This is a genomic window from Azospirillum sp. TSO35-2 (assembly GCF_003116095.1).
GTDB lineage: Bacteria > Pseudomonadota > Alphaproteobacteria > Azospirillales > Azospirillaceae > Azospirillum.
Genome location: NZ_LGRA01000021.1, coordinates 2,704,025 through 2,760,687 on the forward strand (window position 1 = coordinate 2,704,025; position 56,663 = coordinate 2,760,687).

49 protein-coding genes and 1 other RNA gene (1 of these 50 cut by a window edge) are annotated in these 56,663 nt (G+C 70.5%); 14 read left to right on the top strand and 36 right to left on the bottom strand.

What is annotated here, in order from left to right:
* From TSO352_RS28240 to TSO352_RS28270, 7 genes are all read left to right on the top strand, one after another.
* On the top strand, window positions 1-331 hold a 331-nt coding region (locus TSO352_RS28240), incomplete at its 5' end, for a SpoIIE family protein phosphatase (protein ID WP_146210817.1).
* 216 nt (window positions 332-547) lie between these two features.
* Window positions 548-886, top strand: a complete 339-nt coding sequence (locus TSO352_RS28245; RefSeq protein WP_109110376.1) for an STAS domain-containing protein — start codon at window positions 548-550, stop codon at window positions 884-886.
* 79 nt (window positions 887-965) lie between these two features.
* Complete coding sequence (locus TSO352_RS28250; protein WP_109110377.1) at window positions 966-1,364, top strand: response regulator; 399 nt, start codon at window positions 966-968, stop codon at window positions 1,362-1,364.
* 254 nt (window positions 1,365-1,618) lie between these two features.
* Entirely contained in the window at window positions 1,619-3,142 is a 1,524-nt protein-coding gene (locus TSO352_RS34325; RefSeq protein WP_109110378.1) for a BON domain-containing protein, read from the top strand.
* Window positions 3,143-3,346: 204 nt separating this feature from the next.
* Window positions 3,347-3,952 (top strand): TetR/AcrR family transcriptional regulator, encoded by a 606-nt coding sequence (locus tag TSO352_RS28260; protein WP_109110379.1) that lies wholly within the window; start codon window positions 3,347-3,349, stop codon window positions 3,950-3,952.
* A 53-nt stretch (window positions 3,953-4,005) separates the two neighbouring features.
* A complete protein-coding gene (locus TSO352_RS28265; protein WP_109110380.1) occupies window positions 4,006-5,277 on the top strand; it encodes an efflux RND transporter periplasmic adaptor subunit in 1,272 nt (423 codons plus the stop codon).
* Window positions 5,274-8,393 carry an efflux RND transporter permease subunit gene (locus tag TSO352_RS28270; RefSeq protein ID WP_109110381.1) on the top strand — a complete coding sequence of 1,040 codons (3,120 nt, stop codon included), beginning with the start codon at window positions 5,274-5,276 and terminating at the stop codon, window positions 8,391-8,393. Before TSO352_RS28265 ends, TSO352_RS28270 begins: the two co-directional genes overlap by 4 nt.
* A 242-nt stretch (window positions 8,394-8,635) precedes the next feature.
* Here TSO352_RS28270 and TSO352_RS28275 read toward each other — a convergent pair whose 3' ends face one another.
* From TSO352_RS28275 to TSO352_RS28295, 5 genes are all read right to left on the bottom strand, one after another.
* Window positions 8,636-10,000, bottom strand: a complete 1,365-nt coding sequence (locus TSO352_RS28275) for a heme biosynthesis HemY N-terminal domain-containing protein (RefSeq protein ID WP_109110382.1) — start codon at window positions 9,998-10,000, stop codon at window positions 8,636-8,638.
* A complete protein-coding gene (locus tag TSO352_RS28280) occupies window positions 9,997-11,766 on the bottom strand; it encodes a mitofilin family membrane protein (protein ID WP_109110383.1) in 1,770 nt (589 codons plus the stop codon). The genes TSO352_RS28275 and TSO352_RS28280 overlap by 4 nt, the downstream gene beginning before the upstream one ends.
* An 81-nt stretch (window positions 11,767-11,847) precedes the next feature.
* Window positions 11,848-12,606, bottom strand: a complete 759-nt coding sequence (locus TSO352_RS28285; RefSeq protein WP_109110384.1) for a uroporphyrinogen-III synthase — start codon at window positions 12,604-12,606, stop codon at window positions 11,848-11,850.
* Window positions 12,607-12,629: 23 nt separating this feature from the next.
* On the bottom strand, window positions 12,630-13,568 hold the full coding sequence (gene hemC, locus TSO352_RS28290; protein WP_109110385.1) for a hydroxymethylbilane synthase: 939 nt from the start codon (window positions 13,566-13,568) through the stop codon (window positions 12,630-12,632).
* Window positions 13,569-13,640: 72 nt separating this feature from the next.
* On the bottom strand, window positions 13,641-14,534 hold the full coding sequence (locus tag TSO352_RS28295) for a class I SAM-dependent methyltransferase (protein WP_109110386.1): 894 nt from the start codon (window positions 14,532-14,534) through the stop codon (window positions 13,641-13,643).
* 45 nt (window positions 14,535-14,579) lie between these two features.
* Between TSO352_RS28295 and tsaD the strand changes: the two genes are divergently transcribed.
* Window positions 14,580-15,653, top strand: a complete 1,074-nt coding sequence (tsaD, locus tag TSO352_RS28300; protein WP_109110387.1) for a tRNA (adenosine(37)-N6)-threonylcarbamoyltransferase complex transferase subunit TsaD — start codon at window positions 14,580-14,582, stop codon at window positions 15,651-15,653.
* A 185-nt stretch (window positions 15,654-15,838) separates the two neighbouring features.
* Window positions 15,839-16,855 (top strand): NAD(P)H-dependent glycerol-3-phosphate dehydrogenase, encoded by a 1,017-nt coding sequence (locus tag TSO352_RS28305; RefSeq protein WP_199231779.1) that lies wholly within the window; start codon window positions 15,839-15,841, stop codon window positions 16,853-16,855.
* On the opposite strand, the gene TSO352_RS28310 is transcribed toward TSO352_RS28305, so the two are convergent.
* The 7 genes from TSO352_RS28310 to TSO352_RS28340 all read right to left on the bottom strand — a co-directional run bounded on the left by TSO352_RS28310 (window position 16,852) and on the right by TSO352_RS28340 (window position 25,186).
* The gene (locus TSO352_RS28310) at window positions 16,852-17,697 is read right to left on the bottom strand and encodes a LytTR family DNA-binding domain-containing protein (protein WP_247872479.1); all 846 of its coding nucleotides are present in this window, start codon (window positions 17,695-17,697) and stop codon (window positions 16,852-16,854) included. The genes TSO352_RS28305 and TSO352_RS28310 overlap by 4 nt on opposite strands.
* Before the next feature lie 72 nt (window positions 17,698-17,769).
* A complete protein-coding gene (locus TSO352_RS28315) occupies window positions 17,770-18,486 on the bottom strand; it encodes a YafY family protein (protein ID WP_109110390.1) in 717 nt (238 codons plus the stop codon).
* Between the two features lie 39 nt (window positions 18,487-18,525).
* The gene (locus TSO352_RS28320; protein WP_109110391.1) at window positions 18,526-18,927 is read right to left on the bottom strand and encodes a VOC family protein; all 402 of its coding nucleotides are present in this window, start codon (window positions 18,925-18,927) and stop codon (window positions 18,526-18,528) included.
* A gap of 111 nt (window positions 18,928-19,038) precedes the next feature.
* Window positions 19,039-22,221, bottom strand: coding sequence for an error-prone DNA polymerase (locus TSO352_RS28325; RefSeq protein ID WP_109110392.1), 3,183 nt, complete (start codon window positions 22,219-22,221; stop codon window positions 19,039-19,041).
* A gap of 108 nt (window positions 22,222-22,329) precedes the next feature.
* Window positions 22,330-22,851 (bottom strand): hypothetical protein, encoded by a 522-nt coding sequence (locus TSO352_RS28330; protein ID WP_109110393.1) that lies wholly within the window; start codon window positions 22,849-22,851, stop codon window positions 22,330-22,332.
* A gap of 15 nt (window positions 22,852-22,866) precedes the next feature.
* Window positions 22,867-23,457: a hypothetical protein gene (locus tag TSO352_RS28335; protein WP_109110394.1), complete on the bottom strand. Its 591-nt coding sequence runs from the start codon at window positions 23,455-23,457 to the stop codon at window positions 22,867-22,869.
* Window positions 23,458-23,611: 154 nt separating this feature from the next.
* Window positions 23,612-25,186, bottom strand: a complete 1,575-nt coding sequence (locus tag TSO352_RS28340; protein WP_109110395.1) for a diguanylate cyclase — start codon at window positions 25,184-25,186, stop codon at window positions 23,612-23,614.
* Window positions 25,187-25,503: 317 nt separating this feature from the next.
* Between TSO352_RS28340 and TSO352_RS28345 the strand changes: the two genes are divergently transcribed.
* The gene (locus tag TSO352_RS28345) at window positions 25,504-27,396 is read left to right on the top strand and encodes a potassium transporter Kup (protein WP_109110396.1); all 1,893 of its coding nucleotides are present in this window, start codon (window positions 25,504-25,506) and stop codon (window positions 27,394-27,396) included.
* Window positions 27,397-27,520: 124 nt separating this feature from the next.
* Here TSO352_RS28345 and TSO352_RS28350 read toward each other — a convergent pair whose 3' ends face one another.
* The 6 genes from TSO352_RS28350 to TSO352_RS28375 all read right to left on the bottom strand — a co-directional run bounded on the left by TSO352_RS28350 (window position 27,521) and on the right by TSO352_RS28375 (window position 32,782).
* On the bottom strand, window positions 27,521-27,775 hold the full coding sequence (locus tag TSO352_RS28350; RefSeq protein WP_109110397.1) for a hypothetical protein: 255 nt from the start codon (window positions 27,773-27,775) through the stop codon (window positions 27,521-27,523).
* Between the two features lie 61 nt (window positions 27,776-27,836).
* Window positions 27,837-28,433: a hypothetical protein gene (locus tag TSO352_RS28355; protein WP_109110398.1), complete on the bottom strand. Its 597-nt coding sequence runs from the start codon at window positions 28,431-28,433 to the stop codon at window positions 27,837-27,839.
* A gap of 109 nt (window positions 28,434-28,542) precedes the next feature.
* A complete protein-coding gene (locus TSO352_RS28360; RefSeq protein ID WP_109110399.1) occupies window positions 28,543-29,484 on the bottom strand; it encodes an Hsp33 family molecular chaperone HslO in 942 nt (313 codons plus the stop codon).
* Window positions 29,485-29,746: 262 nt separating this feature from the next.
* Window positions 29,747-30,685, bottom strand: a complete 939-nt coding sequence (argF, locus tag TSO352_RS28365; RefSeq protein ID WP_247872480.1) for an ornithine carbamoyltransferase — start codon at window positions 30,683-30,685, stop codon at window positions 29,747-29,749.
* Complete coding sequence (locus TSO352_RS28370; protein ID WP_247872481.1) at window positions 30,682-31,854, bottom strand: aspartate aminotransferase family protein; 1,173 nt, start codon at window positions 31,852-31,854, stop codon at window positions 30,682-30,684. The genes argF and TSO352_RS28370 overlap by 4 nt, the downstream gene beginning before the upstream one ends.
* A 124-nt stretch (window positions 31,855-31,978) precedes the next feature.
* On the bottom strand, window positions 31,979-32,782 hold the full coding sequence (locus TSO352_RS28375; protein ID WP_109110401.1) for an ABC transporter permease: 804 nt from the start codon (window positions 32,780-32,782) through the stop codon (window positions 31,979-31,981).
* Between the two features lie 135 nt (window positions 32,783-32,917).
* Between TSO352_RS28375 and TSO352_RS28380 the strand changes: the two genes are divergently transcribed.
* Window positions 32,918-33,511, top strand: a complete 594-nt coding sequence (locus tag TSO352_RS28380; protein WP_109110402.1) for a RecX family transcriptional regulator — start codon at window positions 32,918-32,920, stop codon at window positions 33,509-33,511.
* Between the two features lie 199 nt (window positions 33,512-33,710).
* Here the strand turns inward: TSO352_RS28380 and rpmB are convergent, their stop codons facing one another.
* The 10 genes from rpmB to hisN all read right to left on the bottom strand — a co-directional run bounded on the left by rpmB (window position 33,711) and on the right by hisN (window position 45,553).
* Complete coding sequence (gene rpmB, locus TSO352_RS28385; RefSeq protein WP_109110403.1) at window positions 33,711-34,010, bottom strand: 50S ribosomal protein L28; 300 nt, start codon at window positions 34,008-34,010, stop codon at window positions 33,711-33,713.
* Window positions 34,011-34,217: 207 nt separating this feature from the next.
* Window positions 34,218-34,976, bottom strand: coding sequence for a phasin family protein (locus tag TSO352_RS28390; RefSeq protein WP_109110404.1), 759 nt, complete (start codon window positions 34,974-34,976; stop codon window positions 34,218-34,220).
* A gap of 218 nt (window positions 34,977-35,194) precedes the next feature.
* Window positions 35,195-36,205, bottom strand: a complete 1,011-nt coding sequence (gene meaB / locus TSO352_RS28395; RefSeq protein WP_109110405.1) for a methylmalonyl Co-A mutase-associated GTPase MeaB — start codon at window positions 36,203-36,205, stop codon at window positions 35,195-35,197.
* Between the two features lie 97 nt (window positions 36,206-36,302).
* Complete coding sequence (locus TSO352_RS28400) at window positions 36,303-37,943, bottom strand: ABC transporter ATP-binding protein (protein WP_109110406.1); 1,641 nt, start codon at window positions 37,941-37,943, stop codon at window positions 36,303-36,305.
* 22 nt (window positions 37,944-37,965) lie between these two features.
* On the bottom strand, window positions 37,966-39,048 hold the full coding sequence (locus TSO352_RS28405) for an ABC transporter permease (RefSeq protein ID WP_109110407.1): 1,083 nt from the start codon (window positions 39,046-39,048) through the stop codon (window positions 37,966-37,968).
* Window positions 39,048-40,157, bottom strand: a complete 1,110-nt coding sequence (locus TSO352_RS28410) for a microcin C ABC transporter permease YejB (RefSeq protein ID WP_109110408.1) — start codon at window positions 40,155-40,157, stop codon at window positions 39,048-39,050. The genes TSO352_RS28405 and TSO352_RS28410 overlap by 1 nt, the downstream gene beginning before the upstream one ends.
* A gap of 75 nt (window positions 40,158-40,232) precedes the next feature.
* Entirely contained in the window at window positions 40,233-42,095 is a 1,863-nt protein-coding gene (locus TSO352_RS28415) for an extracellular solute-binding protein (protein ID WP_109110409.1), read from the bottom strand.
* Window positions 42,096-42,171: 76 nt separating this feature from the next.
* Window positions 42,172-44,016, bottom strand: a complete 1,845-nt coding sequence (locus TSO352_RS28420; RefSeq protein ID WP_109110410.1) for an extracellular solute-binding protein — start codon at window positions 44,014-44,016, stop codon at window positions 42,172-42,174.
* An 81-nt stretch (window positions 44,017-44,097) separates the two neighbouring features.
* Complete coding sequence (locus TSO352_RS28425) at window positions 44,098-44,622, bottom strand: hypothetical protein (RefSeq protein WP_109110411.1); 525 nt, start codon at window positions 44,620-44,622, stop codon at window positions 44,098-44,100.
* A 148-nt stretch (window positions 44,623-44,770) separates the two neighbouring features.
* Window positions 44,771-45,553 (bottom strand): histidinol-phosphatase, encoded by a 783-nt coding sequence (gene hisN / locus TSO352_RS28430; protein WP_109110412.1) that lies wholly within the window; start codon window positions 45,551-45,553, stop codon window positions 44,771-44,773.
* A gap of 173 nt (window positions 45,554-45,726) precedes the next feature.
* Here hisN and nudC point away from each other — a divergent pair, with 173 nt between their 5' ends.
* Window positions 45,727-46,647: an NAD(+) diphosphatase gene (gene nudC / locus TSO352_RS28435; protein ID WP_109110413.1), complete on the top strand. Its 921-nt coding sequence runs from the start codon at window positions 45,727-45,729 to the stop codon at window positions 46,645-46,647.
* A gap of 7 nt (window positions 46,648-46,654) precedes the next feature.
* Here the strand turns inward: nudC and TSO352_RS28440 are convergent, their stop codons facing one another.
* The 3 genes from TSO352_RS28440 to TSO352_RS28450 form a co-directional block, all read right to left on the bottom strand.
* On the bottom strand, window positions 46,655-46,963 hold the full coding sequence (locus TSO352_RS28440) for a hypothetical protein (RefSeq protein WP_247872482.1): 309 nt from the start codon (window positions 46,961-46,963) through the stop codon (window positions 46,655-46,657).
* Between the two features lie 262 nt (window positions 46,964-47,225).
* The gene (locus tag TSO352_RS28445) at window positions 47,226-48,092 is read right to left on the bottom strand and encodes a prephenate dehydratase (protein ID WP_109110415.1); all 867 of its coding nucleotides are present in this window, start codon (window positions 48,090-48,092) and stop codon (window positions 47,226-47,228) included.
* A gap of 55 nt (window positions 48,093-48,147) precedes the next feature.
* Window positions 48,148-48,918, bottom strand: a complete 771-nt coding sequence (locus TSO352_RS28450) for a 3-deoxy-manno-octulosonate cytidylyltransferase (protein WP_109110416.1) — start codon at window positions 48,916-48,918, stop codon at window positions 48,148-48,150.
* Window positions 48,919-49,203: 285 nt separating this feature from the next.
* On the opposite strand from TSO352_RS28450, the gene TSO352_RS28455 reads away from it, so the two are divergent.
* On the top strand, window positions 49,204-49,743 hold the full coding sequence (locus tag TSO352_RS28455; RefSeq protein WP_109110417.1) for a cytochrome c family protein: 540 nt from the start codon (window positions 49,204-49,206) through the stop codon (window positions 49,741-49,743).
* Between the two features lie 81 nt (window positions 49,744-49,824).
* Here TSO352_RS28455 and TSO352_RS28460 read toward each other — a convergent pair whose 3' ends face one another.
* The 5 genes from TSO352_RS28460 to ffs form a co-directional block, all read right to left on the bottom strand.
* Entirely contained in the window at window positions 49,825-52,005 is a 2,181-nt protein-coding gene (locus TSO352_RS28460) for an NAD(P)/FAD-dependent oxidoreductase (RefSeq protein ID WP_109110418.1), read from the bottom strand.
* 184 nt (window positions 52,006-52,189) lie between these two features.
* Complete coding sequence (recR, locus tag TSO352_RS28465; protein WP_109110419.1) at window positions 52,190-52,783, bottom strand: recombination mediator RecR; 594 nt, start codon at window positions 52,781-52,783, stop codon at window positions 52,190-52,192.
* A gap of 192 nt (window positions 52,784-52,975) precedes the next feature.
* The gene (locus TSO352_RS28470) at window positions 52,976-53,299 is read right to left on the bottom strand and encodes a YbaB/EbfC family nucleoid-associated protein (protein ID WP_109110420.1); all 324 of its coding nucleotides are present in this window, start codon (window positions 53,297-53,299) and stop codon (window positions 52,976-52,978) included.
* A 3-nt stretch (window positions 53,300-53,302) separates the two neighbouring features.
* Window positions 53,303-55,219, bottom strand: coding sequence for a DNA polymerase III subunit gamma/tau (locus TSO352_RS28475; RefSeq protein ID WP_109110421.1), 1,917 nt, complete (start codon window positions 55,217-55,219; stop codon window positions 53,303-53,305).
* 107 nt (window positions 55,220-55,326) lie between these two features.
* Window positions 55,327-55,424, bottom strand: an RNA gene (gene ffs / locus TSO352_RS28480) — signal recognition particle sRNA small type.
* 160 nt (window positions 55,425-55,584) lie between these two features.
* On the opposite strand from ffs, the gene TSO352_RS28485 reads away from it, so the two are divergent.
* Window positions 55,585-56,663, top strand: partial view of an AAA family ATPase gene (locus TSO352_RS28485; RefSeq protein WP_158284638.1) — the 5' portion only. 88 nt of this gene lie beyond the right edge of the window; the window shows 1,079 of its 1,167 coding nt (coding positions 1-1,079); its start codon is at window positions 55,585-55,587; its stop codon lies off the right edge, out of view.

Consider the following 56,663-nt stretch of genomic DNA (forward strand, 5'->3'; position numbering starts at 1 on the left):
CGGCATCGCGCTGGCCGCCATGCCCGACATGCCCTTCGGCGAGAAGAGCCTGACGCTCGACACCGGCGACATGGTCGTCCTGTTCACCGACGGCGTGACCGAGGCCTTCGACGGCGAGGACGTCATGTACGGCGACCCCCGGCTGGTCGCGGCGGTCGGGCGGCAGGCGGCGGCCACCGCGCGCGACGGGCTGGACGGGGTGCTGGCCGACGTCGCCCGCTTCACCGCCGGGGCGCCGCAGTCGGACGACATCACCTGCCTGGTCTTCCGCTGGCGCGGCGCGGCCACCGTCCCGCCGCGCACCCCGGCCGATGCCGAGGCGGTGGTGTGATACCAGCGAACGCTGGAACCAACCGTTCAAGCGTTCGCTGGCCGCCGCGACGGCGGCGGCGCGCTCCCATGAGCGCGGTAAAGCCCGCGTGGCGTCTGAACGCAATACGGCAGGTCAATTCATTGACGTGCCGGTATGGCAGGACGCGGAGATGTCGTCGGACCGGCGGCGGCGTGCTATAAGCGCGATCCACGCGAGGCGAGTTGAGGTCAGGGCATGAACATCACCGAACAGTCGGTCAACGGCGTCACCGTGTTGCGGACCGAGGGGCGAATCGACAGCGGCAACGCCGGCGAGTTCGAAACCGCCCTGGTCGGGGCGTTGGGTGCCGGTGGCACACGGCTTGTTGTGGATATGGAACGCCTTTCCTACATCAGTTCTGCAGGACTGCGATCGCTGCTGATCGCCGCCAAGAAGGCGCGACCCAGCGGCGGGCGCATCGCCCTGTCGGCCATGGCGCCGCACATTCGCGAGGTGTTCGATCTCAGCGGCTTCTCGTCGCTGTTCGAAATCCACGGCGACGCGGCGGCGGCCGTGACGGCGTTGGGCGGATGAGCCTGCAGGGCTGAACGGAACGGTGCCGGCGGCAGCCGGCTTTGCGAAGGGCGGCCCCGGCGAGGGGCCGGATGCAGCCATGGTACGCAGCAATCGACCCAACATCCTGGTGGTTGAGGACTCGCCGGTCGTCCGGCTGTCGGTGGTCGGTTACCTGGAGGGGCGCGGGTTCGAGGTGACGGAGGCCGAGAACGGCCGCGCCGCCATCCGCCAGCTCGACCGCCGCGATTTCGACCTGATCGTCACCGACGTCCTGATGCCGGAGGTCGACGGGATCGAACTGATCAAGGCGGCGCGGACCGCCCAGCCCGACGTGAAGATCCTGGCGATGTCCGGCGGCGCCCCCAACATGCCGGCCGGCTATCTGCTGAAGATGACGCGCATGTTCAACGCCGACGCCATCATCTACAAGCCCTTCCTCAACGAGGAGCTGGGGGCCGCCGTCGCCCGTCTTTTGGACCCGCCGCTGCCGAATTAAGCAGATCGAAGTCTTCGCCTAATATTTGGGCGCAAAAGAAAACGGCTTCGGAGCACGAAGCGCCGAAGCCGCAAGGGATGCGTGGAACCAACCGCCTCGTTCTTCGCAAACCTCATGCCAAACAACCCGCCGACCTCCGCCGGTTCCGGCCGGTGATCGGGAACGCCACTTGCCGGCTCCTGTTGATCGGGGAAGGCGGGCGGCGGCGTCGCTGCCCGCGAGACCAAGACTCTTCGCAGAGGGAGCCGACCACCATGGCGCAATACGAGAATCGATGGCGCGGTGAAGGCCGTGACTGGCGCGACGACGACCGGGATCGGGACCGGGACGACATGAACCGCGGGCGCGGCGAAAGCCGGCGTTACGGCGTCTACGACCCCGCCGACCGCACCTCCGCCGGTGAGCGTGGTGGCGACCGTGGCGGCGAGTGGCAGGGCGGGGGCGGCGCCTACCGCAATCCGCCGCACCTCCACCAGGACGACCAGGGCCGCAACTACCGCGACGCCGGCTACCGCGGCCAGGTCGGCAACGAATCCGGCGGCTACGGCCGCGACGCCGCGTCCGAACGCGGCGACTACGGCCGCGACAACGCCCGCGAGACCGAGCGGATCTATGGCCGCAGCTTCGCCGGCAGCCGCGACGCCAGCCGGTCCGGCTTCGGCGGCTACGGCGCCGGTTACGGCGGCCGTTCCGGGTCGAGCGGCTATGGCGGCTACGCCGGTGCCGGCAATCCCGGGACCGAGGGCGACTACACCAACCGCGACGTCGGCAGCGGCGGCTACCGCGACCAGGATTATGGCGTGCGCGACTACGGCGCCGGCGATTACGGCGTGCGCGGCCGCGGCACGCTCGGTTATGGCGGCCGTGACTATGGCGAGCGCAGCCGCGAGCATTCCGGCTACGACACCGACCGCAGCCGCAGCGACTGGGGTGGCCGGGGCTACGGCGACCGCGACATGGGCGGGCGGGATTACGGCGTCCGCAACTACGGCCAGCCGTCCGCCGACTACCGCGACCGCGGTGACATCTCCCGCAGCCGGGGCTATGGCGGCTATGGCGAGCCGTCGGGCGAGGTGCGCGGCGGACAGGTCCGCGACCGCGGCTTCTGGGAGCAGGCGGGCGACGAGATCGCCTCGTGGTTCGGCGACGACGATGCCGAGCGCCGGCGCCACGAGGACGAGATGCGCGCCGTCCAGCGCCGCAACAGCCACCGTGGCCGCGGCCCGACCGGCTACAGCCGCTCCGACGACCGCGTGCGCGAGGACGTCAACGACCGGCTGACCGACGACCCCTACATCGACGCCTCCGACATCGAGGTGTCGGTCAGCGGCGGCGAGGTGACGCTGGGCGGCATGGTGTCCGACCGCAACACCAAGCGCCGGGCCGAGGACGTCGCGGAGTCCGTCTCGGGCGTGACCCACGTGCAAAACAACCTGCGGGTCCGTCCGCAGAGCGACCGCAACCAGGGCGGCGGTTCGACCTGGGGCGGCCGTTCGACCGGGGCCGGCGCCTCGGCGATGGCCACGGCGGGCAGCACCAGCATGGGCACGACGACCGGCGGCCTGCAGGGCTCCGACACCACCGTCAACACCACCGGCGGGCTGGGGGCCGGCACCGGGTCGCTCACCGGGTCGGCCAGCCCGACCAGCACCGGCACCGGCAGTGGCACCAGCGGCGGTCCGGCGGCGGCCTCGGCCGGCACCGGGTCGATGACCGGCTCCACCACCGGCACCACCGGCTCGGCCGGCGGCAGCCGGTCGGCCTCGACGCGGAGCTGACCGGCGGGGCCGTTCCCCGGCCCCGGCAAGCCGGCGCCGTGTCGTCTTTTCCCGCCTCCGCCACCCCCGGCGCCGGTCCGTCCGGCGTCGGGGGTGGCGGAGGCTTTTCGTATGAAACCGAATTAATTTTCCATCGACCCGCTGTTCCTTGACAGTCCTGGCAACTCGACTATCGTCTGTTTTTGAAACCGGTGAGTTCCATTCATGCCTCTCGATTCGGAAGAGATACCCGACTGGCGCGCCCGGCGGCGCGAGTTGATCCTCGGCGCCGCCGCCGAGCTGTTCGCAGGCCGCGAATACGCCGCCGTCCAGGTCGAGGAGGTGGCGAAGCGGGCCGGCGTCGGCAAGGCGACGCTCTACCGCTACTTCCCGTCGAAGGAAGACCTCTATCTGGAATCGCTGGAACGCGCGCTGGGCGGGCTGGAGCAGAAGCTCGAGGCCCAGCTGGCGCCGCAGCAGGCGCCGGCCACCGCCCGGCTGACCGCGATGGTGTCGGCGCTGGTCGACACCCTGAGCGAGCAGTTGCAGACGCTGAAGATGCTGGGCGGCGACCAGTCCGACCTCGCCGACCGCACCCGGCGCGTGCTGCGCCGCCGCAGCCGCGGCACGGCGACGGCGCTGCAGAAGGTGCTGGCCGACGGCGTCGCCTCGGGCGAATTCCGCAAGATCGACCTCGAACTCGTGCCGCTGCTGATCATCGGCATGGTGCGTGGCGGCATCATGCAACTGGGCGACCGCCCGCGCGACGACCTGGAACGGTCGGTGATCGACCTGCTGATGACCGCAATCTCCATCAACCCATTTCTTTAACCGCCCTTTCTATAATCGGTCGCCGCACGTCGGCGTTTGGAGTCGCAATCGGAATGAGACGGCTGTTCCTGGTCCTGCTGGTCGCCGCCCTGGTCGGCGCCGGCGGGTACTACTGGTATGCGAAGAACCACGCCGGGGGCGAGGCGCAGGTGGCCAAGCAGTCGGCCAAGACGGCGGCTCCGGCGGGGGGGCGCGCCGTCCCGGTGGTGTCCAGCAAGGCCGAACTGCGCGCGGTGCCGGAGCTGATCTCCACCATCGGCAGCGTCCAGCCGATCGCCGCCATCGCCATCAAGGCGCGGGTCGACAGCGCGGTGGAAAGCGTCAACTTCACCGAAGGGCAGGAGCTGAAGGCCGGCGACACCCTGTTTACGCTGGACGCCCGCGCGCTGGAGGCGCAGTTGCGCCAAGCCCAGGCCAACCTGGAGCGCGACCGCGCCAGCCTGGAAAAGGCCAAGGGCGACGTCAAGCGCTACGCCGAGTTGGTCCGCACCAGCGCCGTCTCGCGCACCCAGTACGACGCCGCCGTCGCCACCGCCGACGCGCTGGAGGGCACGGTCAAGGCCGACCAGGCGGCGATCGAGGCGGCGAAGGTCTCGCTCAGCTTCACCCGCATCACCGCGCCAATGGACGGCCGCACCGGCACCGTCAACGCCAAGGTCGGCACCATGGTCCGCGCCGCCGACACCACGCCGCTGGTGACGCTGACCCAGCTCCGCCCGATCAACGTCTCGTTCAACGTCGCCGAAAAGAACCTGCCGGCAATCCGCGAGGCGATGGCCAAGGGCACCCTGCCGGTGACCGCCAGCATCGCCGGCGGCCATGGCGAGAAGGCCGAGGGGCGGCTGTCCTTCGTCGACAGCCAGGTCGACCAGCAGACCGGCACCATCCTGGTCAAGGGCGAGTTCCCCAACACCGACACCCGGCTGTGGCCCGGCCAGTTCGTCGACACCGTGCTGACCCTGCGCGTCGATCCCCAGGCGCTGACCATTCCCGAAATGGCGGTGCAGACCGGCCAGAAGGGCCGCTTCGTCTATGTCGTGAAGGCCGACGAGACGGTGGAGGTCCGCCCGATCGCCGTCGACCGCAGCCAGGGCGGCCTGACCGTCGTCGCGTCCGGCCTGCAGCCCGGCGAGCGGGTGGTGGTCGACGGCCAGTCGCGCCTGTTCCCCGGCGCCAAGGTGACCGAGCGCGCGGCGGACAAGCCGGCGGACGGCAAACCCACCAGTGAGAAGCCGGCTGGCAGCGAGACGGCCGAGCGCACCGGGAAACAGGGTTCGGCCGGCCAGAACGCCGCCGGCTCGCCGACCACCGGGGGTGCGACGTGAACCTCTCCGAACTCTGCATCCGCCGTCCGGTGATGACCATCCTGCTGACGGCGGCGCTGGTTCTGGGCGGTCTGGCGGCCTACCGCCAACTGCCGACCGCCGCGCTGCCGCGGGTGGACTTCCCGGTGGTCAGCGTCACCGCCACCCTGCCGGGCGCCGCGCCGGAGACGATGGCGGCCTCCGTCGCCAGCCCGCTGGAACGCGAGTTCTCCACCATCGCCGGCATCGACACCATCACGTCGAACAGCACGCTCGGCAACACCAACATCACCATCCAGTTCGTGCTGGAACGCGACATCGACGCCGCCGCCGCCGACGTGCAGGCCGCCATCGCCCGCACCCAGCGCCGCCTGCCGGCGGAGATGACGACGCCGCCCAGCTACCGCAAGGTCAACCCGGCCGACCAGCCGATCATCTTCCTGTCGCTCAACTCGCCGACGCTGCCGCTGTCGAAGCTGAACGACATCGCCGAGACGCTGATCCAGCCCAAGGTCGCCACCCTGCCGGGCGTCGCCCAGGTCCAGATCTACGGCTCGCAGAAATACGCGGTCCGCGTCCAGGTCAATCCGAACGCGCTGGCGCTGCGCGGCATCGGCATCGACGAGCTGCAGAAGGCGATGGCCGCCGCCAACGCCAACACGCCGGTCGGCACGCTGACCGGCCAGCAGCAGCAGCTGGTGATCGCCGCCAACCCGCAGTTGCCCGACGCCGCCGCCTTCCGCGGCCTGATCATCGCCTACCGCAACAACGCTCCCGTCAGGCTGGGCGACGTGGCGGAGGTGCTGGACAGCGTCGAGAACGACCGCACCGCCAGCTGGCTGAACGGCACCCGCAGCATCATGCTGGCGATCCAGCGCCAGCCCGACGCCAACACGGTGGAGGTGGTCGACCGCGTCCGCGCCCTGCTGCCCGCCTTCCAGGCGCAGTTGCCGGCCTCGGCCGCCATCAAGATCGTCAACGACCGCTCGGAATCGATCCGCGCCGCGGTGGAGGACGTGCAGTTCACCCTGGCGCTGACCATCGTGCTGGTCGTGCTGGTGATCTTCCTGTTCCTGCGCCGGCTGTCGGCGACGCTGATCCCGGCGCTGGCGGTGCCGATCTCGCTGATCGCGACGGCCGGCGGCATGCATCTGCTGGGCTTCTCGGTCGACAACATCTCGCTGATGGCGCTGACCCTGGCGGTCGGGCTGGTGGTGGACGACGCCATCGTGATGATGGAGAACATCGTCCGCTACGTCGAGGAGGGCATGCGGCCGTTCGACGCCGCCATCAAGGGCTCGCGCGAGATCGGCTTCACCATCCTGTCGATCACCCTGTCGCTGGTCGCGGTGTTCATCCCGATCCTGCTGATGGGCGGCGTGGTTGGCCGGCTGTTCCACGAGTTCGCCCTGGTGGTGACGATGTCGATCGCCGCGTCGGCCTTCGTGTCGCTGACGCTGACGCCGATGATGTGCTCGCGCTTCCTCACCCATCACAGCGAGAGGGAGAACTGGTTCGGCCGCACGCTGGAGGCCGGCTTCTCCGCCGTGCTGAACGGCTACGCCCGCACCCTGCGCTGGACGCTGCGCCACCGGCCGCTGATGGGGCTGGTGATGATCGCCACCGTGGTCGGCACCGTCCTGCTCTATCAGGCGATCCCCAAGGGCTTCTTCCCGACCGAGGACATCGGCCAGATCCAGGTGACGACCGAGGCGCGCGCCGACATCGCCTTCCCGTCGATGGCGGAGCGCCAGCAGCAGGTCGCCGCCATCATCAAGGCCAACCCGGCGGTGGTCGACGTCATCTCCTCGGTCGGCGTCGGCGGCAGCACCGGCAACCAGGGGCGCATGTTCCTGACGCTGGCGCCGCGCGACCAGCGCCCGGCGATGGCCGAGGTGATCCAGCAGTTGCGCCGGCAGGTCAACGGCATCCCCGGCATGGCGGTCTACATGCAGCCGGTGCAGAACCTGCGCATCGGCGGCCGCGCGTCGAAGAGCCTGTACCAGTACACCATCCAGGCGCTCGACCTCGACGAGCTGTACCAGTGGTCGGCCAAGCTGGAACAGTCGCTGCGCGGCATCGCCATCCTGCAGGACGTCACCAGCGACCTTCAGCTCAACAACCCGCAGGCCTACGTCCACATCGACCGCGAGAAGGCGGCGACGCTGGGCGTCGGCGTCGATCTGGTGCGCTCCACCCTCTACAGCGCCTTTGGCCAGCGCCAGGTGTCGACCATCTACACCCCCAGCAACGACTATCAGGTGCTGATCGAGCTGGAGCCAAAATACCAGACCGACGACAACGCGCTGTCGCGCATCTACGTCCGCTCCACCACCAGCGGCAAGCTGGTGCCGCTCGATGCCTTCGCCCGGGTGCAGCGCACCGCCGGGCCGCTGGCGGTCAACCACCAGGGCCAGTTGCCGGCGGTCACGCTGTCGTTCAACCTGGCGCCCGGCGCGTCGCTGGGGCAGGCGGTCGACCTGATCCGCGGGACGGAGCAGCAGATCGGGCTGCCCGCCACCGTCACCACCGGCTTCGCCGGCACCGCCCAGGTGTTCCAGGACGCCCAGGCCGGGCAGGCGCTGCTGCTGGGCGCGGCGGTGCTGGTGATCTACATCGTGCTGGGCGTGCTGTACGAGAGCTTCATCCACCCGCTGACCATCCTGTCCGGCCTGCCATCGGCGGCGATCGGCGCGCTGGCGACGCTGATGGCGTTCGACACCGAACTCAGCGTCATCGCCATCATCGGCATCCTGATGCTGATCGGCATCGTGAAGAAGAACGCGATCATGATGATCGACTTCGCGGTGGAGGCGCGGCGCGGCGGCATGACGGCGCGCGACGCCATCGAGCAGGCCTGCCTGCTGCGCTTCCGCCCGATCATCATGACGACGATGGCGGCGATCATGGGCACGCTGCCGATCGCCATCGCCCATGGCGCCGCGGCGGAGCTGCGCCAGCCGCTCGGCCTCGCCGTGGTCGGTGGCCTGTGCGTGTCGCAGGTGCTGACGCTCTACATCACGCCGTCGCTGTATCTCTACATGGAGGATCTGGGCCGCTTCGTCGGCGGCCTGTTCCACCGCGGCCGCAAGGCGGAGGTGCCGCACGGCTCGATGCCGGCGGACGGCGACGACTGAGTTTTCTTTATTGACCCTCTCCCGCCTCTCGCGCAAACGCAGTTTGCGCTGACGGCGTCAGGCGGATCGAAGATCCGCTGAGAGCCCCGGGAGAGGGAGGGGACCCACGAAGTGGGGAGGGTGAGGGGTGACGCAAGAATCGAGCGCCTTGATCCTTGCATCACCCCTCACCCGCCCGCTTCGCGGGCACCCTCTCCCGGGACGGGAGAGGGAGTCATTAGGCGATAACCCTGACGATGGGTTCACGCCGTCGCCGGCCGGACCGTGGCCGGGGCGTTCAGGGCCGGCGCCAGGGTGCCGGGTTCCATCAGCGAGGCGGTGACGGTCGGGGCCTTCCAGCTCAGGCTGTCGAAGGCGCCGCAATGGCCGCACAGGCCGCCCCAGGCGTGGCTGACCGCGCCGCAGGAGCCGCAGCTCCAGGCCGGGTCGGCCGGGGCCGCGGCGGCCTTGGCCAGCCAGTCGCGCGCCGCCGCCTCGTCGTTGCGCTCGTTGCGCTCCAACTCGGCCAGCAGGCGGTAGAGCCGGCGCGACGGCTCGATCTCCAGCGCGCGGGTCACATGCTGCCGGGCCTCGCCCCACAGCTGGGCCTCCATCGCCACGCGGGCCAGCGCGATGTGCGACTCGGCCGAATCCGGCGACTGGCGCACCAGCTTCTGGAACAGCTTGACGCGGGTCAGCGGGTCGTAGCTGTCGACGACGACGCGGTAGACGTCGGCCAGCTCCGGGTGCGGCGACTGGCGCCACGCCCGTTCCACCACCTTGGCGGCCGGCTTCAGCCGGTCGTCGGCGGCGAGCAGGCGGGACAGCCGCACCGCGGCCGGGACGAAGCCGGGCATCAGGTCGTGCGCCGCCTGGGCGTGCGACAGGGCGGCGTCGGCGCGGCCGCGGCGCTCCGCCTCGAAGCTGCGCTCCAGCAGCAGGACGGTGCGGTGGCGGCGGCCCTCGGCGGTCGGAATGGCGCCGGCCTGGATCGCCTGCTGCAGCGTGCCTTCGGCCGCCGCCCAGTCGCCCGAGCGGGCTTCCAGGTCGTACAGCGTGCCGAGCAGCCAGGGCGTGTTCGGCTGCAGGTTGCGCGCCTTGCGGGCCAGCGCCAGCGCCTCCACCCGGTCGCCGGACTTGATCGCCTGGGTCAGCAGGCCGCGCATGCCGAGGAAGGCCGTCTCCGGCCGTTCCAGCATGGCGTTGAAATACTGCTTGGCGGCGCGCTCGTCGCCCTGCAGCTGGGCGGCCTGGGCCGACAGCAGCATGGTCAGCGGCGGCTCGTTCAGCAGCCCGTCGGCCTTGCGCGCCATCTTGCGCGCGGTCGGCGCGTCGCCGGCGGCGATGGCCACCATGCCCTGGGTCAGGGCGCGGTAGCCGCGTTCGCGGCGGCGGGTGCGGCTGAAGCGGCGGATGCGGGTCGGCGTGCGGACGACGCCGCGCAGCAGGCGGTAGCCCAGCGCCGCGATGCCCAGCGCCGCCAGCGCGACCAGCAGCGCCACCCAGAAGGGCGCCTCGACCGCGTAGCCCAGCCAGTGGACGCTGACCGTGCCCGGCCGGTCGGCCAGCCAGATGGCGGCCGCGATGACGATCGCGACCTTCAGAAGGAACCAGAGGGCGCGGATCATTGGGCCGCCCCTTTCCCGCCGGCGGCGGTGGTCAGCAGGGCGATGGCGCGGTCGTTCAACTGGCGGGCGGCCTGATCGGCGGCCAGACGCGCCTTGGCGTCGGCCAGCCACGGGGCGGCGACCTGCGCCGCCGGGCCTTGCAGGGCCGACAGCTCCTCCACCGCCTTGGCGAGGTTGCCGCTGTTCAGCGCCGCTTCGGCGCGGGCGACGATGGCGTCGGCGGTGGTGCCGACGACCCCGCCACCCTCGCGGCGGACGGTGACCAGCGTCGACAGCTTGCCGACCGCCGAGTCGATCCAGCTGTTGCCCTCACCGCGAACCTCGGCGCGCACGATCTCGCCGGTCAGCGGTTGGAAACGATCGGTCAGTTGCGCCCGCGTCGGGATGCCCTTGGCGGCGTAGGGCGCCACGGCGTCGAGCGGCTGGGTCACCCCGGCGTCGGCGATGCCGAGCGCCCGCACCGCCTGCAGGTCCTGCTGGAACGGCTGGCCGTTGGCGAGCGTGGCGCGCAATTGCCCGGCGGCGAGCACCAGGGCCTGGGCGGAGGCGGCGGCGTCCTGGCGCTGCTCCACCGCCTGGCTGACGCCGGAGAGCTGCTGCTTCAACTGGTCGACGTCGCCGCGCAGAGCCTGCGCGGCCTGGCTGTTGCCGGAGACGGCGGTGAGCTTCTGCTCCAGACCGGCGATGCGGTCGGCCAGTTCCTTGCGCGCGCTTTCGGCACCGGTGTCCGCGGTGGCGGCCGGGCGCTTCTCCAGCGCGTCGATCCGCTGGGTCAGCGCGGCGACGGCGGCCTCGGCGTTGCCGTTCGCGGGCTGGGCGGCGGCTTGGGCGGCGGGGCGCTGCTCCAGCTTGCCGATGCGGTCGGTCAATTGCTGGATCTGGGCGCGCAGCGCCGGGTCGGCCGGAGCGGCGGCGGGGGCGCTGGAGGAGGACGGGGCCGAGGCGGCCGGCCAGCCGGCGAGGGTCGGACCCCACCAGGGCTCGGCCAGCGCGGCGGCGCCGACCAGCAGCGCCACGATCGACAGCGCGGTGGCGAAGCCGCTGCCGGAACGCGGCTCGTCGACATAGGCCGGCGACGGACCGATGGTCGGGCGGGCCGGCTCCGACTCGATCCTGCTGCTGGCGGTGCCGCTGCCGGACGTGGTCCAGGGCGTGGCGGTCGCCGACGGCTTGACCTCTTCGGCCTTGTCGGCGTCGATCTTACCGGCGTCAATCTTACTGGGGTCGGCCGCCAGCGGCTCGGCGCCGGGCTTGGGCGCGTCCGGATCGGCGATCGGCGAGGCGGCCTCGATCGGCGTGGCGGGCGGAACCAGCGCGTCGCCGCCCTGCGGCTCGGCGGGAGCGTCGATGATCACCGGGGTGCCACCGGGAATGCTGTCGGCCGGCGATGCGGTCGGCACCGGCTCGACCGCAACGGCGGTGGTGGCGGCGCTGTCGATCGCGGGCCGGTCCTCGCTGGGGGTGGCGGCGTCGAGATCGGCGTCGTCCAGCTTGATGCGGTGCTTGGCCGCGGCGCTGCGCAGGTCGGCGTGGCGGGCCAGCGGGATGGCCCCGCGTTTCTTCCAGCCCTGCACCGTGGTCACCGGGGTGTCCAGTTTGTTGGCCATCGGCCGGATGCCGCCGAACCGTTCGACGATGCGGTCGACCGCCGCATTGCTGCCCGCGGTGTTGCTGGGGGAGGCGCCGTCGCCGTCGCGATCGGGGGCCGGACGGTCCGAACCGCCGCGATCGCTGCCGGGGCGTTCGGAGCCTGGACGAGAGGTCATGGGCTGTACCTTCGGTTCGCTGTTGTTCGTCTTAACGCCACAGCCCCCAAACCGGTCCCTCTCGTCCTGGTAGGGCCGGCTTTACCCGGCGTCCGGCAACAGATCGAGCAAGGCCTCCTGCTCCGGCCGGGACGCCACCCGTACGCTTCGCCACGGCGTCACCTCCTGGTCGCCGTACGCGCGGGCAGCCTCCGCGACCGCGGGGCTGAGACAGAACGCATCGACCGTACGACAACAGTCGACCAGTCCGGCCTCGGCCAGCAACCTAACAAAGGAACGGGCGGTACGGGGAGAGAAAAACAACACGCCACCGACGCCGGACGTACGCAAAAATGTCGCGGTCTCGTCGGACAGGCACCGGGCGGGTACGGCGTCGTACATCACGCTGCGGTGCAGCGTGAACCCGGCGGCCCCCAGCAGCCCGGCGAGGTCGCCCGCCACCTTGCTTCCCGCCACATGCAGCAGGGCTCCGGCCGCCGGATCGCGCAGCGCCTTCACCCGCTCGGCCAGGGCGTACACATCGCCCGAGGCGCTGTCGACCTGGGCAAATCCAGCCTCGGCCGCGGCGCGGGCGGTGGCGTCGCCGACGGCGTGCACCGGACGGTCACGCCGGCTCGTACGTTTGGAGTAGGCCCGTACGCCGTTTGCGCTGGTGAACAGCAGCGCCTGTACGTCGGAGAGGTCGGGTTCCGGCCCGTCGAGCCAGCGGATCGCCAGCATCGGCTCCACCGCGGTGGCGTGGCCGAGCGCCTCCAGCCGGCGGACCAGCGGTTCGGCATCCTCCATCGGACGGGTGACGAGGAGGCGCGTACGGGGTCGTTCGGCTGGTTTTTCCGTCATCCGGAAAATCCGCTGGCGGTGGGTCAGTGGGGGATGGCGGCGAAGAAGTCCGGCGGCAACTGCGCCCGGATCTCCGCCCCGGCGTCGGCGCCCATCGACTCGGCCTCGGCGGCGGTGCCGTGGCGCTCGGCGCGGAAGATGCGGCGGCCGTCGGGCGACAGCACCTTGGCGCGCAGGTGCAGCGCGTCGCCGTCCAGCACCGCCAGCGCCGCGATCGGCGTGCGGCACGAACCGTCGAGCGCGGCGAGCAGCGCGCGCTCCGCGGTGACGCGGATCATGGTCTCCCGGCAGTTCAGCGGGGCGATCAGGGCGCGGGTGTCGTCGTCGGCGCTGCGGATCTCGATGCCGATGGCGCCCTGGGCGACCGCCGGCAGCATGGTTTCCGGCTCCAGCACCGCGGTGATGCGCTGGGTCAGCCCCAACCGGCGCAGACCGGCCAGCGCCAGCAGGGTGGCGTCGACCTCCCCGGCGTCGAGCTTGGACAGGCGGGTCTGGACGTTGCCGCGCAGCGGCACGATGGTCAGGTCGGGGCGCAGCTCCAGCACCTGGGCCTGACGGCGCAGGCCGGCGGTGCCGACGACGGCGCCGGCCGGCAGGTCGGCCAGGCCGCTGCCGGAGCGGGCGAAGAAGGCGTCGCGCGGATCCTCGCGCGGCAGCAGGGTGGCGATCTCCAGCCCGTCGGGCAGCAGGGTCGGCACGTCCTTCATCGAATGGACGGCCAGATCGGCGCGGCCGTCGAACAGCGCCTCCTCCAGCTCCTTGGTGAACAGGCCCTTACCGCCCGCTTCCGCCAGGGTGCGGTCGAGGATGCGGTCGCCCGTGGTCTTGAAGACGACGATCTCGATGGCGCCCGGAGCCGACAGGTGCGGATGGGCGGCGATCAGGCGGTCGCGGGTTTCGTGGGCCTGCGCCAGCGCCAGCGGGCTGCCGCGCGTCCCGATACGGAGCGGGTGGGTCGTCATAGGGCGAGTTCTAGGGGATCCGCGCAGCTTTGCAAGGATTCGTCGCCCCCTCCTCCGGAAGATTGAGGCGGATCAATAATCGTTCGTGGACCCTTGAACCAAGCGGGGGAGGGGACGCTGTGCGGTCACCACCGTCCGCCGGCTATCGGGCGTCCAGGGCGCGCCGTCGAAATCGCCGCAGACGGTGCCGAGGGTCAGGCCGGCCCCGGCGATCAGCGACTCCAGCTCCGCCCGGCCGGTCATCCGCCAGTCGAAGGCGAAGCGGGTCGTCCGGATCGCGCCGTCCGGCATCAGCTCGTCGTACCAGCCGGCGATGCGCTGCACGCCGCGGGCGTCGACGGCGCCGGCCTGGGCGTGGCGGACCACCGGGTTGCCGCTGCGCGGGTGGCGCCGGGGCCGCGACGGCGAGGGGGCGGGGTCGGCCTCCTGCGGCAGGGTCGCCGGATTCATGACGTCGAGCGCCACCACGCCGCCGGGGGCGAGGTGCCGGACCGCCGCGGCCAGCACGCGACTCTGCTGGTCGCGGTCGGCGACCAGCATCAGCAGGTTGAAGGGCAGCAGCACCAGGCGGGCGGCGATCTCCGGCCGGTCGTGGGGCAGGTCGAGGTCGGCGGCGTCGCCGTGGAGGATGCGGACGCGGTCGCGCACCGCCGCCGGCTCGTCGGCCAGCTTGGCACGGAGCTGGTCGAGCATGGCGGCGGAGACGTCGACCGCCCAGACCTCCAGCCCGGCGCGGGCCAGCGGGATGGTCAGCCGCCCGGTGCCGCAGCCGATCTCCAGCACCGGGCCGCCGTGGCCGAGCGCCTGTCCGGTGTAGAAGGCGACGTCGCCCAGCAGGCCCATCCGCGCCAGGACCAGCGCCTTTTCCGCAGCCTCCGCCGCCGTCGCCTCCCCGATCTCCAGCGAGGGGTAGTCGGCGTCGTAATAGAGGATGCTGCCGTCGTCGGCCGGGGTGTCGGGGTTCATAACTCGACGCTATACCCAAGCGGCCAAGGCGGCTAGTTTGGCGGCATGATCGTTCTTGGAATCGAAACGAGCTGCGACGAGACGGCCGCGGCCATCGTCACCGACGCGCGCGAGATCCGCGCCGACGTCGTGCTGTCGCAACTGGACGACCACACGCCCTATGGCGGCGTCGTCCCGGAAATCGCCGCGCGCGCCCATCTCCAGCATCTGGACGGGCTGATCCGCCGCGCCATGGCGGAGGCCGGGGTCGGCTTCGGCGATCTCGACGCGGTGGCGGCGACCGGCGGGCCGGGGCTGATCGGCGGCGTCATCGTTGGGGTGATGACCGCCAAGGCCATCGCCGCGGCGCGCGGGCTGCCCTTCGTCGCCGTCAACCATCTGGAAGGCCACGCGCTGACCGCCCGGCTGACCGACGACGTCGCCTTCCCCTACCTGCTGCTGCTGGTGTCGGGCGGCCATTGCCAGCTGCTGGCGGTGGAGGGGGTGGGGCGCTACCGCCGGCTCGGTACCACCATCGACGACGCGGTGGGCGAGGCGTTCGACAAGACCGCCAAGCTGCTGGGGCTGGGCTATCCCGGTGGGCCGCTGGTGGAAAAGGCGGCGGCGCGGGCGACCGATCCCGGCCGGTTCGCGCTGCCGCGCCCGATGCTGGGGCGGCCGGGCTGCGACTTCTCCTTTTCCGGCCTGAAGACCGCGGTGCGCCGGCATGTCGAGGAGCTGGGGGCGCCGCTGTCCGCCGCCGACCGCGACGACCTCGCCGCCGCCTTCCAGGCGACGGTGGCGGAGGTGCTGGCCGACCGCTGCGCCCGCGCCATCCGCCGCTTCAAGGAGGACCACCCGCAGGGCGGCGCCCTGGTGGTCGCCGGTGGCGTCGCGGCCAACACGGCGATCCGTAGCCGGCTGGCGACGCTGGCGGCGGCGGAGCGCATGCCCTTCGTCGCGCCGCCGCTGCGCCTGTGCACCGACAACGCGGCGATGATCGCCTGGGCCGGGATCGAGCGCTTCCGCCTGGGCCAGAGCGACCCGCTGAACTTCGCCCCGCGCCCACGCTGGCCGCTGGATCCCACCGCGGCGCCGGTGATCGGGCGCGCGGGTGTCGGGTCGGGGGTGAAGGCGTGAGTTTCTCCCTCTCCCGCCCCGGGAGAGGGAAGGGGCCCATGGCATCGCCATGGGAAGGGTGAGGGGTGAGGCAAGGGTCAAGCTCCATGTCTGGATCACCCCTCGCCCTCCCGCCTTCGGCGGGTCCCTCCCTCTCCCGGGGCGGGAGAGGGTCTTAAGGACGGTATAGCGAGAGTGGCGAGATGATGAATTCGGCTTCCTCCCCCCTCAACCGTGTCGGTGTCGTCGGTGGCGGCGCCTGGGGTACGGCGTTGGCGCTGGCGGCGTTGCGGGCCGGGCGGGACACGCTGCTGTGGGCGCGCGAGCCGGCGGTGGTCGAGGCGATGAGCATCCGGCGCGAGAATCGCGACTATCTGCCGGGCGTGCCGCTGCCCGACGCGCTGCGGGTCACCGGTGAGCTGGACGATCTCGGCGGCTGCGACGCGGTGCTGCTGGTGTCGCCGGCGCAGCACGCCCGCGCGGTCTGCGCCCGGATGGCGCCGGTGCTGAAGCCGGGGGCGCCGGTGGTGGTCTGCGCCAAGGGGATCGAGCTGGACAGCCACGCGCTGATGAGCGAGGCGGTCGCCGCGGCGCTGCCCGCCGGCACGCCGGTGGCGATCCTGTCCGGCCCGACCTTCGCGGCGGAGGTGGCGCGCGGCCTGCCGACCGCGGTGACGCTGGCCTGTGCGGACCATGACCTGGGCACGGCGCTGGTCGCGGCGCTGGGCAGCCGGACCTTCCGGCCCTACCGGTCGGACGACGTCGTCGGCTCGCAGGTCGGCGGGGCGGTGAAGAACGTGCTGGCGATCGCCTGCGGCGTGGTCGAGGGGCGGCGGCTGGGCGACAACGCGCGGGCGGCGCTGATCACCCGCGGGCTGGCCGAGATCACCCGGCTGGCGCTGGCGCTCGGCGGCCGGGCGGAGACGCTGATGGGGCTGTCGGGGCTGGGCGACCTGACGCTGACCTGCTCCAGCCTGCAATCGCGCAACATGTCGCTGGGCGCCGCGCTGGGCGAGGGCAAGGCGCTGGCCGACATCCTGGCCGTCCGCCGCTCGGTGGCGGAAGGGGTTTACACCGCCGCCGCCGTGGTCGGGCTGGCGGCGACGCGGGGGGTCGACATGCCGATCTGCGCCGCCGTCGACGCCATCCTCAACCACGGCGCCGGGCTGGACGAGACCATCGACGGGCTGCTGTCGCGTCCCTTCCGTGGTGAAGGGGTTTAGGGAACCGCCTTTTCCGTCCAGCCGGCGGCGCGCACCGCCGGGGCGTGGGTGCGGCTGACCGGCACGCGCAGGCCGTTGGTCAGGCGCAGCGCCAGCTTGCCGTCCGGCTTGCGCTCCACCGCCGCCACCGCGGCGGCGGCCACCCAGTAGGAGCGGTGGACCTGCAGGCCGTCGATCCCGGCCAGCTCCGCCACCGCGTCGCGCAGCCGCATCAGGATCAGGTCGCTGCCGCCCGTGGTGTGGACGCGGACGTAATGATCCTCCATCTCCAGCGCCAGCAGCTCACGGCCGAGTCGGGGCGGGATGCGGTCGAGGAAGGGGGCGTCGGACGCGGTGGCCGGCGCCGGATCAGGGGGCGCCGGACCGGGGGTTGCCGGTGCGGGGGCGGGGGCGTGGCCCACCAGCCCATGGTCGCGCAGCTCCAGCCAGACCGGCAGGGCCGACACCAGCGCGGTGATGACCAGCACATAGCCGAACAGCTCGGCCAGCCCGGCCGGGGAGAGATAGTCCCGGTCACGCAGATGGTGCTCCAGCAGGGCGACCACGATGGTCTGGCCCAGGCTGACGGTGACGAAGGCGGCGGCCAGCATCAGCGGCCATGACCGCTCCAGGTCGGGCAGCACCCGGCGGGCGACCACCATCACCAGCTCGAACATCAGCGACCCGGTGGCGATCAGGCTCCCCCAATAGGCCAGCCGGACGCCGAAGCCCATCTCGCGAAAGGTGCCGAACGGCCCCAGCACCGCCAGCGTGACGATGGTCGCCGCCATCAGCGGCAGGCGCCGTCGCAGCAGGCGGTGGCGATAGGGCATCGGCGAGGAACGCTGAGCGTGGAGTTGCAAGGATGAAGGCCCCGATGGACGCTGCCGGCGTTGGCGGGAGCTTCGCGTAACCGCCCGCAAGGTCAAGCCGTTTCAGGGCCGTTCAGACTCGGACCATCGCCCCTTGCACGCCTCGTCGCGCCAGCGGGCGAGATAGTCCTCCAGGCCGCGGCCGGGGATCTCGTCGAATCGGCGGTCGAGCGCCAGCAGGGTTTCCATCCGGTCGATGCGGAAGCTGCGGAACTCCTCGCGCAGCTCGCACCAGGCGCCGAGCGTCCACACCCGGCCCCAGAAGAACAGGCCGAGCGGCTGGGCGGCGCGGGCGGAGTGGGTGCCGTCCTCGCGCCGGTAGTCGAACAGCACGACGCGGCGGGCGTTGATGGCGCAGCGCAGCACGTCCATCCGCTCGCGCAGCGCCGCCGGGAAGGAGAAGTCGGGGACGAAGACCCGGCTGTCGGCCAGCTCGCGCCGGCGGGCTTCGGGCACCACCGCCTCGACCTTCTCCAGCGCGCGGGCGGCGGCGTCGGCCAGGCCGCCGCCGACCCAGGCGCGGGCGAGGCGGGCGCCGACCACCAGCGCCTCCACCTCGTCCCGGGTGAACATCAGCGGCGGCAGGTCGTAGCCGTCGCGCAGCAGATAGCCGACCCCCGCCTCGCCCTCCACCGGGACACCGGAGGAGGCGAGGTCGCGCATGTCGCGGTAGACCGTGCGCTCCGACACCTCCAGGCACCGCGCCAGCTCGGCCGCCGTCACCAGCCGCCCCTTGCGGAGCTGCTGGACGATCTGGAACAGGCGGTCGGCGCGGCGCATGGGCGGTTTCCGGTGGGGCGGCGTTTCCGGTCGGGCGGGTCAGCGCATCGAATAGAGGCCGATGCGGTTGCCCTCGCTGTCGATGAACTGGGCGAAATAGCCGATCTCCGGCGTGATCAGCGTCTTCGGCACGACGATCCGGGCGCCGGCCTGCTCGGCGCGGGCCAGCGGGGCGGACAGGTCGTCGCCGCCGTTCAGGTAGACGGTGGTGCCGTCGGCGCTGGGCGTGCAGTTCTCGTGCTGGATCAGGCAGCCCTTGACGGCGGTGGGTTCGGCCGGGAAGACCGCCATGGTCATGCCGCTGGGGCAGGGCTCCTGGATCAGGCCGACGGCGAAGACGCCCTCGTAGAAGCGCACGGCGCGGGCGAGGTCGGTGACCGGGATTTCGAACCAGACGGCGACGTTCGGCGACACGGTCTGCGAGGTGGCTTGCGAAGTCATGGAAACAGGCTCCTGACAGAGGGGAGTGGATCGTTTCGTGGTTCGTGCCGGCACGCCCTCTTGATAGCACATCCCCTCCTGACAGCGTCCTGTCAGGAGCATTCAGCCCCCTCAATGAAAATTGCGGCCCTTGGGGAAGGGGCCCGGGGAGGGGGCGGTGCGCAGGGGGGCGTCCTCCCCGGTCAGCTCGGCCAGCCGGTGGGTCAGGTCGAGCAGCGTTTCCACGCGCAGATGCACCACCCCCTCGTGGTTCTGCACCCGGCCGGTGGCGGCGATCAGCCGGGCGGTCATGATCGGGCGGCGGAAGGTCTCGAAGACGTCGGGCATGACGACGAGGTTGGCGACTCCGGTCTCGTCCTCCAGCGTGATGAAGACGACGCCCTCGGCGCTGCCCGGCCGCTGGCGCACCAGCGCCAGCCCGGCGACGGTCAGCCGCCGGCCGTCGCGGGTCTGCGCCAGCCGCTCCGCCACGGTGACGCCGGGCAGCCCGTCGCGCAGCAGCGCCAGCGGGTGGGCCTTCAGCGACAGGGACAGGCTGCCGTAATCCATCACCACATGCTCGCCCAGCGCCATGGCGGGCAGCGGTGCCGCGGGTTCGTCGGCGATGGGACCGTCGAGGCGGGCGAACAGCGGCAGCGGCTGGTCGCCCAGCGCCCGCACCGCCCACAACGCCGCCCGGCGGTCGAACCCGACGGAGCGGAAGGCGTCGGCCCTGGCGAGCTTTTCCAGCGCGGCGACCGGCAGCCGGGCGCGGCGCCACAGGTCGTGGGGGTCGTGGTAGCCGCCGGCGCGCGACAGGACGACGGCGTCGGCGTGGGGCTCGGTGAAGTCCTTGATCAGGCGGAAGCCGAGGCGGAGGCATATCCCCCTCTCCCCGGGGGGGAGAAGGGATTGGTTCGGGGTGGGAGAGGGACACTCTTCCACCGTGCAGTCCCAGGCGGAGAGGTTCACGTCGGGGGGCAGGACGGTCACGCCGTGCTCGCGGGCGTCGCGGACGATCTGGGCGGGGGCGTAGAAGCCCATCGGCTGGCTGTTCAGCAGGGCGGCGGCGAAGATCGCGGGGTGGTGGCGCTTGATCCAGGCCGAGACGTAGACCAGCTGGGCGAAGCTGGCGGCGTGGCTTTCGGGGAAGCCGTATTCGCCGAAGCCCTCGATCTGCTGGAAGCAGCGCTTGGCGAAGTCGGGGTCGCAGCCGTTGGCGATCATGCCGGCGACGAACTTGTCGTGGAACAGGTGGACCTGCCCGGTCTTGCGGAAGGCGGCCATGGCGCGGCGCAGCCGGTCGGCCTCCGCCGCGCTGAAGCCGGCGCCGACCATGGCGATCTTCATCGCCTGCTCCTGGAACAGCGGCACGCCGAGCGTCTGCTTCAGCACCGGCTCCAGGGCTTTCATCGGGTAGGTGATCTTTTCCGCCCCGCTGCGGCGGCGCAGGTAGGGGTGCACCATGCCGCCCTGGATCGGGCCGGGGCGGACGATGGCGACCTCGATCACCAGGTCGTAGAATGTTTTCGGGCGCAGGCGCGGCAGCATGCTCATCTGCGCCCGGCTCTCGACCTGGAAGACGCCCAGGCTGTCGGCGCGGCCCAGCATCTCGTAGACCGCCGGGTCCTCCTTGGGCAGGGTGGCGAGCGTCCAGCGCCGGCCGTGCCGCTGCTCGATCAGGTCGAACGCCTTGCGGATGCAGGTCAGCATGCCGAGCGCCAGCACATCGACCTTCAGGATGCCGAGCGCGTCGATGTCGTCCTTGTCCCACTCGATGGTGGTGCGGTCCTCCATCGCGGCGTTGGCGACCGGGCAGAGGTCGGACAGCGGCCCGCGGGTGATGACGAAGCCGCCGACATGCTGCGACAGGTGGCGGGGGAAGCCCATCAGCTCCTGCGCCAGCTCCAGCGTCCGGCGCAGCCGCGGGTCGTCGGGGTCGACGCCCAGGCTGCGGGCGCGCTCCTCGTCGACGCCGTCGCGGCTCCAGCCCCAGATCGAGCCGGTCAGCCGCGCCACCAGATCGGCCGACAGCCCCATCGCCTTGCCGACCTCGCGCAGCGCGCCGCGGGCGCGGTAGCGGATGACGGTGGCGGTCAGCCCGGCCCGGTCGCGGCCGTACTTCTTGTAGATGTATTGGATGACCTCCTCGCGCCGCTCATGCTCGAAATCGACGTCGATGTCCGGCGGCTCGTTGCGGGCGGTGGAGATGAAGCGTTCGAACAGCAGGTCGAACTCGGCCGGATCGACCGCGGTGATGCCCAGGCAGTAGCAGACGGCGGAGTTGGCGGCGCTGCCCCGGCCCTGGCACAGGATGCCCTGCTCCCGCGCGTGGCGGACGATGTCGTGGACGGTCAGGAAATAGGGGGCGTAGCGCAGCTCGGCGATCAGCGCCAGCTCGCGCTCGACCGTGGCGCGCACCGGGTCGGGAACACCGGCGGGATACTGCGTCGCGGCGCCGTCCCAGGTCAGCGCGACCAGCGTCGCCTGCGGGTCGCCGCCCTCGGCCACCTCGTCGGGGTATTCGTAGCGCAGCTCCTCCAGCGAGAAGCGGCAGGCCTCGGCGATCTCCACCGTGCGGGCGACGGCGTCGGGATGGTCGCGGAACAGGCGGGCCATCTCGACGCCGGGCTTCAGGTGGCGTTCGGCGTTGGCCGCCAGCCGCCAGCCCGCCGCGTCGATGGTGGTGTGGTGGCGGATGCAGGTCATCACGTCGGCGAGCGCCCGCCGCCCGGCGCCGTGGTAGAGCACGTCGTTGGTGGCGACCAGCGGCACCCGCTCCGCCTCCGCCAGCCCGGCCAGCCAGCGCAGCCGCCGGGTGTCGTCGCCGCGGTAGCGGTGGCTCGCCGCCAGGTGGAGCTGGCCGCGCGCCAAGCCGCTGCGCCACGCCCGCAATTCCTGCACGAAGCCGTCGTCGCGCCAGCCGGAGGGACTGTCGGGGGGCAGCAGCAGGAACAGCAGCCCTTCGGCGTGGGCCAGCACGTCGGCGCGGGCGATGAAGCACTCGCCCTTCGGCGCCCGCCGCTTGCCCAGCGTCAGCAGGCGCGACAGCCGGGCGTAGGCGGCGCGGTCGGTCGGGTAGGCCAGCAGGCTGTCGGCGTCGGTCAGGTCGAGCCGGCAGCCGATCAGCGCCCGGATCCCCGCGCTCTTCGCCGCCGCGTGCATCTGCACCACCCCGGCCAGCGAGTTGCGGTCGGTGACGCCGATCGCCGAGAGCCCGAGCGCCGCGGCGGTCAAGGCCAGCTCGTCGGGGTGGGAGGCGCCCTCCAGGAAGCTGAAGCTGGTGGCGACCTGAAGTTCGGCGTAGCGGATCATGGTGAAAGACGTCCAGGCGCGGCCGGTGGGTCACGTCTGGGGATGATAGCCCGGAAATAGGACGGCTGTCATCGGAGGATGGCGGACGCGGCTCACGCCGCAGCGCCCTTACTGCTGGTAGGATTCCACGCCCATGACGGCGAAGCCCTTGTTGTCGGGATAGCGGGCGTAGAGCTTTTCCCGGGCCTTCTTGTCGTCCTGCGCCCAGACCAGGAAGCGGCGGCCCTGCTTCCAGCTGTCCAGCGCGGTCGGGGTGAGGTCGGCGTTGACGCGCGCCGCGTACTGGATGTTCACCACCCGCAGGACCCAGCCCTGGTCCTTCTGGGTCCGCCGGTCGTCCAGCACATAGATGCGGCGGTGGTCGGCGCCGGCGGCCTTCAGCCGCTCCTCCACGCCTTCGCAGCCCATCTCGGCCATCGCCTTGCGGCGGCGGGCGTCGCGCAGGTCGCGGGCCTGCTGCAGGGTGACGCGGGCGACCTTGCGGATGCGTTCCGCCTGCGCCTGCTTGCGCGAGGCGGTGTTGGCGATCCGCTCCTCCGAGGTCTTCAGGCGGCGCAGCGCCAGCAGCAGCGACACCGCGAGCGAGGCGAAGCCGACCAAGCCGGCGAAGACGTAGGGCATGCTGTCCATGGCGCGGGGGCTCCCTCAGCTCGCCTTCGCGACCGCCGGCTGGGCTGGCGGCTTGCTCGACGACTCAGGCGCCAGAAACTCCTGCATGCGCGTCACCGTGTAGCCGAAGGCCGGCGGGTAGCGCCGTTCGATCTCCGCCCGGGCGTCGGGCATCGAGCGCGCCCAGACCTCGACGGTCTGCGGCTGCGACCAGCTCGAACCGATCAGGGCGTGCTGGCTCTGCTGGAAATTGGCGGTGCCGACGTATTTGTTGACGACCATGGCGACGAAGCAGGGGCAGCCCTTGACCTCCTCGCCGATCAGGCGGACCAGCCGGTCGCCGGAGCGGCGCTGGTCTTCGAGCTGGCGTTCCAGCGTCTTGCGCCGGCGCAGCGTCTCCTCGACCGAGTTGTCGATCTGCTTCAGCTCGGCGGCCCGCTCGGTCCGGCGGGCTTCGAAGCGGGTTTCCATCTTGGCGCGGCGGGCGATGGTGTCGCGCGCGCCTTCCGACCCGTGGCGGCGTTCGATCGCCCGCTCGCCCGTGATGATGACGAGCTTGCCGATGCCGAACCCCAGCCCGGACAGCCCGAAGGCGGTCAGCAGCGCGTTGGTGTAGTCCTGCCACATGGTGCAACCCCCGCAACGGGGGACCCGCGCCCGGCCACCGCCGCCCGGCCCATGTCCCCGATGACACAGGAGTATCCTTTACACCTGAAGCATTCAACCGCCGCGCTGCGACGAATTCCGACAGCGGCGGGAATGGCGAGCCGTGGGGGCGGGATCAGCCCGCCGCCCGCTCCACCCGGTTGCGGCCGGCCCGCTTGGCGGCGTAGAGCGCGTCGTCGGCGCGGCGCAGGGTCTGTTCGATCGTCGGCTCCTCCGGCAGCCAGGAGGCGATGCCGAGGCTGCCGGTCACCGCGACGGCGCGGTCCTCCACCATCACCGGGCCGTCGGCCAGCGCGGCGCGCACCCGCTCCGCCACCACCGCGGTGCCGTCGCCGTCGGTTTCCGGCAGCAGCACCACGAACTCCTCGCCGCCGAAGCGGGCGATGTGGTCGGACGAGCGCAGGGCCGCCCGCGTCCGCTTGACCACCGCGCGCAGCACCGCGTCGCCGGCGGCGTGGCCGTGACGGTCGTTGATCGCCTTGAAGCCGTCGAGGTCGAGCAGGAACAGCCCGAGATGCCGGCCATAGCGCCGCGCCCGCGCCAGCTCGGCCCCGGCCAGCTCCAGGAAGCGGCGGCGGTTCCACACCCCGGTCAGCGGGTCCAGCGTCGCCAGCCGGTTCAGCCGGGCGTTGGCCTCCTCCAGCGCGCGGGTGCGTTCGGCGACGCGCTGCTCCAGCGTCTCGGTCGCCTCGCGCAGCCGTTCGGTCAGGCGCAGGTTGGCGAAGGCCATGCCGATCCGCGAGGCGTACAGCTCGGCAAGGCCGTGGTCCGTCGCGTCCAGCGGCCGGCCGGCGTCGATCCAGGCGACCAGCGGATCGCCCGGATCACCGCCGGGCGGCGTGCGGACCGGCAGCGCGATGCCCGCGCCGTCCAGGGGGCCGTCCACGCCGCCGTCCACGCCGCCGTCCACGCCGCCGTCCACGCCGTTGTCCCCGCCCTCCAGCGTTCCATTCTCCACCACGCAGACGCCGGACCGCAGCGCCCGGGCCAGCGCGTCGGCCGCCGCGGGCGGCAGCGCCGCCCCGGCGGCGTAGCGCCCGGTCGCGGCGATCACGCTGTCGCCGCGGCGCAGCACGGCGTGGGGCGCGGCGTTCAGAACGCCGGGCATCTGGGCCAGCAGTTCGGCGGCGAAGGCGTCGTCGTCGCGCGGCACGAACAGGCGGTCGGTGGCGCGGACGATCCGCTCCAGCCCGTTGCGCCCCGACTCGAGCGCCCGGATGGCGGCGTAGGAGCGCAGCGCCGCGACCACGGTGGTGAGCAGCTTGCGCGCCGTCAGCTCGGTCTTCGCCGTGTAGCCGTCGATGTCGTGGTCGAGGACGACGTCCTCCTCCGGCGCCTGGCCGGGCTGGCCGGTGCGCAGGATGATGCGGATGGCGGTGTTGCCGATGTCCTCGCGGATGGTGCGGACCAGCCGCAGCCCGGCGTCGTCGGTCTCCATCACCACGTCCAGCAGCAGGACGGCGATGTCCGGCGTGTCGCGCAGCACCCGGTCCGCCTCCGCCGCCGAGGCGCAGCCGAGCAGCCGGACCGCCCGCCCGCGAAAACGCAGCCGCGCCAGCGCCAGCCGGGTGACGGCGTGGATTTCCGGCTCGTCGTCGGCGACCAGGACCAGCCAGGGCGGGGCGGCGTTGGACAGCGGCCGGGTGGCCGCCGCCGGATTGTCCGAGGCGAACATAAAATCTTTGGACATGGTCCCCGGCTTGGCCCGGCATAATGTGCACGTATGGATGGAAACACGCCGCCGCTGCCGATGCAACGGTTCCGTGTCATGGCCGCAGCTGTCGCCGAAAACGGGTACCAGGGCCTGTGAAGCCGTCGCCGCGCCCTATATCAGGCGCGGCCGGCGCCCGGACGGGGCGGCGATGGATCGGGACGGGCGGGTTGCGCGTTTCGCCATTCGGTGCTTGCGTGCTCACCGCAAGCCACCTTAGGCATGGCTGTCGCACGGAAGCACTGCCATCGGGCGGCGCCGCGGCGCGGGTGAAACGGGACAGGAGCGGACCGGGGATGGAAGCAAGCATGGACGGGCGGGAGCGGGCGGCAAAGCTGCGGACGCTCACGCTGGGTGCCCTGGGTGTCGTCTATGGCGACATCGGCACCAGCCCGCTCTACACGCTGCGCGAATGCCTGACCGAAGGCGGTGGCTTTCCGCTGACCCCCGAGGTGATCCTGGGCGTGCTGTCGCTGATCTTCTGGGCGCTGGTCATCACGGTGACGGTGAAGTACGTCGTCTTCATCATGCGCGCCGACAACCAGGGCGAGGGCGGCATCCTGGCGCTGACCGCGCTGGCGCTGCGCGGGATGCGGCCGGGGCACCGGCGGACCGGGCTGGTGATGGCGATCGGCGTGATGGGGGCGTCGCTGTTCTACGGCGACAGCCTGATCACCCCGGCGATCTCGGTGCTGAGCGCGGTGGAGGGGCTGCACGTCGTCGCCCCCGGCCTGGACCGTTACGTCATCCCGATCACCCTGACCATCCTGATCGGGCTGTTCGTGCTGCAGCGCTTCGGCACCGAGCGGGTCGGCAAGCTGTTCGGGCCGGTGATGCTGGTGTGGTTCGTCACGCTGGCGGCGCTGGGGATCGGGCAGATCGTCCGCTATCCCGGCGTGCTGGCCGCCGTCTGGCCCGGCCATGCGGTGGAGATGCTGTCCCAGCATGGCTGGAAGGGCTACCTGCTGCTGGGCGCCGTGGTGCTGGCGGTGACGGGGGCCGAGGCGCTCTACGCCGACATGGGCCATTTCGGCCGCAAGCCGATCCGCATGGCCTGGTACGGGCTGGTGCTGCCGTCGCTGCTGCTGTGCTATTTCGGCCAGGGCGCCCTGCTGCTGCACGAACCGGCGGCGATCGAGAACCCCTTCTTCCATCTGGCGCCCGACTGGGCGCAGGTGCCGCTGCTGCTGCTGGCCACCGCCGCCACCATCATCGCCGGGCAGGCGGTGATCTCCGGCGCCTATTCGGTGACGTTGCAGGCGATGCATCTGCGCTATCTGCCGCGGATGGAGGTGATGCACACGTCGGAGCACGAGAAGGGCCAGATCTACATGCCGCAGCTGACTTGGCTGCTGCTGGCCGGCGTCCTCGTGCTGGTGCTGAGCTTCCAGACCTCCAGCAACCTCGCCGCCGCCTACGGCATCGCGGTGACCGGCACCATGGTGGCGACCACGCTGCTGGCCTACAAGGTGGCGCGCTCGCTCGGCCGCTGGAAGCTGTGGCAGGCGGTGCTGGCGCTGGTGGTGTTCCTGTCGGTCGACCTGGCCTTCTTCTCGGCCAATCTGGTCAAGGTGGAGGAGGGCGGCTGGTTCCCGCTGGTCGTCGGCGCCCTGGTCTTCCTGCTGATGGCGACCTGGCGGCGCGGGCGCGAGGTGGTGCGCAAGCGGCTGGCCGAGGACTCGCTGCCCTTCGACCTGCTGGTGGAGCGGCTGAAGGGCGGGTCGGTGCAACGGGTGTCGGGCACCGCGGTGTTCCTGACCGGCAACCCGCGCGGCCTGCCGCCGGGGCTGCTGCACAGCCTCAAGCATTACAAGGTGCTGCACCAGCGCGTCGTCCTGCTGACCGTCGACATCGAGGACGTCCCCCATGTGGCGGAGGAGCAGCGTTTCGATCTGAAACCGCTGTCGGCCGGCTTCTTCCGCCTGATCGTCCATTTCGGCTTCAAGGACGAACCCGACCTGCCGGCGGCGCTGGAGGGCAAGCGCATCCCCGGCCTGCCGTTCGAGCCGATGGAGACCACCTATTTCGTCAGCCGCGAGACGCTGATCCGCACCCGGGGCAAGGCCGGCCTGCCGCGCTGGCAGGAGCCCCTGTTCATCCTGCTGTCGAAGATGTCGGGCAGCGCGACGGAGTATTTCTGCATCCCGCCGAACCGCGTGGTCGAGCTGGGCATGCAGCTGGAGATCTGACGGCGGGCGTTTTGGCGGCGGGCGCTTTTCGCCGGGTAGACTGTGCCGCCGGGCGGCGGGCGGGGGCAGTTTCTGCCGCCCCCGCCCGAAGACCGCTCACCGGCGGTCGATCACCAGACGCCCATCACCAGACAATGGACACCGGCGGCTTGTAGGCGGAGGCGGCGAACATCTGCCGCACCGCCAATTCCAGCTTGATCTGTGCCTCCGACTTCTTGACGAAGCACAGCTCGATGTCGCCCAGCGACTTCACCAGGCAGCCCGACCGGCTGAGGTTGCGCAGCGCCGCCTGCGAGGATTGCTGCTTGTCTTCGGATATCGCGGTGATGGTGGCCGAGCCATCCGGCGGCCGGACGACGTAGAGGTCGAATTTCGGCATGGGCACTCTCCGTTGTGACGAAACGTCGAGTGCCCCTGTCGCAAGCGCCGGGCCAACCCGCTCAGCGCCGGACTATCGGCGCCAGTTCCTTGCGGATGCCGGCGTCGAGGCGGGCGTTCAGGTCCTCCATCATCCGGCGGGTGATGTCGGCGAAGGTCGCCTCGCGGTCGGCCAGCGAGATGTTCTCCGCCACGGTGGTGGAGTGGGTGACGGTCGACCGCGTGACGCCGCGGAAGGAGCCGCTGCCGGTGTCCGGCACCTCGCCGGTCACCTCGACCTCGATGCGGCCGTCGTAGCGCTGGGCCTGGTCGTTGGTGAAATAGCCGGTCAGGCCCTGCTTCTTCGGCAACTGCACCTCGACGATGCTGGCGTCCTTGATGGTGACGCGCACCCGGCCCGGCCCGCCGGCGGCCTGCAACCGCTCCGTCGCCCAGCGCCGCACCGCCTCCGCCGGCGGCACCGCCGCCCGGTCCTCGACATGCTTGCCGCCCAGCGGCCGGTAGGCGTTCACCACGTCGATGGTCCCGGCGCCCAGCACGATCGGCCCGAAGTTCGAGAAATCCACCCCCCGCGGCGCCGGCCGCGGCGGTGCGCTCTGGCAGGCGGCGAGCAGGAAGGTGGCCATTCCGGCGGCGAGGGCAAGGCGGCGCGACAGCATGGGGGCTCCGGGTGGGGGGTGTTGGAGGAGGTTTGAGGTCAGAAAAAGGGGGCGCGGCGCGGACGCCGCGCCCCTGATGAACGCTCAGGTTCCGGTCCCTATTCCGCGGTCAGGCGGCCGGACCGTAGACGCGGTCGAGATCCGTGTCGGTGAAGTGGTAATCGGTCGAGCAGAACTGGCAGGTCACCTCGACCCGGCCGTCGTCGATCTTCAGCTCCTGCACCTCGTCGCGCGGCAGGCCGCGCAGCATCGTCTCCACCCGGTCGCGCGAGCAGCGGCAGCCGAAGCGCAGGGCGTTGCCCTCGTAGGTCCGCACGCCGTCCTCGTGGAACAGGCGGTAGAGCAGGTCGGCCGACGTCAGGTCGGTCGACAGCATCTCGTCGCCGGTGATGCTGGCCATCAGCACCATGGCGCGGCGCCAGTCGTCTTCCTTGTCCGACGCGACCAGACCCTGCTCCTGCGGCAGGCGCTGGATCATGATGCCGCCGGTCCGCCACGGGCCGAAGGTCCCGTCCGGGTTGGTGGCGCGGTCGACCGAGACGCTGAGTCCGGTGTCGATCTGCTCCGACTGGCGGAAGTAATGCTGGACGCAGTCGGTCAGCGTCTTGCCGTACAGCTCGACGATGCCCTGGTAGCGGTCGGTGTCGGACCCCTGGTCCACCGTGAAGGCGATGTGGCCCTTGCCGAGCAGCGCCGCGGCCGGAGCGATCTCCACGTCCCGCTCGGCCTTGGCCAGCGCCTCGGGATCGAACTGGGCGAAGGCGCGCAGGTCGCCGACCGAGGTGACGTCGGCCACCATCATGCGGATCGGCCCGTCGCCCTTGGTCTGGAGGGTGAAGATGCCCTCGTACTTCAGCATGCTGGCGAGCAGCACGGCCAGCGTCGCCGTCTCCGCCAGGAAGCGGGCGACGGTGGGCGGGTAGTCGTGGCGCGAGAGGATCTCGTCGATCGCCGGCCCCAGCTTGACGGTGCGGCCGCGCAGGCGCGACGCCTCGATCTGGAACGGCAGGACGAAATCATCGGTGAGCGGGCGGACGGAGGGATCGTCCATCGGGCGGATTCCTTGGATGAAGACCGGTGATGAGGGTGTTGGGCGCAAGATCGGGGCGGCGGCGGGCCGAATCAAGGCCGGCAGGGCACCCATGCATGGGGCAGCCTGTGGTGTGGGGGCGTTATGCCCCCTCCCTAACCCTCCCCCGCTTCGCGGGAGAGGGGACTGCCGCCGTTCTGGCAGTCACGTTACGCCGGCAAGCGTCCCGCCCCCTCCACCGCCAAAGGCGGGGGAGGGATGGGGAGGGGGCATGCGGCGCGCCTCAGTCCAGCACGCCCATGCACCAGCCGAGGATGGCCTTCTGGGCGTGCAGGCGGTTTTCCGCCTCGTCCCAGACGACGGAGTGGCGGCCGTCGATCACGCCGTCGGTCACCTCCTCGTTGCGGTGGGCCGGCAGGCAATGCATGAACAGCGCGTCCGGGTGGGCGTGCGCCATCAGCGCCTCGTTCACCTGATAGGGCGACAGGATCGCCGCGCGCTCGTCGATGTCGGTGTTGTGCATCGAGGCCCAGGCGTCGGTGATGACGCATTCGGCCCCGCGCACCGCCTCTTCCGGCGACGCGGTGAGGATCAGCCGGCCGGTGCCCTCGCGCTCCGCCCAGGCCAGCAGCTCCGGCGACGGGCCGTAGACCGACGGGCAGGCCAGCCGCAGCTCGAAGCCGAAGCGGACGGCGGCGTGCGCCCAGCTCACCGCGACGTTGTTGCAGTCGCCGACCCAGGCGATCACCCGGCCGTTGATCGGGCCGCGATGCTCCTCGAAGGTCATCAGGTCGGCCATGATCTGGCAGGGGTGGGTCTGGTCGGTCAGGCCGTTGATGATCGGGATGCTGGCGTGTTCGGCCAGTTCATGCACCCGCTCCTCGCCGGTGGTGCGGACCATCACCGCGTCGACGAAGCGCGACAGCACGCGGGCGGTGTCGCCGATCGTCTCGCCGCGGCCCAGCTGCATGTCGTCGGGCTTCAGCACGACGACCTTGCCGCCGAACTGCTGCATGCCGACCTCGAACGACACGCGGGTGCGGGTCGACGGCTTCTCGAAGATCAGCGCCAGCGACCGGCCGGCCAGCAGGTCGCCGTAGGCCAGGCGGTCCTTCTTCAGCGCCGCCTTGATCCGCACCGCGTGGTCGAGCAGCCGGCGCAGCGTCGCGCCGTCCAGCCGGTCGATGTCGAGGAAATGCCGGACACTCATGTCGACGCTCATGCCACCCACTCCCGCGCCGTGCGGTCGAGAATCCCGACGGCCTCATCCACCTCGGCCTCGCCGATGATCAGCGGCGGCAGCAGCCGCACCACGTTGTCGCCGGCCGGGACCGACAGCAGGCCGTTGGCGCGCAGCGTCGCCACCACGTCGCCGACCGGCTGGCCCAGCTTCAGGCCCAGCATCAGCCCCTCGCCGCGCAGCTCCAGGAACATCGACGGGTGCCGGGCGACGAGATCCTCCAGGCGGCCGCGCAGGACGCCGGCGACGGCGAGGACGCCGTCGAGGAAGCCCGGCTCCAGCATGACGTCCAGCACGGCGTTGCCGACGGCGGTCGCCAGCGGGTTGCCGCCGTAGGTCGAGCCGTGGGTGCCGGCGGTCATACCCGAGGCGGCGCGTTCGGTGGCAAGGCAGGCGCCGAGCGGGAAGCCGCCGCCGATGCCCTTGGCGACGCACATGACGTCCGGCGTGATGCCGGCCCATTCATGGGCGAACAGCTTGCCGGTGCGGCTCATGCCGCACTGGATCTCGTCCAGGAACAGCAGCAGGCCATGCTCGTCGCACAGCGCGCGCAGGCCCTGCAGGAACTCCACCGAAGCGGTGCGGATGCCGCCCTCGCCCTGGATCGGCTCGATGCAGATGCCGCCGGTCTGCGGCGTGATCGCGGCGCGCACCGCCTCCAGGTCGCCGAACGGCACCTGGTCGAAGCCGTCGAGCAGCGGGGCGAAGCCCTTGATCAGCTTCTCCTGCTTCGCGGCGGAGATCGACGCGATGGTGCGGCCGTGGAAGGCCTGCTCGAAGGTGATGATGCGGTTCTTCTGCGGGTTGCCGTTCTCGTAGTGGAACTTGCGAACGGTCTTGGCGCCGCACTCCCACGCCTCGGCACCCGAGTTCGTGAAGAACACAGTGTCGGCAAAGGTGACCGCGGTCAGGCGGGTGGCCAGGCTCTCCTGCCCGGCGACCCGGAACAGGTTGGAGGTGTGCCACAGCTTCTTCGCCTGCTCGGTCAGCTTTTCAACCAGATAGGGATGCGCGTGACCCAGGGCGTTCACCGCCACGCCGGCGGCGAAGTCGAGGAATCGTCGCCCGTCGGTCGCGTAGAGATACGGACCTTCGCCACGCTCGAACACGACATCGGCGCGGGCGTATGTGGGCATAACGACGGGGATCACGGCTTTGGCCTCCCAAAACGAAAAAACGGCGGACAGACCTGCCCGCCGGGAACGGCAAATATCCGGAGATTGATGGGTTCTGTCAACGGATAGGGCGGAAAAGACGCAAGGTTCCCCGGCGTTTTTACGCCTTCAGCTTGTAGCCAGTCTTGAACATCCGCCACGCCAGCCACCACAGCCCGAGATTCACCCCCAGCATCACGGCGACGCCAAGCCAGCGCGACCCGTCCGAGGTGCCGATGAAACCGTAGCGGAACCCGTCGATCATGTAGAAGAACGGGTCGAAATGGGCGACCCACCAGAAGATTTCCGGCAGGGTGTCGACCGAATAGAAGGTGCCGGACAGGAAGGACAGCGGTGTCACCACGAAGTTGGTCACCGCGGCGATGTTGTCGAACTTCTCCGACCAGACGCCGCCGACCAGCCCGACCAGCGACAGCAGCATCGACGCCATGACGGCGTGGAACAGCACGAAGCCGGGGTGCGGCATGTGCATCGGGATCACCGCCCAGATCGCCAGCCCGGTGACCAGCCCGACCACGACGCCGCGGGTGATGCCGCCGAAGACGAAGCCGCTGACCAGCTCCGCCGGCGACAGCGGCGGCATCAGGATGTCGACGATGTTGCCCTGCACCTTGGCGATCACCACCGAGGAGGAGGTGTTGGCGAAGGCGTTCTGCACCATCGCCATCATGATCAGGCCGGGGGCCAGGAACTCCAGGTAGGGCGTGCTTCCCACCATCCGCACCGCCGAGCCGAGCGACAGGGCGAACACCGCGTAGTACAGCAGCGTCGTCACCACCGGCGCCCAGACGGTCTGCTGGTGGACCTTGATGAAGCGGCGGACCTCACGCGCGTAGAGCGTCCACAGGCCGATCCAGTTGACGGAACCGACGTCGCGGGGCATGGGAGGAAGGGGAAGGGTCATCGCGTCACGATCTGCCTTTTTTGGCCCGCGCCGCCGGGCGTGGCTGAAGGGGCCGGAACTTTACGGCGCCGAGAGGGTCACGGACTGTACGTGCGGCCCGCCCGTCCGGCAACCGCCGCCGCCGAAGGGACTGCCATGAACACCGACGATAAGCGTCCACCCCGGACGGGAACGTCCCAGCCGGCCGGAAAGCCGGTGAAGCGGGTCACCCCGCAGTATCTGGAGAACGCCGCGCTGTATTATCTGGAGCGCTTCGCCAGCTCGACCGCCAACCTGCGCCGGGTGCTGATGCGCAAGGTCGATCTGTCGGCCAGGGCGCACGACACCGACCGCGAGGAGGGCGCCCGCTGGGTCGAGGAACTGCTGGCCCGCTACGTCCGCAGCGGCCTGCTGAACGACGAGACCTACGCCCGCATGCGGACCGAGAGCCTGCACCGCCGCGGCGCCTCCACCCGCCTGATCGCCCAGAAGCTGGCCGGCAAGGGCATCGGCCGCGACGAGGCCGACAAGGCGCTGGACAGCCTGCGCGAGGATGTCGGCCCGGACCTGGACCTGTCGGCGGCGCTGGCGCTCGCCAGACGGCGGCGCCTGGGGCCCTACCGCTTGCCGGAGGTGCGGGCGGCCCACCGCGACAAGGACCTGGCGGCGCTGGGCCGCGCCGGCTTCGGCTATGAGATCGCCCGGCGCGTGGTCGACGCGGAGGATCCGGAGGAGTTGTCGGGGGAATAGGGGGCGGTCCCGCTTCGGCACCGGCACGCGTGCCCCATCGCCGACCCCAGAAACGACGAAACGCGCGGCACCCTTTCGGATGTCGCGCGCCGCTCTCTACCGGGAGTCGGAATCGTCCTGTACGCGTCCTAATTCTCGTCGGCGGAACGGATGACCGCCCCGCCTCAGCACACCAAACGCGATCCAGATCGGGAAGCGATCAGGCCGCGGCCTGCTGCTTCTCCTGCGCCTTGGCGATACGACGCTTCAGGCGACGGGCGTCCAGGCTCAGCACGTCGTCCTTCGCGTCGAGCAGGAAGGCATCGATGCCGCCCTTGTGCTCGATCGAGCGGATCGCGTTCACCGAGATGCGCAGACGCACCACCTGCCCCAGGCTGTCGCTGAGCAGCGACGCGTCCTGGAGGTTCGGCTGGAAGCGACGGCGATTCCTGTTGTTGGCATGGCTGACGTTGTTGCCAAACTGCGTGCCCTTGTTGGTCACGGCGCACCGACGTGCCATCGGACTGATCCTTTATTTTAGCAAATGAAACCCGGTATCGGACGGCCCGCCGCCCGAAGGAGGCCGCTATATAGTCGAACAAAAGCGCGGTCGTCAAGCCGGGATCCGCAAACAAACCCACGAAAAACGAGCGGCCGTCCGAGTCGGGACGAGTCGAAGCGCGGCGGCCTCTTCGATCAGACGAAGAGACGGCGCCGCGCCGATTCTTCAGTTGAGGGTCGAGCTGGTCTTCGCGGCCGGCTTGGCACCACGGCGCGCGGCCGGCTTGGCCTCCGCCTTGACCGCGGCCGGCGCCGCCTTGGGAGCGGCAACCGGCGCGACCTTCTCGGCCTTCACGGTTTCGACCAGGGCCTTGACCGGGACCTCCAGCGGCTTGGCGGCCGCCGTGGTGGCGACCGGAGCCGTTTCGGCGACCGGAGCCGGAGCCGGCGCGGGCTTCGGCGCTTCCGGAACGGGGGCAGCGGCCACCGGGGCCGGGGGCGGGATCGGAGCGGCCGGAGCCGGGGCGGCCACCTTGGCCTCGACCTTCGGCGCGACCGGCTTCGGCGCGGGGGCCGGGGTCGCGACCGGAGCCGCCACGGGGGCCGCAACCGGGGCCACGGCCGTCGGGGCCTCCTTGGGCGCGGTCGCCACGGCCGGCAGCGTCGTGATTTCGGCGGCGATCTTCGCGGACACGTCCAGGAAGCCCTGCACGCCCTCGGTCACGCGGGCCTGGGTGGTGGACAGCCAGTCGCGCTGCAGCGCCGCCAGATCGGCCGGGCTGCGGGCCTTGCCCAGACCGGCGGCCAGGCGGCTGGCGTCGTTGACCGAGGCGGTGACGCCGTCGAACCAGCGGCGATAGCCGTCCTGCATCAGGCCGGCGACGCGCGCCGACTTGGCGGCGGTCGTCTCGGCGTTGGTCTTGGCCAGCGAGCCGGCCTGCGTGAACAGACCCAGGACATTGGCGGGGGTGGGACGTGCGGACATGGCGTTGTCTCCCGTGGACGGTGCCTTGGACATTGGCGGAAACGCGTTGGCGGAAACGGAAAGGCCGCTCCGGCGTAACCCCAGGAGACCGCGGGCACCCCGGCCCAAGCGCAGCCGCCGTTACCGGCGCGCGACGCCCCTTTCCCGCCCGATCCAAAATATCCCCACGGGCGCTGCGGTGCAACAGTTTTGTTGCGGTGCAGCATAAGCTGTTCGGGTTATGCGCCGGCCGCCGGATCACCCGTTTGATCGAGGAAGCGGGCCAGCAGGCTGTGCGCCGCCGTGGTCGGGATGATCGTGCCGTCGGTGACGCTCGCCTCGATCCGCGCCAGATCGGCGCGCACGGCGGGATGGGCGCGGAAGCGGTCGATCAGCGACTCGCGGATCTCGCTCCACAGCCAGGCGCGGGCCTGCTCGGCCCGGCGGGTGGCGCGCTGGCCGTTGGCCGCGGTCAGCGTCCGGTGTTCGTCGATGGTGTCCCAGACGGTGTCGACGCCGGTCTTGTGGACGGCGGAGCAGCTCAGCACCGGCACCCGCCAGTCGCCGTGGCGCAGCAGGGTCAGCGCGTGGCGGTAATCGGCGACGGTGTGGCGCGCGGTGGCGGCGAGGTCGCCGTCGGCCTTGTTGACGACGACGAGGTCGGCCAGTTCGACGATGCCCTTCTTGATGCCCTGCAGTTCGTCGCCGCCGGCCGGCAGCAGCAGCAGCATGAACAGGTCGACCATGTCGGCGACCGCGGTTTCCGACTGGCCGACGCCGACCGTCTCGACGATGATCACGTCGAAGCCGGCGGCCTCGCAGATCAGCATCGCCTCGCGGGTGCGCCGCGCCACGCCGCCCAGCGTCGACCCGGCGGGCGATGGGCGGATGAAGGCGTCAGGGTCGCGCGACAGGTCGATCATCCGCGTCTTGTCGCCCAGGATCGAGCCGCCGGTGCGTTGCGACGACGGATCGACCGCCAGCACCGCGACCTTGTGCCCCAGCCCGATGACGTGCAGCCCGAACGCCTCGATGAAGGTCGACTTCCCCACCCCCGGCACGCCGGAAATGCCGAGCCGCACCGAGTTGCCGGTGTGCGGCAGCAGCGCCGCCAGCAGCGCGTCGGCGGTGGCGCGGTGGTCGGGTCGGGTCGATTCGATCAGCGTGATCGCACGGGCCAGAGCGCGGCGGTCGCCGGAGCGGACGGCTTCGGCGAGGCGGGCGGCATCTTGCGGGGCGGTGTCGGTCATGGCGGTGGCGTCGGGCTGTGCGGAGGGACCGCCACCCTACCCGCGGCGCGGTCCCGGATAAAGCGTCCGGCAGTCCCGCGACGTCACGTCCGCACCCTCACGTCCGCACCGCCGGCGACTCCACCGCTTCCAGGTTCAGCGCGGCGGCGAGCAGGGCGCGGGTGTACTCCTGCTGCGGCGCCTCGAAGATGCGCTGGGTCGGGCCCTGTTCCACCACCTTGCCGTCCTTCATCACCATGACGTGGCTGGACAGCGCCCGCACCACCCGCAAATCGTGGCTGATGAACAGGTAGGCGAGGTTGTGGCGGGCCTGGATGTCGCGCAGCAGATCGACGATCTGCGCCTGCACCGACATGTCCAACGCCGAGGTCGGCTCGTCCAGCACGACGAATTTCGGCTTCAGCACCAGGGCGCGGGCGATGGCGATGCGCTGGCGCTGGCCGCCGGAGAACTCGTGCGGGTAGCGGTTGCGCGACTCGGGCGGCAGGCCGACCTCCTCCAGCGCCTTGGCCACCATGGCGTCGCGGTCGGCGCGGTCGCCGATGCCGTGGATGCCCAGCCCCTCGCCGATGATCTGGCCGACCGACAGGCGGGGCGACAGGCTGCCGTAGGGGTCCTGAAAAACGATCTGCATCTCGCGCCGCAGCGGGCGCAGCCGTTTGGGCTGCCAGCCCTGGATGTCGGTGCCGTCGAAGCGGATGGCGCCCTGGCTGGCGTGCAGCCGCAGCAGCGCCAGCCCCAGCGTCGTCTTGCCCGACCCCGATTCGCCGACCACGCCGACGGTGTGGCCACGGCGGACCGCGACGTCGACGCCGTCCACCGCCTTCACATGGTCGACGGTGCGGCGCAGCAGGCCCTTCTTGATCGGGAAATGCACCTTCAGCCGGTCGGCCGCCATCACCTCCGCCGCGTCCTCCGGCGGGGTCAGCGGGTTGCCGCGCGGTTCGGCCGACAGCAGCTTCTGGGTGTAGGGGTGGCGGGGGCGGACGAACAGGTCGGCGACCTTGGCCTGCTCGACGATCTCGCCCTGGTTCATCACGCAGACGCGGTCGGCCATCTTGCGCACCACCCCCAGATCGTGGGTGATCAGCAGCAGCGCCATGCCGAAGCGGCTCTGCAAATCCTTCAGCAGCGCCAGGATCTGAGCCTGGATGGTGACGTCCAGCGCCGTGGTCGGCTCGTCGGCGATCAGCAGGTCGGGTTCGTTGGCCAGCGCCATGGCGATCATCACCCGCTGGCGCTGGCCGCCCGACAGCTCGTGCGGGTAGGCGGTCAGCCGCTTTTCCGGGTCGGGCAGCCCGACCAGGCGCAGCAGCTCCAGCGTGCGGGCGCGGGCGGCGCTGCGCGACAGCCGCTTGTGCAGGAACAGCGTCTCGTTGATCTGCCGCTCGATGCTGTGGAGCGGGTTCAGCGAGGTCATCGGCTCCTGGAAGATCATGGCGATGCGGTTGCCGCGCACGCCGCGCAGGGTCTTTTCCTCGGCGCCCAGCAGCTCGGTGTCGCGGAAGCGGATCGAGCCAGCGGGGTGGTGCGCCGTCGGGTAGGGCAGCAGTTGCAGGATCGACAGCGCGGTGACCGACTTGCCGGACCCCGATTCGCCGACGAGCGCCACCGTCTCGCCCTTCTGGAGATCGAAGGACACGCCCTTCACCGCCTGCGTCACGCCGGCACCCGAGCGGAACTCGACGCGCAGGCCGCGGACGGAGAGGAGGTCGGGGTTGGGGGGCATGGTGGTCATGTCGGGCTCATGGTCGTCGTCCTCACTCCGCCGCCTCCTTGCGGGCCGTCGTGGCGGCGGCCTCGCCGGGCATGGCGGTCGACATCAGGGCGATGGTCTTGCGCGGGTCGAAGGCGTCGCGCACCGCCTCGCCGATGAAGATCAGCAGGCTCAGCATGATCGCCAGCACGAAGAAGGCGGTCAGCCCCAGCCAGGGCGCCTGCAGGTTGGCCTTGCCCTGCGCCAGCAGCTCGCCCAGCGACGGCGAGCCCGGTGGCAGGCCGAAGCCCAGGAAGTCCAACGCGGTCAGCGTGGTGATCGAGCCGTTGAGGATGAAGGGCAGGAAGGTCAGCGTCGCCACCATGGCGTTGGGCAGGACGTGGCGCACCATGATGGTGACGTCGCCGGCCCCCAGCGCCTTGGCGGCGCGCACGTAATCCAGGTTGCGCGCCCGCAGGAACTCCGCCCGCACCACATGGACCAGCGCCGTCCACGAGAACAGCAGCAGCAGGCCCAAGAGCCACCAGAAGGTCGGCGTCACCACGCTGGCCAGGATGATCAGCAGGAACAGGGTGGGCAACCCCTGCCAGATCTCGATGAAGCGCTGGAACAGCAGGTCGGTCAGCCCGCCGAAATAGCCCTGGACCGCCCCGGCCGCCACCCCGACGACCGACGAGAAGGCGGTCAGCACCAGCCCGAACAGCACCGAGATGCGAAAGCCGTAGATCAGCCGCGCCACCACGTCGCGCCCCTGGTCGTCGGTGCCCAGCCAGTTCTCGGCCGACGGCGGCGCCGGGGCCGGGACCGGCAGGTTGTAGTTGATGGTGCGGTAGCTGTAGGGGATCGGCGGCCAGACCATCCAGCCCTTGGCATTGATCAGGTCGCGGACGAAGGGGTCGCGGTAGTCGGTTTCGGTCTCGAACTCGCCGCCGAAGGTGGTTTCCGGGTAGGCGTTGAAGACCGGCCAGTAATAGTGGTTCTCGTATTCGATCAGCAGCGGCTTGTCGTTGGCGATGAACTCCGCCCCCAGCGAGGCGACGAACAGCAGCAGGAACAGCCAGAAGGACCAGAATCCGCGGCGGTTCGCCTTGAAATTGTCCAGCCGGCGCCGGGTCAGCGGAGACATCACACCCTCCGCGATTCGAAGTCGATGCGGGGATCGACCATCACATAGGTGATGTCGCCGACCAGATTCATGATCAGCCCCAGCAGCGTGAAGAAGTACAGCGTGCCGAACATCACCGGATAGTCGCGGTTGATCGCCGCCTCGAAGCCCAGCAGCCCCAGCCCGTCGAGCGAGAAGATCACCTCGATCAGCAGGGCGCCGGTGAACAGGATGCCGATGAAGGCGCCGGGGAAGCCGGCGATGACGATCAGCATGGCGTTGCGGAAGATGTGGCCGTACAGCACGCGGTTCTCGCTCAACCCCTTGGCGCGGGCGGTGATGACGTACTGCTTGCCGACCTCCTCCAGGAAGGAGTTCTTGGTCAGCATGGTCAGGCCGGCGAAGCCGCCGATCACCATGGACAGCACCGGCAGCGCCATGTGCCAGGCATAGTCGAGTGCCTGCTTGTACCAGGGCAGCTGCGCCCAATTGTCCGACACCAGCCCGCGCAGCGGGAACCAGTCGAGGTAGCGGCCGCCGGCGAACACCACGATCAGCAGCACCGCGAACAGGAAGCTGGGGATGGCGTAGCCGACGATCACCACGCCGGAGGTCCAGACGTCGAAGGGCTGGCCGTCGCGCACCGCCTTGGCGATGCCGAGCGGGATCGACACCAGATAGACGATCAGCGTCGTCCAGATGCCGAGCGAGATCGACACCGGCATCTTCTCGATCACCAGATCGACGACGCGGCGGTCGCGGAAGTAGCTGTTGCCGAAGTCGAAGCGGATGTAGTTCGACATCATGTGGATGAACCGCTCGTGCAGCGGCTTGTCGAAGCCGAACTCCTTCTCCAGCTGCTTGATGAAGGCGGGGTCGAGGCCCTGGGCGCCGCGGTACTTGCTGCCGGTGTCGCCGCCGGCCTGGTTCTGGCGCTGCGCGGTGTTGGCGTCGCCACCGGCGGTGCCGCCGATGCGCGAGGTCGCCTCCACCGCGGTGCCCTGGACGCGGGCGATCATCTGCTCGATCGGGCCGCCGGGGGCGATCTGCACGATCAGGAAATTGATCACCATGATCCCGAACAGGGTCGGGATGATCAGCAACAGGCGGCGGATGATGTAAGCCAGCATCGCGGGTGTCCCGACCCTCCCCAATCTTAAAGATGACGGCCCTCAAGATGACGGCAGCTTAGACCAAACGGTTGCTCAGGGTCCCGTGCGACGTGCGCTGTCGGCCAGCTTGGCGTTCTTGGCCGGATCGACCCACCAGTTGTCGAGGAAGCCCAGCCCGTACTTCTGGGCAACCGCCGGATGGGAGAAACGGTTCCAGTAGGCGACGCGGTAGACGCTGTCGTACCACTGCGGGATGACGTACCAGTTCCACAGCAGCACGCGGTCGAGCGCGTGGGTGGCGGTGATCAGCGCCTCGCGGTCGGGGGCGGCGATCACCGTCTCCACCAACTTGTCGACCGCCGGGTTCTTGATGCCGATGCTGTTGCGGCTGCCGGCCAAGTCGGCGCGCGAGGATTCCCAGTAGTCGCGCTGTTCGTTGCCGGGCGACAACGACTGCGGGAACCGCTCGATGATCATATCGTAGTCGAAATTGTCGGTGCGGTTCTGGTACTGCGCGCTGTCGACCACGCGGATCTGCGCCTCGATGCCGGCGCGCTCCAGGTTGCGCAGGAAGGGCTGGACGATGCGCTCCATGTCGGCCTGGACCAGCAGGATCTCGAAACGGAAGGGCTGGCCCTGGGCGTTCGCCAGCTTGCCGTTCTTCAGCTCCCAGCCGGCGTCCTTCAGCAGGCCCAGCGCGGTGCGCAGGTTGCCGCGGATGTTGCCGCTGCCGTCGGTCTTCGGCGGCTCGTAGGGTTTGGTGAAGACCTCGTCGGGGATCTGGCCGCGCAACGGCTCCAGCAGCTTCAGCTCCTCGGGCGAGGGCAGGCCGCTGGAGGCCAGTTCGGTGTTGGCGAAATAGCTCTTGGTGCGCTGGTACAGGCCATAGGACAGGTTGGCGCGGGTCCATTCATAGTCGAACAGGTAATTCAGCGCCTCGCGCACCCGGCGGTCCTGGAAGATCGGGCGGCGGATGTTGAAGGCGAAGGCCTGCATGCCCTGCGGGTCCTGGTTCTTCAACTCCTCCCGGACGATCTGGCCGTTCTGGACGGCGGGAGTGTTGTAGCCGTTGGTCCAGTTCTTCGACGAGTTCTCCAGCCGGAAATCAAAGGCACCGGCCTTGAACGCCTCGAAGGCGACGTCGAGGTCGCGGTAATAGTCGTAGCGGATGCGGTCGAAATTGTAGCGGCCGCGGTTGATCGGCAGATCCTTGGCCCACCAGTCCTTCACCCGCTCGTAGGTGATGGAGCGGCCGGGCTGGACGTCCACCACCTTGTAGGGGCCGCTGCCGATCAGCGGGTCCAGCGTGGTGGTGCCGAAGTCGCGGTTGGCGAAGGCGTGCTTGGGCAGCACCGGCAACTGGCCCATGATGACCGGCAATTCGGCGTTGTCGGTGCCGCGGAAGGTGAATTTCACCGTGCGCTCGCCGGTCTTCTCCGCCTTCACGACGTCGGCGTAATAGGTGCGGTAGAGCGGGTGGCCCTTCTCCTTCAGCGTTTCGAAGCTCCAGATCACGTCGTCGACCGTCACCGGCGTGCCGTCGTGGAAGCGGGCCTCGGGCCGCAGGGTGAAGGCGACCCAACCGCGGTCGTCGGCGACCTGGATGGTTTCGGCGAGCAGGCCGTATTCGGTGATCGCCTCGTCGCCGTTGCTGGTGGTCAGCGTGTCGAACACCAGCCCGGCCCCGGCGGCGGCCTGGCCGCGCAGGATGAAGGGGTTCAGGTTGTCGAAGCCGCCGAAGGCCATCATCTTGACCTCGCCGCCCTTCGGGGCGTTGGGGTCGACATAGTCGAGATGCTGGAAGTCCGGCCCGTATTTCGGCTTGCCGTGCAGCGCAAGGGCGTGGCTGCCCTTTGGTGCTGCCGCGTCCTGCGCCGCCGCCGGGGTCGCCAGCAGCAGCGCGCCCGCGACCGCGACCCTCAGGCCGGTGCCCAGCCACCGCATTCCACTGGTCATGTCCGATCCCTTCCCTGGATTTTTTCTCTCTGGAAACCGTTCAGCCTGAGGGACTTGGCCCGTCGATCGGGCGCCATCAAGGCTGTCCGTTCCGTTTCGCCGCGTCCACCCACCATGTGGCGGGGAAGTTGGTGCTGCGGTAGTCCTGGTCGTATTTCGGCCAGACCGCCGGGTGGGCCAGCCACGCCCGGTGGGCGATCCAGCTTTCCGGGTTGTGCCACTGCGGCACCATGTAGAAGCCCCACAGCAGAACGCGGTCGAGCGCGCGGGTGGCCGCCTGCACCGTCTCCAGATCCTTGGCCGCCAGCGCCTTTTCGATCAGCGCGTCGGCCACCGGGTCATGGATGCCGGCGTAGTTCGCCGAGCCCTTGAGGTTCGCCGCGGCGGAGCCGAAATAGCCGCGCAGCTCGGTGCCCGGCGGGGTGAAGAAGGACACGTTCACGACGATCGTATCGAAATCGAAATCATCGGTGCGGGCCTGGAACTGCGCGGTGTCGACGAGGCGCAGGCTGGCGTCGATGCCGACCCGGCGCAGCGTCTCGACGTAGGGCTGGGTGACGCGGGTCAGCGCGCCGGTGCCGTCGAGGAACTCGATCGCCATCACCTCGCCGGTCGCGAGGTTGGTCAGCTTGCCGTTGCGGACCTCCCAGCCGGCCTCCTTGAACAGGCGCGTCGCCTCGCGCACCTGGGCGCGGTTGTTGCCGCTGCCGTCGGTGGTGGGCAGGGTAAAGGGCTGGGTCAGCACCCGCTCCGGCAGTTGCGTGCGGTAGGGCTCCAGCAGCGCCAATTCGGCGGGTGTCGGCGGCCCCTTTGCCCCGAAGTCGGAGTTGGGGAAGTTGCTGAGGGTGCGGCGGTACTGGCCGTAGAGGATGTTCTTGCGGATCCAGTCGAAATCGAACAGCAGGGCCAGCGCCTCGCGCACCCGCGGGTCGGCGAACTTGGCGCGGCGGGTGTTCAGGCGGTAGCCCTGGGCACCCAGCGGCAACTCGCTCGGCACCTCCAGCTTGAGGACGCGGCCGTCCTTGGCGGCGGGGAAGTCGTAGCCGGTGGTCCAGCGCTGCGCCCGGTACTCGCCGCGGAAATCGTAGGCGCCGGCCTTGAACGCCTCGAACATCACGTCGTCGTCGCGGTAGAAATCGTCCTTCACGCTGTCGAAATTGTAGAAGCCGCGGGCGGTCGGCAGATCCTTCGCCCACCAGTCGGCCACCCGCTCGTAGGTGATGGAGCGGCCGGGATCGACCGTCTTGATCCGGTAGGGGCCGCTGCCCAGCGGCGGTTCCAGCGTCGTCTTGGAGATGTCGCGCCCGTTGGCGGTCCACCAATGCTTGGGCTGCGGCGCCATGGTGACGGCGAAGTCGATGATCGGCTTGATCTCCCCGGTGCCGGTCAGGGTGATCTTGACCCGGCGGGCGTCCAGCGCCTCCACCTTGGCGATGTGGTCGAGGAAGGATTTCAGGAAGGGCGCGCCGTGCGCCTGGATCGAGTCCCAGGTGAAGACGACGTCGTCGGCGGTGATCGGCACGCCGTCGTGCCAGTGGGCGCCCTGGCGCAGCGTGAAGATCGCCCAGCCGTAATCGTCCGGCAGCTCGACGCTTTCGGCGAGATGGGCGTAGGCGGCGTCCAGTTCCCACCCCGACCCGACCATCAGCGCGTCGGAGATCAGCCCCAGCGTGCGCGGCCGGACGCCGCGCAGGATCAGCGTGTTCAGGCTGTCGTAGGTGCCCGGCTGCGATTCGGCCAGGGTGATCGCCCCGCCCTTGGGCGCGTCGGGGTTGGTGTGCGGGAAATGGGTGAAGCCCGGCTTGAACTGCGGCTCCCCGAACTGCTTCAGCGCCGTGACGGTCACGCTGGCGGCCATCGCCACGGTGGGAGGCAGGGCCAGGGCCAGGAGCGTGGCGGCAACGGCAAGGAGACGGCGCATCGGCGGTCCTGTCGGGTAAGCGGGCGTGTCCGTTAAGATTGCCACGTCCACGCCGGGATCAAGCGGGAATATGGTGCGCGTTCAGCCGCTTCGGGCGGTCCGCCAGTGGTCGGCCATGCGGTCCATCAACTGGCGATAGCGACGGTCGGTCCGCATCAGCCGGCGCACCGCCTTGCCATGGCGCGGGTCGGCCAGCATCCAGCGCTCCGCCGCCGCCTGATGCTCGGGGTGGATGGACAGCAGGTAGATCGCCGCTTGTTCCGCCGACGAAACGTCTGCCTCGTTCAAGCCTTCCAGGATGGCGCCGACATAGATCGGCAGGACCTTGCGGAAATCCTCCGGTCCGTCGCCCGCGGTCGCGTCAGGGGTCGTTTCGGAATCGGGGCGGTCGTCCGGCGCGCCGCCGTCGGCCATCATCGCCCGGCGTTCGGCCGCCGGCAGGGCGAAGAAGGCGTCGAGCCCCAGCAGCAGGTCGCAGACGGTCTTCTTGCGCACCAACCAGTTCGACCCGCCCGCCACCCGCGCCGCCAACCCCTCCAGGAAGGGGCGGAGCTTTTCGGGGGAGGTTTCGAAGACGGAACGGGCGGGCGGGTCGATGGCAGTCATTTCGGTTCCGGAACAGATGCTGTGGTGGAGGGCCGCGACGGCGGCCCCGCGGGCCCATGCCCGCGAAGCCAAGCGGGCGGACGCCCGCGCCGGCGACTGAGGAAACGGTTCGTGATGGGGCACCATCACGAACCGTTAGCAAAGGAGATCAGCCGGCGAGCGCCTGCATGGCTTCCCGGTGGGTGCGCGGGTCGCCGGCGGCGATCACCCGGCCGCTGGAGTTGGCGTCCAGCGGGTTGCCTTCCCAGTCGGTCATCAGCCCGCCGGCCCCGGTCACCACCGGCACCAGGGCGGCGAAGTCGTACAGCTTCAGACCCGATTCGACGACGAGGTCGTAATAGCCCGACGCCAGCAGCCCGTAGCTGTAGCAGTCGCCGCCATAGGCCGACGTCTTCACCCGCGCGGCGACGCGGCGGTAGGCGTCGTAATCGGTGCCGGGGAACAGGTCGGGCGAGGTGGTGCCGAACATCGCGGCGCTCAGCCCGCCGGGGCAGGGGCGCACGCGCACCGGTTGCCCGTTGTGGGTGGTCGGGCGGCCGTCGACGCCCAGCCAGCGATCGCCGACGATCGGCTGGTCGATCAGGCCCAGCACCGGGCGCCCGTGGTGCAGCAGCGCGATCAGGGTGCCGAAGATCGGCCGGCCGGTGATGAAGGATTTGGTGCCGTCGATCGGGTCGATCACCCACACCCATTCGGCGTCCAGGTTCTTGGTGCCGTGCTCCTCGCCATAGATGCCGTCGTCGGGGCGCTGGCTTTCGATGATGGTGCGGATGACGTGCTCGGCCTCGCGGTCGGCGATGGTGACCGGGGAGGCGTCGGCCTTGTCGTCGATGGCGACGGGGGTGCGGAAATAGCGGCGGACGACACTGCCGCTGGAGTCGGCCAACCGCTGGGCGAGCGCCACCATCGGGGCGGGGCAGGGTTCGGTCATGGTCGCTCCTGGCTCAGGATGAAGGGGATCGTCACGATTTTTGGTGCCGCATCCTAACGGCGCAGGCCCGGCCCGGAAACCGTAAAGCGCCGGATCGGGCCCCAGGCGGGCGTCAGGGTTGCCGCGCCGGGGGCTTTCCGGCGCGGCCGGCTTGTGGCAGCCTTCGGTCCATCATGACGAACCGACCGAACTTCTACGCCGCCGCGCCGCTCGACCGCGCATCGCTCCGCCGCAAGGACGAGGAGTGGTTGACCGAGGCCTGGCTGGCGCCGAACGCCCGCGTGCTGCCGGTCTGGCAGAGCCAAAACTTCGTCGCCGGCCCGCCCGACGCGCCGCGCGCCGTGATGCTGCCCGGCGACGGGCTGGAGGCGGTGCCGATCTTTCTCGGCGTCATGAACGGCGGTCCGATGAACGGCGATCCGGTCTTCGCCGTCGATCTGTCGATGGTCGAGGACCCGGATGCCCTGCCGGCGCTGCGCGGCCAGGGCCGTTTCGAGGATCTGCGCGCCACCGGCCCGCTGATGCCGGAGGACGAGGCGTCGGTCTGCGCCTACGCCCGCGGCATGGTGTGGTGGAACGCCCGCCATCGCTTCTGCGGCGTCTGCGGCGCCCCCGCCGCGTCGGCCGAGGGCGGGCATGTCCGGCTCTGCACCAACCCGGACTGCGCCACCCACCATTTCCCGCGCACCGACCCGGCGGTGATCATGCTGGTGCATGACGGCGGCGACCGGGCGGTGCTGGGCCGCCAGAGCCGCTTCCCGCCCGGCATGCACTCGGTGCTGGCCGGCTTCCTGGAGCCCGGCGAGAGCCTGGAGGACACCGTCGCCCGCGAGGTGTTCGAGGAGGTCGGGCTGACCGTGACCGACATCCGCTACCGCTCGTCGCAGCCCTGGCCCTTCCCGTCGTCGCTGATGCTGGGCTTTACCGCGCGGGCCACCAGCTTCGACATCGACACCGGCAACGACGAGCTGGAAAGCGCCGCCTGGTTCGACCGCGCCTTCCTGCGCGACCACACCCCCGACGAGACCTTCCGCCTTGCCCGTCCCGACTCGATCGCCCACCGCCTGATCCGCGAGTGGATCGCGGAGGGCTGAGGCCCCCTCAATGCCGCCGGTTGGGCGGGCCGACGCGCACCGGCGTGTGGCGGCGGTCGAAGGGGTTGGGGTGGCGGTCGCAGGTGTCGTTGTAGAGCGTCATCAGCGCCACCGCTTCGTCCGGCCGCCGCCGGTTGGTGGTGCACAGATTGTCCCAGACCATCTGCCGCACCGCCGCGTCGCCCCACGGCTCGTTCAGCAGGGCCGCACCCTTTTCAAGCGCGGTCATGAAGGGGAGATGTTCGTGGGCGGCGATCTGCGTGACTTCATCCGCCTCGAGATTCGCGATCCCGAGGCAATCGTTCATCGTGAGCATGGCAACCTCCATCCGTGGCGCCATGGCCGTCGGCGGGGTGTTCACCCGTCAGCCGCCGTGGTGTTTTCTTATTTTGTAAGCGCATGAGTTGTGTTCGGGCCGCGACGCCCGTCCTTTCTGTATAGCAATTTTTGCCGGTTTTGCCCAGGGCGTGGGCAGGACCGGCGCGGCTAAGTCGATCACCTGCGGCGGAATGACGCGCGGCTTCTTGCGACTGCGAACAGAATCGGCCGCCCGATCCTGGCCGATCAATCCTCGCCGATCAATCCTCGCCGACGCGCTGGCTTTCCTGGTAGCGGAAGGGGTTGGCCGGGTAGACGCCCAGGATCTTCACCTCGCGGGCGAAGAATCCCAGCTCCTCCAGGGCGAGGCGCAGCGGGCGTTCGTCCGGGTGGCCTTCCACGTCGGCGTAGAACTGGGTCTGGGTGAAACGCCCGCCGACCATGTAGCTTTCCAGCTTGGTCATGTTGATGCCGTTGGTGGCGAAACCGCCCAGCGCCTTGTACAGCGCCGCCGGCACGCTGCGCACCCGGAAGACGAAGGTGGTGATCGTCTTGCAGGACCCCAGCGCCGGCAGCTTCGGCTCGCGCGCCAGGATCAGGAAGCGGGTGGTGTTGTGCTCCGCGTCCTCGATGCTGCTCTTCAGGATGTCGAGGCCGTAGATCTCGGCGGCGAGCGACGAGGCGATGGCGGCGTGGCGCGGGTCGTTCAGCGCGGCGATCTCCTTCGCGGCGCCCGCCGTGTCGGCGTGGTTGATCGCCTCCAGCCCCAGCGTGCGGGTGACCGTCTGGCACTGCGACAGCGCCTGGATGTGGCTGCGCACCGTCTTGATGCTGTCCAGCGTCGCCCCCTTGGGCGCCAGCAACTGGTGGTTCACCCGCTGGAAATGCTCGCCGATGATGTGCAGGCCGCCGTCCGGCAGCAGATAGTGGTTGTCGGCGACGCGGCCGGCGATGGAGTTCTCCACCGGGATCATCGCCAGCGACGCCCGCCCCTCGCGCACCGCGGCGAAGGCGTCCTCGAAGGTGGCGCAGGGCATCGTCGTCATGGTCGGCCGCGCGTTGCGGCAGGCCAGGTCGGAATAGGCGCCGGGGAAGCCCTGGAAGGCGATGATGTTGGACGTGGCCATGGACGGGATTCCCTCGGCGGATTTTCTTGAAGCAGCGGCTTGGGCGGGTGCGGCGTCAGTCGGCGTGGCGGCCGCTCAGCAGCGCGCGGGCGCGCTCCAGGTCGGCCGGAGTATCGACACCCAGCGGAACCGCGTCAACGACCGCCGCGTCGATCCGCATGCCGTTGGACAGCGCCCGCAGCTGCTCCAGCTTCTCGCGCTGCTCCAGCATCGACGGCGGCAGCGCCACGAAGCGCTCCAGCGCCGCGCGCCGGTAGGCGTAGAGGCCGATGTGGTGGTACAGCGGGCCGTCGCCCGACGGCGCGGTGGCGCGGGTGAAGTACAGCGCGCGGCCCTGGCGGGCGCCCGGCGGCAGTTCCAGCACCGCCTTGACCACGTTGGGGTTGGTCCGCTCCTCCTCCCGGGTGATGACGGCGACCAGCGTGGCGATGTCGACCGCCGGGTCGGCCAGCGGGGCGAAGGCGGCGCGCACCGTGCCCGGCTCGATCGTCGGCAGATCGCCCTGCACGTTGACCACCGCGTCGTGCCGCCCCTCCGGGTCGATCAGCCGCAGCGCCTCGAAGATGCGGTCGGAGCCCGAGGGGTGGTCGGGCCGGGTCAGCACCGCGGTGCCGCCGGTCGCCTCGACCGCGCGGGCGATCTCCGGCTCGGCGCAGGCGACGACGACCGGGCCGATCGCCGCCTCCGTCGCGCGGCGCAGCACCTGGACGATCATCGGCGCCCCCAGGATGTCGGCCAGCGGCTTGCCCGGCAGGCGGACGGACGCCATGCGCGCCGGGATGATGACGATCGGGTTGGTGGGGCTGGTGGCGGCGGTGGTCGGCATGGGGGGCTCCGGTCGCGGTAAGGCGCTTGGGACGGGGCGGTTGGGGCGGGTGAAACACGGACGAGCGGGCGGCGTCAAGTGCCGGCATCGCCTTTTGTGCGGTGCATTGTAACCGCCAAGTAAATTGCGTCGCTGATGACTGCGACATATTTGTATGCGACCTTTTTTCGCGGCGTTCCGGGCGATGACAAGGTCCGGACCGCTGGGGTATGGTACCCGCGGCTTTCGGTGCCGCGGGCGGGGGAAACGCCGAGTGCAATGAAATAGGAAACAAGGGGCTCATCAATGAGCATGGAGTGGAACAAGATTTTCGGCGCCGTGCTGCTGGCGGGGGTGATCGCCATGCTGACCGGATTCGCCTCCCAGGTGCTGGTCCATTCGAAGCCGCTGGAGAAGAGCGTCTACGTCGTCGCCCTGCCGGAGGGGGCCAGCGCGCCGGCCGACAAGGGGGCCGCTCCGTCCGGTCCGGCACCGATCGCCCCGCTGCTCGCCAGCGCCGATCCGGCGGCCGGCCAGAAGATCGCCAAGGCCTGCGCCGCCTGCCACAGCTTCGACAAGGGCGGTGCCGCCAAGGTCGGCCCGAACCTGTACGGCGTCGTCGGCGGCCCGAAGGGGCACATGCAGGGCTTCAGCTACTCCGACGCCCTGGTCAAGACCGGCGGCACCTGGACCTATGACGAGCTGAACAAGTTCATCTACGATCCCAAGGCCTACGCGCCCGGGACCAAGATGACCTTCGCCGGCCTGAAGAAGGACGACGAGCGCGCGGCCGTCGTCGCCTACCTGCGCTCGCTGGCCGACAGCCCGCAGCCGCTGCCGCAGTAACGGCACACGGCCTGAGCGCACGCTTCGAACGAAAAGCCCCACCCTCTGTCGAGGGTGGGGCTTTTCGTTTGAGCGGGTTCGTTAACCCATCAGCGCCACCGGCAGCGCCGGCCGCCGCAGCGGTGCCGGCGCGGCGGTGCGGCGCAGCGCGTCGGCGGTCAGCCGCTCCCGACCGAGCAAGGCCTCCGCCGCCAGGCGGCCGGAGATGACGCAGGCCTCCACCCCCGGTCCGGGGAAGACTCCGGCGCCGGTCAGGCACAGGCCGGGAATCGGCGAGCGGCGGCTCAGCCGCGGCTGGTCGGGGGCGAGGCCGTAGATCGCACCGGCGGTGGTGCGGGCGTAGCGGGCGAAGGTGGCGGCGCTGGCGTCCTGGCGGACGGTGATGTGCCGCTCCAGGTCGGGGATCAGCCGGGAGGCGGCGGCGATCATCGCGTCGCCCTCCGCCCGCTTGCGCGCCTTGTAGCCGGGGTCGGCGCGGTCCCAGCTCGGGTCGGCGGGGGCCAGCCGCATCAGGGTCACCGCGGCGTGACCGTCGGGCGCCAGGCTGCGGTCATGGACCGAGGGGACGGCGACGGCCATGCCCATGCCCCGACCCATGCCGGGCGCATCGCCGGGCAGGAAGGTCATCGCCGGCAGCTCCGGCGCGATGTCCAGCCCCAGCGTCACCATGAAGGCCGAGGTCGACGGCCGCATCGCGGCACAGCGGGCGGCGTAGGCCGGCGGCAGATGCGCGCGTCCGACCAGTTCCAGCATGGTCCGCCGCACGTCGGCGTTGGAGATCACGGCGGCGGCGCGGATGGTCCGTCCGTCGGCGGTCTCCACCCCGGCGGCGCGGCCCTGCTCGATCAGGATGCGCGATACCCCGGTGCGCAGCCGGATCTCGCCGCCGTCGCCCCGGATCGAGTCGGCCAGCGCGTCGGCCAGCGCCTGCGACCCGCCGATCGGGTAGCGGCCGCCCGAGAACCAATAGCCGAAGATTGGCGCCATCTGCCGGACCTCCAGCAGCTCCGGCCGGTCGCTGAGATAGCCGGTCAGCAGGGTCGGCAGGCGCTGGGCGGCGCGGTCGGGGATGTACTGGTCCAGCATCTCCTGGAAAGTGCGGCCCATCCAGCGGAAGGCGTGCGGGCAGTCCATGGCGTAGCGCCGCATCGCCTCCACCGTGTCGGGGATGTGGGGCAGGCCGCGGTCGGCGCAGCCGCGGTAGAGGTCGTCGTACACCGCCCGCATCTCCGCCAGGAAGGCGGCGGCGCCGGCGGCGCTGGCCGGATGGTCGGCGGCGATCTGGGTTGCCAGTCCATCGGCGTCATCGGCGAGTTGCTGCAACTTGCCATTCACCAGCACGCCGCGGCTGACCGGTTGCCAGTCGACGCGGTCCTCCACCGCCAGCGTGCGCAGCAGATGATCGACGGGACCACCGGGATGGGCGCCGCTGATGTCGTGGACGCCGGCGTCGAAAACGTAGCGGAAGGGCTGGGCGCCCGCGGCCGAGCGGTTGCGCGCCTTGACCGGCCAGGAGGTGCAGAAGCCGCCGGGCCGGTCATGCGCCTCGACCACCGTCACCCGCGCGCCGGCCCGCGCCAGCAGCGCCGCCGCGGTCAACCCGCCGATGCCGGCGCCGACCACCACGACGTCACGCTCATGCGCCGCGGTGCTCGCGCGGGTCAGGATGGCGGGAGCCGGCCAGGGGTGCGGGTCGGCGGCGGCCAGCCGGCGGCGCATCGCCGTGCCGGTCAGCCAATCGGGCAGGACGCGGTTGGCGACCACGCCGAGCGCGCTGGCACCGATCGACAATGGCGCCTCCCAGCCGGGCAGACCGGCGAAACCGACGCTGCCGACCAGGAACAGCACGCCCCACAGCGCGGTCATCGCCCGGTTGACGGCGACGAACTGCGGCAGGTGCCAGAACTCCTTCGGCCAGTCGTCGCGGGCGTATTGCAGGGTGAAGGGGCTGCCGAGCGCGATGCTGCCGAACGCCATCGCGGCGAGGGCGAGGTGGACGGCGAGTCCCAGGTTGTGCAGTGGCCAGTCCCAGCCCAGCGGCCCGCACAGCGGCAGGACGGCGAAGAAGGCGGCGGCCACCAGCTCCGGCGCCTTGTAGGAGCCGCGCCGCCGGTCGAGCAGGCAGAGCGCCAGACTGGCGACCAGCGCGGCCGGTGCGGCGTACGGCACCCCGGCCACCGGCAGGACGGCGCCGAACAGCAGCCAGGGGGAAAAGCCCAGCAGGATGCGCAGGAGGATGGGGAATTTGCGGCGAACGGTCATGGGATGGGGCCTTCGCAGGGATGCCTGTTGCGAAGGACCATCGTCGGGGAGCTTGAGGCCGGCCAGCGGGGTTGCGCGGAGGGTCGGCCGGGCTTCGTGAACGGCGGCGTACGGCGGTTCGCGAAGCGCGGATGGCAGGACGTACGGAATGGCTGGGTGCGTACGGGGTGTACGTGTGCCCCGGCTACAGCGGTCGCCGGGCTTTCAACGCCGCGGTCAGGGTGCCGTCGTCGAGATAGTCGAGTTCGCCGCCGACCGGGACGCCGTGCGCCAGCCGCGACACCGAGACGTCGCTGTCGGTCAGGCGGTCGGTGATGACGTGGGCGGTGGTCTGGCCGTCGACGGTGGCGTTCAGCGCCAGGATGACCTCGCGCACCGCCGGGTCCTTGGCGCGCTCGGCCAGCGCGGCGATGTTCAGGTCGTCCGGGCCGACGCCCTGCAACGCCGACAGCAGCCCGCCCAGCACATGGTAGGTGCCGCGGAAGGCGCGGGTGCGTTCCAGCGCCCACAGGTCGCCGGCATCCTCGACCACGCAGATGACCGAGCGGTCGCGGCTGGTGTCGGCGCAGACGGTGCAGGGGTCGCGGCTGTCCAGGTTGCCGCAGACCGAGCAGGCGCGGATCGACTCGCCGGCCAGCGCCATCGCTTCGGACAGCGGGACCAGCAGGCTGTCCCGCCGCTTCATCAGATGCAGCGCCGCCCGCCGCGCCGACCGGGGACCGAGTCCCGGCAGCTTGGACAGCAACTGGATCAGGCGTTCGATTTCAGGTCCGATCATGGAGAATCAGCGGCCCACACATACTCTCCCTCTCCCGCCCCGGGAGAGGGAAGGGGCCCAAGCGACGCTTGGGAAGGGTAAGGGGGATGGTCGGGGGTGGGAGCGGTCCGTCTTGGATCACCCCTCACCCTCCCCACGCCTTCGGCGCGGGTCCCCTCCCTCTCCCGGGGCGGGAGAGGGCAAAAAAACCAATCAGAACGGCAGCTTCATGCCGGGGGGGAGCTTCAGGCCGCCCATCAGCTTGGAGGTTTCGTCGGCAACGTGCTGCTCGACCTTCTTCTTGGCGTCGTTGAAGGCGGCCACGATCAGGTCTTCCAGCACCTCGACGTCTTCCGGATCGACGACCGACTTGTCGAGCTTGACCTTCTTCATCTCGCTCTTGCCGTTGACGGTCACGACGACCATGCCGGCCGCGCTCTGGCCGGTCACTTCGACCTGCTCCAGGCTCGCCTGCATTTCCTGCATCTTGGCCTGCATCTGCTGGGCCTGCTTCATCATGTTGCCGATATTTTTCATCGGTCAGTACTCTCCTTCGTCGTCGAGCGGGTAATAGACCCCGTCGTCCTGCTGCTGAACCATGAAATCGGGTGTCTCGCCGTCATCCGCAACCGCGGCGCTCTCCGCCGCGGCGATTTCCGCCAGATCGCGGATGTCGATGATCTTGGCGCCGGAAAAGGCGGTCATCACCGCGCGCACCACCGGGTTGGCTTCCGCCTCCGACCAGGCGCGGCGTTTCTCGGCCTTGTCCTGCTCGGCCAGCGTCGGCTGGGCCGGGCCGTCGGACAGGGCGACGATCCAGCGCTGGCCGGTCCATTCGGTCAGGAACTGGCCGACCTTGGCCGGCAGCGTCGGCGGCGCGGCCGGGCGCATCTTCAACTCCAGCCGGCCCGGCTCCATGCGGACCAGATGGACGGTTTCCAGCAGATAGCCGTAGAGCGCGCCCTCGCGCCGGTCGGAGAACAGCTGCACCAGCGCGCGGAAGTCGCGCGGCATCGGCGACAGCTCCTCCCCCGCCGGAACCGGGACCGGGGCCAGCTTCGCCTGGGCGGCCTGTGCGGCGTGGGGCTGGGCCTGCTCGACCGAGCGGGCGACCGCGTGGGCACCCTGGCCGCCACCCTGGCCGGCCACCGCGACAGGGCCGCCGCCGGAGGAACCGCTTGGGGCGCCGCCCGCCGGACCGCGGGACATCGGTGCACCGCCGTTGGCCCCGCCGCCGTTGGCCTGCTGGGCCTGGAACTGGCGGATCAGCTCGCCCGGCGTCGGCAGGTCGGCGGCGTAGGACAGGCGGACGATCACCATCTCCAGCGCCTGCTGCGGCACCGGCGCCGCCTGCACCTCGCCCAACCCCTTCAGCAGAAGCTGCCACGCCCGGGTCAGCGCCGGCATGCCGAGCCGGCCCGAGAGCTGGGCGCCGCGCGTGCGCTCCTCCTCCGGCAGGCTGGGGTCGTTGGCGGTGTCGGGCACCACCTTCAGCCGGGTCAGGTTGTGGACGAGGTCGAGCAGGTCCTGGAGGATCACCACCGGATCGGCGCCGACGCGGTGCAGGTCGGCCAGGATGTCCATCGCCTCGGCGGGACGGGCGGAGACGGCGGCGTCGAACAGGTCGATCACGCGGGTGCGGTCGGCCAGCCCCAGCATGTCGCGCACCTGCTGCGCCGTCACCGTGCCGGCGGCCAGCGCGATCGCCTGGTCGAGCAGCGACAGCCCGTCGCGCACCGACCCGTCGGCGGCCCGCGCGACCAGCGCCGCGGCGTCCCCCTCGATCACCGAGCCTTCCAGCGCGGTGATGCGGGTGAAATGCTCCTTCAGCACCTGGGCGTCGACGCGGCGCAGGTCGAAACGCTGGCAGCGCGACAGCACCGTCACCGGCACCTTGCGGATCTCGGTGGTGGCGAAGACGAACTTCACATGGCTCGGCGGTTCCTCCAGCGTCTTCAGGAGCGCGTTGAACGCGCTCTTGGACAGCATGTGGACCTCGTCGATGATGTAGAGCTTGTAGCGGGCCGACACCGGCGCATAGCGCACGCCGTCGATGATCTCGCGGATGTCGTCGACGCCGGTGTGGCTGGCGGCGTCCATCTCCATCACGTCGACGTGGCGGTCCTCGGCGATGGCGCGGCAGTTGTCGCAGACGCCGCAGGGGCTGACCGTCGGCCCGCCGGTGCCGTCGGGCCCGGTGCAGTTCAGCGCGCGGGCGATGATGCGGGCGGTGGTGGTCTTGCCGACGCCGCGCACCCCGGTCAGCATGAAGGCCTGGGCGATGCGGCCGGACTGGATGGCGTTGGTCAGGGTGCGGACCAGCGCGTCCTGCCCGATCAGCTCGTCGAAGGTCTTCGGCCGGTATTTGCGCGCAAGCACCCGGTAGGCCAGCCCGGTGGCGGCCGCCGTGGCGGGGGCGGGAGTGTCGACAGCGGTGTCGGCGGTGGTATCGGTCACGCGGCGGGCCTGTCGGAACGGCGAGGGGATAGGGTTCGATCGGGCCGCAGGATAGCGTCCCGGCGCCGCGCTGTCGCCGTCTGTCTTCGTGCGAATTTTGGAAGAGGGTGGGAGACTGGACGAACGACCCGAGCCGTAACTCGTTGCGGCTGCTTCCTTCCGGACCTGACCGGGTTGGCGAGGGACTCGTCCGACGCCAGTCTCCCGCCGCTGTTATGGAGATTCACGCGGGCAGATGCAAGGGGAAAGGGCGGGCCGCCGGCCCGGCTGTGGGCGGAGCCCCGGAGGGGCCAGGATGTATTGACAATTATTTTGAGAGACATAGTTTATGGTTCTGACCATAATCGGCCGTAAAGAGGCTGCCCGTGCCACTCTCGCCCCCGCAGAAGTTCCTGTTCCACCGCCCGAAGCTGGCCGCGTCGCTGGCCGACATCGTAACGGGCGATGCGCCGATCGGGGCCGAGCCGACCGTCTGCTTGGCGGCACCGCGCCGGACCGGCAAAAGCACTTTTCTGCGCCACGATCTGCGGCCGGAACTGGAGAATCGTGGCGTGCTGTCCGTCTATGTCGACCTCTGGTCCGATATGGCGGCCGATCCCGCCCATTTGATCGCGGAAGCGTTGAAGGCCGAGCTTCGCCGTGCCGACAGCCTGCCGGTGAAGGTCGCGCGGTCGGTCGGGCTGGCCAAGCTGGGGGTCGGCGGCGTGTCGGTCGACATCGACCGGATCGGACAGGCGCAGGGGGCGACGCTGGCCGACGCGCTGGAGGCGTTGCTGGAGCGGACCCACAAGCGCATCGCCCTGCTGGTCGATGAAGCCCAGCACGCGCTGACGACCGAGGCCGGGTTGAACGCGATGTTCGCGCTGAAGGCGGCGCGCGACCGGCTGAACACCCGGGACGATGCGCGCGATGGCCCGAACCTGATGATCGTGCTGACGGGATCCCACCGCGACAAGCTGAGCCGGCTGGTGCTGAACCGCGACCAGCCCTTCTTCGGCACCACGGTGCGCAGCTTTCCACTGCTGGACCGCGCCTACACCGACGCCTACACGGCGTGGATCAACGCCCGGCTGGCCGAGGGCAACCGTTTCGACGCCGACGACGTGTTCGCAGCGTTCGACGCTGTGGGACGGCAGCCGGAAACCCTGATGCGGATCCTGTCGGACGCGGCGCTGCTGATCGGCGACGCCAGCGATTTGAAACGGGCGCTGGCGGACGGGGCGGCCGAACTGCGCCAGCGGGTGTGGGACGATTACGAGGCGGCATGGTCGGGGCTGTCATCCTTGCAGCAGGCGGTGGTCGAGCGGCTCGCCGTGGAGGGGCCGCAATCGGCGCCCTTTTCCGCCGCGGCGCTGCAGGCCTACGCTGATGTGGTCGGTGAGGCGGTGGAGCCACCGGCCGTGCAGGCGGCTATCGAGGCCCTGCGGCAGAAGAACATCCTGTG

Excerpts from the sequence above, each read along its gene's own strand:
- TSO352_RS28245 (WP_109110376.1), top strand. The coding sequence starts at position 548 with ATGAACATCACCGAACAGTCGGTCAACGGCGTCACCGTGTTGCGGACC.
- TSO352_RS28250 (WP_109110377.1), top strand. The coding sequence starts at position 966 with ATGGTACGCAGCAATCGACCCAACATCCTGGTGGTTGAGGACTCGCCG.
- TSO352_RS34325 (WP_109110378.1), top strand. The coding sequence starts at position 1,619 with ATGGCGCAATACGAGAATCGATGGCGCGGTGAAGGCCGTGACTGGCGC.
- TSO352_RS28260 (WP_109110379.1), top strand. The coding sequence starts at position 3,347 with ATGCCTCTCGATTCGGAAGAGATACCCGACTGGCGCGCCCGGCGGCGC.
- TSO352_RS28265 (WP_109110380.1), top strand. The coding sequence starts at position 4,006 with ATGAGACGGCTGTTCCTGGTCCTGCTGGTCGCCGCCCTGGTCGGCGCC.
- TSO352_RS28275 (WP_109110382.1), bottom strand. The coding sequence starts at position 10,000 with ATGATCCGCGCCCTCTGGTTCCTTCTGAAGGTCGCGATCGTCATCGCG.
- TSO352_RS28280 (WP_109110383.1), bottom strand. The coding sequence starts at position 11,766 with ATGACCTCTCGTCCAGGCTCCGAACGCCCCGGCAGCGATCGCGGCGGT.
- TSO352_RS28285 (WP_109110384.1), bottom strand. The coding sequence starts at position 12,606 with ATGACGGAAAAACCAGCCGAACGACCCCGTACGCGCCTCCTCGTCACC.
- hemC (WP_109110385.1), bottom strand. The coding sequence starts at position 13,568 with ATGACGACCCACCCGCTCCGTATCGGGACGCGCGGCAGCCCGCTGGCG.
- TSO352_RS28295 (WP_109110386.1), bottom strand. The coding sequence starts at position 14,534 with ATGAACCCCGACACCCCGGCCGACGACGGCAGCATCCTCTATTACGAC.
- tsaD (WP_109110387.1), top strand. The coding sequence starts at position 14,580 with ATGATCGTTCTTGGAATCGAAACGAGCTGCGACGAGACGGCCGCGGCC.
- TSO352_RS28305 (WP_199231779.1), top strand. The coding sequence starts at position 15,839 with ATGAATTCGGCTTCCTCCCCCCTCAACCGTGTCGGTGTCGTCGGTGGC.
- TSO352_RS28315 (WP_109110390.1), bottom strand. The coding sequence starts at position 18,486 with ATGCGCCGCGCCGACCGCCTGTTCCAGATCGTCCAGCAGCTCCGCAAG.
- TSO352_RS28320 (WP_109110391.1), bottom strand. The coding sequence starts at position 18,927 with ATGACTTCGCAAGCCACCTCGCAGACCGTGTCGCCGAACGTCGCCGTC.
- TSO352_RS28325 (WP_109110392.1), bottom strand. The coding sequence starts at position 22,221 with ATGATCCGCTACGCCGAACTTCAGGTCGCCACCAGCTTCAGCTTCCTG.
- TSO352_RS28330 (WP_109110393.1), bottom strand. The coding sequence starts at position 22,851 with ATGGACAGCATGCCCTACGTCTTCGCCGGCTTGGTCGGCTTCGCCTCG.
- TSO352_RS28335 (WP_109110394.1), bottom strand. The coding sequence starts at position 23,457 with ATGTGGCAGGACTACACCAACGCGCTGCTGACCGCCTTCGGGCTGTCC.
- TSO352_RS28340 (WP_109110395.1), bottom strand. The coding sequence starts at position 25,186 with ATGTCCAAAGATTTTATGTTCGCCTCGGACAATCCGGCGGCGGCCACC.
- TSO352_RS28345 (WP_109110396.1), top strand. The coding sequence starts at position 25,504 with ATGGAAGCAAGCATGGACGGGCGGGAGCGGGCGGCAAAGCTGCGGACG.
- TSO352_RS28350 (WP_109110397.1), bottom strand. The coding sequence starts at position 27,775 with ATGCCGAAATTCGACCTCTACGTCGTCCGGCCGCCGGATGGCTCGGCC.
- TSO352_RS28355 (WP_109110398.1), bottom strand. The coding sequence starts at position 28,433 with ATGCTGTCGCGCCGCCTTGCCCTCGCCGCCGGAATGGCCACCTTCCTG.
- TSO352_RS28360 (WP_109110399.1), bottom strand. The coding sequence starts at position 29,484 with ATGGACGATCCCTCCGTCCGCCCGCTCACCGATGATTTCGTCCTGCCG.
- argF (WP_247872480.1), bottom strand. The coding sequence starts at position 30,685 with ATGAGCGTCGACATGAGTGTCCGGCATTTCCTCGACATCGACCGGCTG.
- TSO352_RS28375 (WP_109110401.1), bottom strand. The coding sequence starts at position 32,782 with ATGACCCTTCCCCTTCCTCCCATGCCCCGCGACGTCGGTTCCGTCAAC.
- TSO352_RS28380 (WP_109110402.1), top strand. The coding sequence starts at position 32,918 with ATGAACACCGACGATAAGCGTCCACCCCGGACGGGAACGTCCCAGCCG.
- rpmB (WP_109110403.1), bottom strand. The coding sequence starts at position 34,010 with ATGGCACGTCGGTGCGCCGTGACCAACAAGGGCACGCAGTTTGGCAAC.
- TSO352_RS28390 (WP_109110404.1), bottom strand. The coding sequence starts at position 34,976 with ATGTCCGCACGTCCCACCCCCGCCAATGTCCTGGGTCTGTTCACGCAG.
- meaB (WP_109110405.1), bottom strand. The coding sequence starts at position 36,205 with ATGACCGACACCGCCCCGCAAGATGCCGCCCGCCTCGCCGAAGCCGTC.
- TSO352_RS28400 (WP_109110406.1), bottom strand. The coding sequence starts at position 37,943 with ATGACCACCATGCCCCCCAACCCCGACCTCCTCTCCGTCCGCGGCCTG.
- TSO352_RS28405 (WP_109110407.1), bottom strand. The coding sequence starts at position 39,048 with ATGTCTCCGCTGACCCGGCGCCGGCTGGACAATTTCAAGGCGAACCGC.
- TSO352_RS28410 (WP_109110408.1), bottom strand. The coding sequence starts at position 40,157 with ATGCTGGCTTACATCATCCGCCGCCTGTTGCTGATCATCCCGACCCTG.
- TSO352_RS28415 (WP_109110409.1), bottom strand. The coding sequence starts at position 42,095 with ATGACCAGTGGAATGCGGTGGCTGGGCACCGGCCTGAGGGTCGCGGTC.
- TSO352_RS28420 (WP_109110410.1), bottom strand. The coding sequence starts at position 44,016 with ATGCGCCGTCTCCTTGCCGTTGCCGCCACGCTCCTGGCCCTGGCCCTG.
- TSO352_RS28425 (WP_109110411.1), bottom strand. The coding sequence starts at position 44,622 with ATGACTGCCATCGACCCGCCCGCCCGTTCCGTCTTCGAAACCTCCCCC.
- hisN (WP_109110412.1), bottom strand. The coding sequence starts at position 45,553 with ATGACCGAACCCTGCCCCGCCCCGATGGTGGCGCTCGCCCAGCGGTTG.
- nudC (WP_109110413.1), top strand. The coding sequence starts at position 45,727 with ATGACGAACCGACCGAACTTCTACGCCGCCGCGCCGCTCGACCGCGCA.
- TSO352_RS28440 (WP_247872482.1), bottom strand. The coding sequence starts at position 46,963 with ATGCTCACGATGAACGATTGCCTCGGGATCGCGAATCTCGAGGCGGAT.
- TSO352_RS28445 (WP_109110415.1), bottom strand. The coding sequence starts at position 48,092 with ATGGCCACGTCCAACATCATCGCCTTCCAGGGCTTCCCCGGCGCCTAT.
- TSO352_RS28450 (WP_109110416.1), bottom strand. The coding sequence starts at position 48,918 with ATGCCGACCACCGCCGCCACCAGCCCCACCAACCCGATCGTCATCATC.
- TSO352_RS28455 (WP_109110417.1), top strand. The coding sequence starts at position 49,204 with ATGAGCATGGAGTGGAACAAGATTTTCGGCGCCGTGCTGCTGGCGGGG.
- TSO352_RS28460 (WP_109110418.1), bottom strand. The coding sequence starts at position 52,005 with ATGACCGTTCGCCGCAAATTCCCCATCCTCCTGCGCATCCTGCTGGGC.
- recR (WP_109110419.1), bottom strand. The coding sequence starts at position 52,783 with ATGATCGGACCTGAAATCGAACGCCTGATCCAGTTGCTGTCCAAGCTG.
- TSO352_RS28470 (WP_109110420.1), bottom strand. The coding sequence starts at position 53,299 with ATGAAAAATATCGGCAACATGATGAAGCAGGCCCAGCAGATGCAGGCC.